This window comes from Listeria marthii (genome assembly GCF_014227425.1).
GTDB classification, from domain to species: domain Bacteria; phylum Bacillota; class Bacilli; order Lactobacillales; family Listeriaceae; genus Listeria; species Listeria marthii.
This window is the reverse complement of record NZ_JAASWB010000003.1, coordinates 1-57,671: the sequence shown is the minus strand read 5'-3', so window position 1 is coordinate 57,671 and position 57,671 is coordinate 1. Positions and strand designations below refer to the sequence as shown.

The window sequence follows — 57,671 nt, the reverse complement described above, 5'->3', positions numbered from 1 at the left end:
GATTCTGTTGCTTATTTAAAAGCCCAAAAACAAGTAGCTCCAAACAAAGATGAAAAAGAAATGATCCAAAAACAAATTGATTTCTACCAAGCTTACGCAGATGCAGGCAAAAAACCTGCTAGTAACACAGCTGGAATTTCAAGTGCAGATTTCTTTGCTTCATTAGGTAGTTCCGGAGCCGTTGCGACAATGCTCGTTGTTGTTGTAGCAAGTATCATCGTTGCAACCGAGTTTTCTGGTGGTACTATCAAGCTATTACTAACGCGCCCGTACTCTAGAAGTCAGATACTTTTCTCTAAATATATCATGTGTATTTTTTATAGCGTAATTAGCTCCATCACACTACTTTTAGCTAGCTTTATCTTTTCGTTTATTTTACCAAAACAATCTATTTTCATGCCGCTCTCCCCTTCAACGGGTGCAATGACAGCTTGGGAACACGCTTGGATGCTACTCGGTACGAACTTCTTACTGATGATCGTATACGCAACTATCGCGTTCTTCTTCTCATCTGTCGTTCGTTCACAAGCACTTGCAGTTGGTGTCGGCGTTGGTGTATTATTCTCAGGTGGAATTATTCGCCAACTACTCCCTCTCGCTATTGAAAAATACGACTGGATGAAATGGATTATCTTCAACTTGCTTAGCCTAAACGACACAGTTGGCGGCGACAAAATCGCTGGTGGCTTGGCTGATTGGCAAATCATCGCCGGGTTAGGTGTTTATACAGCGATTATCCTCTTCTTCACATTCTTCTTATTCAAAAAACGAGATGTCGCTTTAAGTTAAATTTTAAAAAGGCTGTCCGCATTGGACAGCCTTTTTTTAATGTCTAATAATTTGAATTTTATCGGCATGGTTTGTATCAATTCTTGCGGTTCCACCAATTGGGAAAGTTGCAATTGGCTGTGTATGTCCAAAATCCGCGCCAGATATAACAGGGATTTTTTGTAATGCCGTCTTCGTTTCAATGATATAAGCTAATTTCTCCGCCGTCATTGCTGTTTTCTGTTGGAAACGACCGATTACCAGCCCTTGAATCTCATCTGCACCTGGTTGGCTAAGTAGCGATTCCAAATCACGGTCAAATGTTTCTGGAACAGTCATAAAATCGTCTTCAATAAACAAGATCGCACCCGCCAAATTCGGCATATATTCGGTTCCTTGCAGTAAATTAAGCGTGCATAAGTTCCCGCCAATGATAGTCCCTTCTGCCTCTCCCGGTTGCATAACAACTAATCCGTCATTCGGGATGAAATTTCGATTCTCTTGATCCAAATACCATTCATCATCACTCCATGCTGCACTTTCTGTTAAAGCAAACGGTTCTTTTTGTATTAAACAAGCGCTAAATGAATTGATTACATAATCTAGACCTTTTTCCATGGAAAAGCTAGAAAAGTGAGCGCCGGAATAAGTAATAAGTTCAGTTTGTGTGTAAATAGCCGTTGCTAAGGCCGTGATATCTGAAAAGCCACATAAAATTTTAGGGTTTTCCGAAATTAAATCATAATCTAAATATGGCAACAATTGGTTGCTATTAAAACCGCCGATAACGGTTAAAATCGCTTTTACATTGGAATCATTGAAAGCTTCATGGATATCAGCTACTCGCGAGCGAATGCTAGAGCTCATCATACAATCCATTTCTGCTACGTGTTCGCCAAAAGTGACTTTAAAACCCATGTCAGTTAGGCGCTTAACTGCAATCTCAACTTGATTCTCAGCCATGATGCCGATAGAACGACTTGGTGCAATAATACGGATTTCATCGCCTTGTTTTAACTTTGCTGGAATCATTTCGTCCCCTCCCTATTAAGTGTATGGAATGGACATGAGCGCAAATGATCATCAAGAATACCAATCGCTTGTAAATAAGAATAAATGATTACGGGGCCAACAAATTTAAAACCGCGTTTCTTTAAATCTTTACTGACTTTTTCGGATAACTCTGTGCTAGCTGGGACTTCCCCCATTCCTTGCCATTCGTTAATAATTCGCTCTCCATTTGTAAAACCCCAAATGTAGTTAGCAAATGATCCAAATTCAGCTTGGACTCTTTGTGTAGCTAGCGCATTGGTACGAACTGCTTTTACTTTTAGACGGTTCTTCACAATTGCCGCTTCCTCAACAATCGTTGCTAATTCATCATCCGTCAGCAATGCGCACTTATCAATATCAAAGTGAAAAAAAGCTTCTTGATAGGCTTTTCTTTTATGTAAAATTAATCTCCATGAGAGTCCAGCTTGTGCTCCCTCTAAATTGAGCATTTCAAATAAATATGTGTCGTCTTTACTCGGAACACACCATTCTGTATCATGATATTCTAGTTCAAACGGGTCATTAATCGACCAAGGGCAACGTAATTCTTCAGACAAAGCGAGTTCCTCCTATATAGTTAAAATGTAATACACACTGATCAAAACAGCCACAAATAGTCCGACGCAACTCCAAATTAATCGTTTCTCTTTCCACTGACTAACTGCCACAGCAATGCTTAATGCTAAAAATAAAAAGAGTAGCCAGTTTGGAACGTCGGGGTGATAGTTGCTCGTAAAAATAAGATACCCTATTACTGCTGCAATTATTCCAGTCACTATAAAACTGATTTTCTGATATCTCATTCGCTCAAGCCTCCTATTAACCAATAATAAAACATATGTTCTGTTTTTGCAAGCAACAATAAAAAAGTCGCAAAAAAATAGCTAAACTTTTGCGATAGAAACCTGCATATCCTTTGCCAACACCCAACCACATAAGCCATATGAAGAACTAATTTCAAATACTTTATAGCCATTTCTATGGATAAATTTAACTAATTCCTTTTTTGTATCGGTCGTATGATAACTAATAGGCCAGCAATAATTTCTGTTTTTTTCAATAAGTTCTTGGTTTTGTTCATAGAATAAAGTTGGAGTACATTCTTCAATATCAAAAATGATACTATCTTTTTGTTCATTTTCGAATAAGTGCGCTAAATAGCTTTCGAAAATGATGTCTGTGTTTTCGTTAACTTTATCGCCATATGAGTATTCGGTTCTAAGTCGTAATTGCTCATTTTCAAAATCTACTTGATAAGACTTAATGATATTATCATGCACCTGTGAAATAAGAATCATCTCCTGTGTATTATTTGGATATGCCTTTATATACTCAATATAGCATACTGGATTACGAGCTACAATAGACACGATACTTAGAATAGGATTCTGCTGCAAAAAAAACAGGGACTGCATTAGCCCCTGTTACATTTTATATATTATTTCAATTTGCCACGAAGAACCATTGGTAAAATTCCGCCATGACGGTAATAGTCAATTTCTACTTCAGAGTCAAAACGTGCAAGTGCTTCAAAAGTGAAGCTTGAGCCGTCTTCACGGACAGCTGTTACTTTTACAAGGTCTCTTGGCGCTACCTCTTCACCGATTTCCACTTGCAAGCTTTCTGAGCCTGTTAAGCCAAGCGTTTCTGCGTCTTCGCCTGGTTGGAACTGAAGTGGTAAAACACCCATCATGACAAGGTTAGAACGATGAATCCGTTCATAGCTTTTCGCGATAACTGTTTTAATTCCTAGCAAGTTCGTTCCTTTGGCAGCCCAGTCACGAGAGGATCCCATTCCGTAATCATCGCCAGCAAGAATGACTAAACCAGTATTATTTTCGATATATTTTCTAGAAGCATCATAAATTGACATCACTTCACCTGTTGGCCAGTAAGTCGTATAGCCACCTTCTGTACCTGGTGCAATTTGATTTTTGATACGGATATTCGCAAATGTCCCGCGCATCATCACATCATGATGACCACGACGAGAACCGTATGAGTTGAAATCACGAATTGCTACGCCTTCTTCTTGAAGGAATTTCCCGGCTGGCGTATCTTTGCCGATTGCTCCGGCTGGTGAAATATGGTCGGTTGTAACGGAGTCACCAAATTTACCGATAACGCGAAGTCCGGATAAGCTTTCTACTTTGCCAGCTTCTTTTGCTAAATTGTCAAAGAATGGCGGATTGGCAATATACGTAGAATTTTCATCCCATTTGTATAGAGCATCCTCGGTTGTTTCAATCGCGTTCCAAGCTTCATTTTCATCAAAAACATGGGCATATTGTTCACGGAAAAGTTCTGGCGTTACGGTTTCTTCAACAAGTGCCTTCACTTCTTCTGAACTTGGCCAAATATCGTCTAAGAAGACTTCTTCGCCGTTATTACCGCGTCCAATTGGTTCAGTTAGCATATCAACATTTGTTGTTCCAGCAAGCGCGTAGGCAACGACAAGTGGTGGTGAAGCTAAGAAGTTTGCTTTCACAAGTGCATGAATACGGCCTTCAAAGTTACGGTTACCACTTAATACAGCGGAAACGAGCAAATCGCTATCTTGAATAGCTTCTTCAATTTCTTCTTTTAATGGACCTGAGTTACCGATACATGTCGTACAACCATAACCAACTAAGTCAAAGCCTAGTTTTTCTAAATATGGAAGTAAGCCAGCTTTTTCCAAGTAGCCTGTTACAACTTTGGAACCAGGAGCTAAGGAGGTTTTCACGAATTTTGGTACTTCTAAGCCTTTTTCGACTGCTTTTTTAGCGACTAAACCGGCGCTTAGCATGACATATGGGTTAGATGTATTGGTACAACTAGTGATAGCCGCGATTGCAACTGAACCAGTTTTCATAGTGGATTGATCGCCATTGCCAAATGTAACGGTTACTTCTTTGTCTAAGGCTGATTTATCTAGTCCAAATCCTTGGTTCCCTGCTTTTGCAGTAATCGATTCACGGAATGTTTCTTTCATTTTCGAAAGTGGAATCAAATCTTGTGGACGTTTTGGTCCTGCTAAGTTTGGTTCGATGGCAGAAAGATCGATTTCCACTGTTTGCGTGTAGTTTGGTTCTACTTTTTCTGGTGTGAAGAATAAATCGTTCGCTTCTAAATATGCTTCTACTAGTTCGATTTGTTCTTTGTCACGGCCAGTTAGTTTTAAGTAGTTAAGCGCTTCTTTGTCGACTGGGAAAAAGCCACAAGTTGCGCCGTATTCTGGAGCCATATTCGCAACGGTTGCGCGGTCAGCAAGTGGCAGTGTCGCAACACCAGGACCATAAAATTCAACAAATTTCCCTACTACTTTTTGTTCCCGTAAAACTTGAGTTACTTTTAGTGCGAAATCGGTTGCTGTAGCTCCGTTTGGCAAAGCTCCGATTAATTTTACGCCAATAACTTCTGGAATTGGGAAGTAAGAAGGTTGACCGAGCATGCCGGCTTCTGCTTCGATACCACCAACGCCCCAACCTAAAACGCCAATACCGTTGATCATTGTTGTATGGCTATCTGTTCCGACAAGGGAATCTGGGAACGCTACAAATTCGCCGTCTGCTACTTCATTCGCAATTACGACGTTTGCTAAATACTCTAAGTTAACTTGGTGAACAATACCTGTTGCAGGTGGAACGGCACGATAGTTATCAAATGCTTTTTGCGCCCAATTTAAAAACTGATAACGCTCCATGTTGCGTTTGAATTCAAGTTCCATGTTGATTTTAAGTGCTTCTGGATTCGCATAGCTATCAACTTGTACTGAGTGATCGACAACTAAATCAACTGGAATTTCTGGATTGATTTTTTCTGGATCGCCGCCAAGATCTGCCATAGCTTTACGTAAAGAAGCTAAATCAACGACTGCTGGAACGCCTGTGAAATCTTGTAGAATAACGCGCGCTGGTTTGAATGGCACTTCGCCTTCATTGCCATCTTTTGACCAGTGGGCTAAGTCTTCCACGTGTGAATCCTTAATGACGCGACCATCTGCTTGTCTTAATACAGATTCCAGCAAAACACGTACAGAATAAGGTAATTTCTCGATGTTTGTAAGCTTGTCCTCTTCTAAGGTTTTAAGTTTGTAATAATGATACGTTTTGTCGTTCAGTTGAAATGATGCTTTTGATTTTTCTTTCCAATTAGTCATCCACGTTTCCTCCTTCAATTCTTGAAACGATTGGTCTCTCTCATCTATTGTACTTAAAAACAAGCGATAAGTAAACAAAGAGAATCTGCTATAATTCAATAACTTTTTCTTATAACCAAAAAATGAATGACAACGAGTGCCATTCATCTGTGCTTTATTAAACTAAATTGGTTAATGCTTGTTCTAGCGAGCCATATGATTCGAGTTTGGAAATGTTTGATCCAACTTGAATCGTGCGCTGCGCAAAGCTTGGTTGCATGCCGGAAAGTATTGGTACTAAGCCGATTAGTTTAAAAGATTGAATCATATCTTCCATGTGCTTGGTTGCAAAATCATCTTTTAATACCGCGCTAGAAAAATCAATCACGATCGTGTCTAAATTTAGCTTATCCGCAGATTCTACCGCTTTTTCTTTCATAAAATAGCCTCTATCATCATCTAAACTGCCGACAATTGGCAAGACGCCGATAGAATTAGTGATTGGAATAATCCGCGTCGATAATTGAATGATTTCCTTTCGCTGAGCAGCAACTTGATTTCGATTTTCTTGCATAAATCCTTCTAACAGCTGTTGTTGTATCGATGCCAAGATATCTTTTATTTCTAACATAAACTGAATAATATCTGCATCTGTATAAAAAACGTCTTCGGTTTCTTTCCATTTGAGTAAGCTAGTAATGATAAATTTATCAATTTCACTCATATGTTGATGGATTTTTCTAATATCGGTTTTATCATTGAAGCGTCTTTTACCGATGTTTTCAAAATCGCGCTCTTTCACGCCGGTAATGACATCGATAATCATGCCGCATGACGCTGTACTTAGCGAACGAATAGATACTTCATCCTCGCCGCCACTAAGTCTTAATTTATATTCGTCCGTATTAATATAATAATTTTCATAAAACATATTAACTAAAATCGAACGACGCTCCACTAAAAATTGCTTAATCTGCATAAACTTCTCCTTTTTCACCGATATTATCTCGCAAAAATTAAGATGTTATCTGCATGTAAATTTTCAACCATTTTATTTATTTGTTCTTCTGTTAAGTCAAAGTCTTCTAGTAATTTTTTGACAGATTTATCATCTGTTTTAGAGAACCATTTGGCAAAAGGACCAGCTGCGTATAAAGCGCCGTATTTAGGATTGTAGGCTTGTGGAATCACAATAGCGCCACTTAGGGATTGCAGAATTCCAGAAATAATACCGAATGCTTCTTCATTAACAGGGCGCTCGATTTCGATGTTTTCTTTTTCTGCTAATGTTTCTAGGTTTTTATTGTGTTTTGATTTAGCTAGAACAGAAATGTCTTCTTTTTCGTAGCCCTCACTTACTAATTTGTCGATAATTTCCTCTGCTGCCGCGACATTTTGAACTGCGAATACTTCCCACTTTTTCATTATTCGTCATCCCTTCCATTATCCAATTGTAGTATTTGTTTAATTTCTTCTGTGCTTAATTTACCTAGCATTTGTTCCCCAGGCTGAATAAGTTCATCCACTAGTGCTTGTTTTTTCTTTTGTAAATCAAAAATTCGTTCTTCAATCGTTCCTTTAGTAATCATTCGGAACACTTGGACGACACGTTTTTGACCGATTCGGTGCGCCCGTCCTGTAGCTTGTTCTTCTACAGCCGGATTCCACCATAAGTCATATAAAATCACGGTGTCTGCCCCAACAAGGTTGAGCCCGGTTCCTCCAGCTTTTAGCGAGATTAAGAAAATATCATTCTCTCCTTCGTTAAAGGCATTGACCATATCTAGTCTTGTTTTCGATGGTGTTTTGCCATCCATATAGAAAAGTGTTTGTCCATCTTCTTCTAGTTTCTGGCGGATAATCGAAAGCATACCCGTAAACTGGGAGAAAATCAGAATCCGTTTACCGTTTTCTCTTGCTGTCTGTATTGTATCAAATAACTGTAGTAATTTACCAGATTCACCTTGATAATTTTCCACAAACAGGCTTGGATCGCAACAAATTTGTCGTAAACGAGTTAATCCCGCGAGCAATTTGATTCGTTCTTCCCCGGCATTACCATTGCTCGCTTCTAAATCAGCTTGGATTTTTTCTAAATAAGCTAAGTAAATGGTTTTTTGTTCATCGGTCAATTCAGAATACAAGTTTGTTTCGATTTTGTCGGGTAGTTCTTTGACTACATCTTGTTTTAATCTGCGCAACAAGAACGGTCGAATCATTTTGGCGATATTGTCGTAAGGAATTTCTTTGAATTTGCGTAACGATGGGAAAAATCCTGGCATTAATGTTTGGAAAATCGCCCATAATTCATCGATGCTATTTTCAAGTGGCGTTCCGCTGAGTGCAAAAACATGATTTCGTTTCAGGGCGCGCACAGCTTGTGAAGCTTTCGTATGGTAGTTCTTGATAGCTTGCGATTCGTCGATAATAACACTCGAAAAGGCTACATCCGCGAAATGCACAATATCTTGGCGTAATGATGGATAAGAAATCAAGTACACATGGCCCCGCTTCATCTCTTCCATTTCGGCCATCCGTGATTGTTTCGTCCCGTGTAAAACGGTCACCGGAATAGCTGGCGCAAATTTTTCTAATTCGCTTTGCCAGTTGTATAGCAGTGAGGCAGGTGTAATAATTAAGACTGGTTTTAAGTTTGGATTATCTTCTAGCTCAGATGCCAAAAAGCTAATCGTTTGCACCGTTTTCCCAAGTCCCATATCATCCGCCAAAATTCCGCCTAGATTATATTTCGCAAGTGATTTCATCCATTCAAAACCAGTTAGCTGATAATCGCGCAACTCTGCTTTTAAACCTTTTGGTAAAGTAAAGCTGTCTTCGGATTGGGTCGTAATATCTGTTAATAGTTCACGGAACGAACGGCTGAACTTATGATGTTCGTCCTGCGTTCCTGCTCCTAAAATATCATAAATTTGCATCCCACGATAAAGTGGCACTTGCATATTTGCTTGGACATCTTTTTTACGTACTTCGAGCATTTGGAGTACGTCTTCCATTTGTTTATAGTTCTCTGATTCGAGTGATAAGAAACGACCACTTTTAAGGCGGTGATAGCTTCGTTTTTCACGCAACGATTCGAGGACATTTTGGACTTCCTCTTCCGGAATCCCTTTGAAATCAAATGAAACAGAAAGATAATCGTTATCGCCAGAAACATCCAGCGTCGTCACTGGGCGGACATTCTCTTCGACCATTTCTTCTAAGCCGTCTTCCATGTAAATCTCCGCGTACTCAGCAAGTTTTGGAATGGTTCGATAGTAAAATTGATACAAATCCTTTTCTTGTTTATTAACGACCATTTTTGTTCCGGAAAAATGAACGGGTGCGCTTTCGAGAATATTCATTACGCGGGCTTCTTTTTCGACATCACGAATCATGATTTTTTCATTTTCTTCTTCGGTTGTCGCAAATGGATCAAATAATTGGCTGCCATAATGATATTCCAGACGTAACGTATGCTCACCATATTCGAGGGCAATAAATAATTTGCAATCAAGCGGTTGCTGCGTAATCCGGTCTTCAATCGAATCATCCAGTTTTAATTTCCCACTTTTCTGTAGAGCTGGTAGAACATAGGAAATGACTTCGCTGAGTTGCGATTCAGAAAACTGGACTATTTCATTTTTTGTTACTTTATGAAATTCGATTAATGGCTTTAAAGATTCCCATACTTCTTTGGCTGGAATGAAGAAAGTACCGTCAAAGAATAGTAATTGGTAAGCTTCGAAAAAGATTGCTTGCTGCAAGTCTTCCAATTCTAATTGATATTTATCATCCGCGCTTTTTTTGAGTTCAAAAATGAAATCAAGGTTGTCGTGACGCACGTTGATACCGCGGTATTTAATATCTTCCACGCGTTCTTTCATAATAATGCACGTCGTATCGCGTTCAGTGAGAAGTTCTAGTAACTCACTCGCCATGCTCGGTGGAATGGTGAGGTTTTTCTCTTCGGCGTAAGATTTAGACCAATAGAAAGAATCCGTATCATACATTTTGGCAATTTCACTGATTTGCAGTAGTTTATCAAGAATTTGTTTGTCTTCTTCCGCAAAGAAATGCTCATTTGGATCATAAGCGAAATTCTTGGTAAATACGAGCCACTGTCGATCGCGAATTGCGGCTAAAAATGTATTCATGTTTTTGACAACATAGGTCCGATCAGTCCCTACTTTCACTTCAATCGTCATAATATAACTCGCATCATCCGGTTTTAAGCGAATAATATATTGAGTTTGAAGTGGCGTTTTATTCGTATTATCCTCTTCCACTTCAAATTGTTGCGCCATATTTTGTTGAAAAAGGGAAAGAAGCGTATTTGATTCTTGCGTGAGAATTCGATTTTTAAAATCTTGTTTGGCTGCTTTTTGTTTTTCTTTTTCCATTTTTAAATGCGTGGCGTAGATATGTTTGCAAATCGCGTTCAACTGAAAATCGGCGCAGCTACACGCATAATTTTCATTACCAGCATCTTCCACGACATTTTGATCAATAAAATACGTTGAAAAATGGTCTGATGCATCCTTTTCACGAAACTGAATAATTTCTCCGTCTTCCATCAGTTTCTTTCCAGCCTGCTTCACACTATATGGAATCATTTTATTTTGAATTGCGGTAAAGTGCTCCATTACTTTCTTCCTCCCAAAAACCGTCCATTACTCTAAACTACTATTATATAGGAAAAGACGAGGGACGGCAACGCATGCGGTCTTTTAGCTACTAGTGGTAATAAATTTAGTGGTACTTCCGTGATTTGTCGCCGTTACTTCGAGCCTTGCTGAAATTCGTTCTTTTAGTTCTGGCACATGGGAAATGATTCCAACTAGGCGCCCATTTTCTTGTGTTTCAAGTAAACATTCCACCGCAGCTTCGAGTGATTCTGGGTCTAGTGTGCCGAATCCTTCATCAATAAACATCGTTTCCAGCGAAATCCCGCCCGCCATTTCTTGGACTACTTCTGCAAGTGATAAAGCAAGCGCTAGCGATGTTTTAAAGCTTTCTCCCCCCGAAAGTGTTTTTACGTGGCGTGTTAGTCCGGTGTATTCGTCAAAAACTTCAAGTTCTAAGCCACTTTGGACGTTTCCTTTTGCTTTTTCCGTTTTTCGTTGTAGTTCAAAACGTCCGCTCGTCATTTTCGATAAACGGTGATTTGCTCGGTGAATGATGGTATCTAAGAACATGGCTAAAATGTAGCGTTCAAAGGTTAGGCGGCGGGCATTTTTCCCACGGGCTGCGTCTGCGAGTAACCCGATATCCGCATAGTTTGCTTCGGCTTTTTCGACGGATTGAATACTATTTTGATAGTTTTCAATCAGTTCTTTACGTTTAGTCACAAATTCGCGTTGCTTGATTGTATTTTCTTCTGATTGACCGAGTTGTTGTTGTTTTTCGCGCATTACGAATTCTAGTTGTTCGATATTCGGCTTTTGTTTATCTTTAAGTTTCTCTGTTAAATCCGCTTGACGCGAGATGGCTAAATGACGTTTTCGTTCAAAGTCGGCCAGTTGTTCTTCTTGGCTCTTTAGTTCTTCGGCGGACATTAGTGCTTGTTTATAGACATCATAGGACGAAAAATCATTTTGTTTCATCGCTGTTTTAAAAATTTCGCGTTGTTCTTGTAATGCTTCTTGTGCGCTCAAAATGGTTTTTTGCGCGGATTCTAAGGTCGATTCTAGTTGGGTTGTTGCTTTTTCGGCTTGTCTAAATGCCGCATCAACTCGCTCGGCCTGCTCAATGTGTGTTTGAATACTGGTGTTTAATTCGTTTTTCTTATGCTCAAAAACGGCTTTATCTCGTAAATCTGCTGGGATAGATTGTTCTAAATAGTTTAATTTCCCGGCAGCTAGTTGGACTTGCTGATGTAAGTTTTCTACTTGCACGGCAATATTATTTTTTTCTATTTCTGCTTTATTTTGGTTAATTTTTAATGTTTCCAGTGTCGCTTGAATAGTTTCTTTTTGCGCTACTTTGGCTTGCAGTGTTTCTATTTGTGCTGTTAGATTTTTTGCTTGTTGGATGTTTTCAGCTAATGTTTGTTCGACTTCGGCTAAATTCACATCAGCAATTTCAGCCCATTCATTTAGTTGCCATTCGAATTGGCTAATGGATTTTTCAGCTGAATGAATCGCTTGTTGTTTTTCGTTTAGTTTTGCACTGGCTACTTCAAGTGTTTCGAGATTGGCAGATTCCCCAAATTTCGCGAGTTCTGGATGTGACACCGAGCCACAGACCGGGCAAGCATCGCCGTCATGCAAATGCAGCGCAAGTGTGGCTGCTTGTTCTTGTTGTCGTTTTAGTTCTTCGCGTTTAATGGTTGTTTCTATTTCAGTCTTCTCAGTTAGCAGCTCGGCTAGCGTTTGTTCTTCTACTTGCTTCTGCTTGTCCCAACCGGCCATTTTCACCCGCTTATTAACTAATTCTTGATTTTTTTCGATGCTTGTTTCGATTGTTGTTCGCTCATTAATTGCTTCTAAATTGGCGAGTTCTGCTTGATTTACTTCTGCTAACTTCGCTTCCATCACCTGCATTTCTGCAATGATTTCTTGCTCACTTTTCACCACTTTTTCTAAATGACTGGTTGCTTCTTTCCAGTCCAGTTCAGCGCGTCTTTTTTGGATGGTCACCGCTTCTAGTTCAATAATTTTCGGTTCCATTTCTTCCAGTTGAAACAGCGTACGTTTGTTAGCCTCAAGTTCAGCTTCTTTTTCTGCCAGCGTTTCTTTTTGTTTTTTGGCATGTGAAAATTGACTTGCTACCCGCTCCGCCTCGATCGCCACTTGTTTTTCGTTTTTTTCTGCCGCTTCCAATTGTTCTTTCAAACGAATACAAAGGGCATCTTGAGAACGCAAATTACTCGCTCTTTTCGCCGCTTCTATCCGCACTTCTATCGCTTGATAAAAATCCTTTTCTGTTTCCAATTTAGCTACTTCTGCTGTATATGCATCTAAATTTTGCCAATCAAGCAATTGTTCTTTCGCAAGCGTAACTTTTTCGACAGCCTCACTGGTTTGTTTGCGAATAACGCTCAATTCTGTTTCTAATTCTACTAAAATCGCTTGTTCTCTCTGCATTGCTTCGGTTTGCAAAACACTGATTTCACTCGTCGTCTTCCCAGCTACCTCAACACCCGGTAAACTTAGTTCCGCAAGCTCTGCCACTTTTTTGCGCGCTTCTACAACTAAAATCTCTGCTTCTTTTTGTTTTTCCCATAGTAAATTTTCGACTTTTTCATAGTAAACAGTATGCGCTAACCGTTGTAAAATCACTTCTTTTTCTTTACTATCTGATACGAGTAATTCTCTAAATTCTCCTTGTGGAATCATCAAAATTTGTCTAAACTGATCCACATTAAGTTGAATTAATTCTTCCATTTTTGTATTTACATCGCGAACCGAACTCGCCAGTAGCTTCATTTCGTCGCCAATCAACTCATACAATTCTGCTTTTTGCGGCGAGGTAGTCGTTCCGTTCCCGCGTTGTTTCGCAATTTCTTGCTGTGGAATCCGGCTAATTTGGTAAATCTTATCTTTCAATCTAAAAACAAGCGTTACTTCGGTTACCTCTTTGTCGGTCGCAAAATGACTACGCATTGAAAAACTTTCCCGATCAAACGTATTAGCTTTTCCAAAAATCGCAAAGCTAATCGCATCAAAAATGGTCGATTTCCCCGCACCAGTTTTACCAGAAATCACAAAAATTTGTTCCGTTCCCAGTTTTTCAAAGTCAATCACTTCTTTTTTTGCATAAGCTCCAAAAGCTTGCATCGTTAATTTAATCGGTCTCATTCAGCATCCTCCTTCCTTGCTTGTTCGAAAACGTCCGCTAACTTTTGTTTTTGCGTTTCCGTTAATTCTGTTCCATTTACATGTTCAAAAAATTGCCCAAATAACTCCAAATCATCTTTTTTCATAATTTCTTCAAAGCTATCTTGCGTTTCTTTTAAGGTCTGTTTTTTACGTTCTAAATGTAAAATGTTTGGATAAAATTGGCGCAGTTTCCCCATTGGGTCAATCAAAGCACCTTCATCCATTAAATTAACTTGGAAGAAATCATCGGGATTTTCTACTAAGTTTTCCGTCAGTTCCGCGAGGGTTCCAGAAATAATCCGCATATCATGTTTTGGCGTTAGAAAGCGTTCTGTCACACTAACTAGCTCTTTGCCTTCCATTTCCACAATCCGGACGCTTTTATGATCATTTGCTTCTGAAAAAGAATATTTCAAAGGCGAACCACTGTAAAAAATAGATGGATGGCGAATCGCATGCGGGTGGTGCAAATGACCAAGCGCGGTATAAGTAAAACCGTCAAAACAATTTGTCGAAACACGATCGACATTCCCAATCGCTAGTTGACGCTCGGAATCACTCGGAATTCCGCCAGAAACGAACGCATGTCCAACCAAAATCTGCGCCTTACTTGGATCCCATTTAGAACGAATTTGTTTCGTCACGGCTTGCATAGCGTCTTCAAAACTACGAATGGAATTATCCGCAAAAACCTCCCGAATAATTGCTGGTTCATGATATGGTACAAGCCAAACTTCCGCATCCATAAAAGGAATTCCTTCAAACTCCGAAGTACATTTCCCTTTCATATATAACTTGCTACTTTCATACCACTGACTACCAAACGCAAGTCGCTCAGCACTATCATGGTTTCCGCTAATCGCAAAAATCGGAATACCAAGTTCGACATTCCATTTCACTAAAATATCATTTAATACTTTCACCGCATCAGCAGGCGGCACAGCGCGGTCATATAAGTCTCCCGCCAAAATAAGTGCATCTACTTGCTCTTCCTCGGCAATCTTCGTTATTTGCGCCAAAATGTACTTTTGTTCCGCAAGCATCGACATGCCAGATACAATTTTCCCTAAATGCAAATCGGCTGTATGTAAAAATTTCATTGGTTTCCTCTTTTCTTTTTCCCGGAGATTATTTATTTTTAATGCAAAACTCGTCAATTTTAAGTATACTAGATATAGTTTAAAAAAATAACTAGCAATACTGGGAGTGAAGAAGTTGTTTTATCATTTCGCAAAAAACCTCGTTCATTTTATTTTAATTATTATTGGTGGACGATTTCAAGTACAAAACAAAGACAAAATCATTGAAGCGCCTTATGTGGTTGTTTCCACGCATACGTCATGGATTGAAATTCTATACCTCGGTTTCGCCCTATCGCCAACACCAGTGCATTATATGGCCAAACAAGAGCTATTCAAAGGTAAATTCCTTAACTGGCTAATGACACACCTTAACGCCTTTCCAGTCAACCGTGATAACCCGGGACCAAGCGCCATTAAAGCGCCAATCCGGATGCTAAAAGCTGGCAAAGTAGTTGGGATTTTCCCGAGTGGTACACGAAAAACAACCAACCTTCATTTAAAACGCGGTGCTGTAACAATCGCTCATAAAGCAAAAGTTCCTATGCTACCCGCTGTTTATGATGGACCAAAAACATTTGGAGAAATTTTAAAACGTAAAAAGATTATTATTCGTTTTGGCGATCCGGTACTATTCAATGATACCGAACTTGACCAAAAAGAGCTACTAGAAGTTAAATCTCAAGAACTAATGAACACTTTCGAACAGCTTCAAAACGAAATTAATCAAACAAAAAACAAATAAAAAAAGACAGTTTCTTTTTAGAAACTGTCTCAGACTGTAAGGAAAGTAAAATTTATTTTCTTTACAGTCTTTTTTTTAGGGCATCTATTTGTTTTTGCACAGCTATTATAATTTCAGGATTATTTCCCCACATATCTAAAAAATCAGAATCTGGTTCAATCATTAACGTTAATAAATTAATTAGTTTCTCGACTATTTTATCTAAATCAGCATAGTAGTCAACTGGCCAAATATACGATTTCCCAAGTGTTTCTACTATATATGAAACCGCTCTAATTCGATCATAATCATATTCATTATTTTCAACTTCTTCTACAGTCTGGATGATAAAATCGATATCCACATGTTTCATAAACTCCCCAAACCAATCTGCCGCTTCATCACTATCCCAAGGCTCAGAACCCCAAGCGCCCATTGCAATTCACCTCTATATTACTTTATTTCACCTATTAAGTAGCATTTCTTAAACAAAAAAACCGAAATAAAAGGGCTTTTAACTGAAAAATAGCAAGCAAATGTTATATCGCATTTTTATGGCAATACACATTATGTTTTACTTTTATCTTTTCAATTGATAGTCTTTTATTTCGGTTTCTTTATTATCAGGAAGCTGTATCAGTTGTGATGCTTGAAGGATTAAGTCCTGCATCTTTTAATACGCTAGCAATTGCTTCGTCCGCTTTTGCCATTGCTTCGTCTGCTTTAGTTGTATCACGACCACTAGCTTTAAGTGCGTCTGCTTCTAATTTATAAGCATCACTTAATTGTTTCACAGCTGCTTTGAAATCATCTGTGTATTTACCAAGGTCAGGTGTTTTTTCGCTAGCAAGTGCTTCAGATACTTTTAGTGCTGATTCACTAGCTGGTTTTGCAAGAGCTGCAAGGTCTGCTTCAGCTGGTTTAGGATCTGCGCCAACTGCTCCTACATAAGCGTTGTAATCGCCATTGTTTTCATTAATAACGTTTACTAAGTCCATGTAATAATTTAATACGTTGTCTTTATCGCTTGTTGTTTCTTTGCTTGTGTCTTCTTTTTTGTCTGAACTACTAGAACCAGAACATGCCGCAAGTGACAATCCTAATGCTAAAGTTAAAACAACTAATAACCATTTTTTCAAGATGATGTCCTCCTTTTTTTCAAGCCAAACTCGGAAGCCCTTTTGTAACTGGCCGCGTCAGTCTCGGATATGCTTCACCCATCCGGCAAGTTAACATTACTCACGATGTAACATTATTCATTATAAGCTATTCATATGGAATAATTCAAGCTGTTTTGGAAAATGCTTTCACTATTATTCATACTCTCCGCTTACTTCTATTTTACTAAGCTCTTTTTCGGTATTTTTATATTGGAAATACATCACAATTCGCCACGGTACAATCATTGCAAACGCCATTATCCAGAACATTCCAGACAACTCGCCTACTTCTAAACTACCACTAATCCAGTACTTAATAAAAATCCGAATCAGTAGTAATCCCATCAAAATAACTGGAAAAGCTTTTGTGCGTTTAATAAATACGTACTTATGACGAACTTCGAATTTCGTTGTCCAAATTAAAATAACCGAAAACACAAGCCCCATTGCAATAGCTTCTAAAATATCTACCCACGACACACGGAAAAAAGGAATAACAAACATAAGAGCGCCTGTTGACATCATAATTGGCGGTATGATAATCCCTTTCACACTTGCTGGACGCGTCGATGCTTTCATTCGAATCATGATTATTCCAGCCCCAAAAACAAGTGTAATGATAATTGAAATGATTAATGACACTTTTAATTCCCCCTACTAATCTGCTGTAACACTTCGCTCCTCATTATATTCCTTTTACCGTTTGAAATAAACTTCTCTGCTTAAAGCGCTTCGTCTAAATCCATTCCGCTATTTTGTAATTGATACATCGAATGATACACCCCTTGTTCTGCAATCAAACTGTCATGTGTACCACGCTCAATAATTCTTCCTTTGGATAAAACTAAAATTAAATCGGCATCCTTAATTGTCGAAAGTCGATGCGCAATCGCAATCGTCGTACGTCCTTCTCTCATTCGTTTTAACCCCGTTTGAATTAAGCTTTCTGTTTCTGTATCAATATTCGCCGTTGCTTCGTCTAACACGAGAATTTGCGGATTCGTTACAACCGTTCTAGCAAACGAAATCAGTTGTCTCTGTCCACTTGAAAATGAAGCGCCCCGCTCGATTACTTTATGTTTATATTGATCTGATAACGTTTGAATAAAACCATCTGCTTGAACAAATTTCGCGGCATCCACAATTTGTTCATCGGTAATATTTTTATTATACAACCGAATATTGGTATTAATATCGCCATAAAACATAAAACTATCTTGCAATACTAGACCCGTTTTCTTGCGCAATTCAGCAATTTCGTGCGACTTAATCGACTTACCATCAATCAAAATATCACCACGTTCAAATTCATAAAAACGCATCATTAAATTGATAATCGAACTTTTCCCGCTCCCCGTATGACCAACAAGTGCAACCGTTTGGCCAGGTTCCGCCGTAAAGCTAATGTTTTTCAGCACATCACGTCCGCCTTCATAAGCAAACGAAACATCTTTAAACTCAATTTTTGCGCGCGTAATTTTCGCTTCTGGATCATTTAATTGGGCTGGCACTTCTTCGGTTTCATCCATAATCCGAAATACCCTCGATGCCGCTGTAATCGCTTCTTGATACATTGCAAGCCGCTCCATCACGTTATAAATCGCTTCTAAAAAACGGTCAAAATAACTAATAAACGCATAAATCGTCCCAATTGCTACCGGTCCGATTAAAGACTCAGCCCCGAAGAAACTAAGAATAATCACAACAGCAAGTGCGTAAATCAAATCAATTGCCGGCCCAAGTAATAGCGCATTAAACTTAATATTCTTCATACCAACGTCATAGTAATCTTTATTGATTTTCTCAAATTCTTTTACTAACCGACGCTCTTGATTAAATTGTTGCACAATCGACATGCCCGAAATTGACTCAGCAATTTTTGCGTTTAATTGGCTTAATTTTTCTCTTCGTGCCCGGTAAAACTGCGAACTATATTTCCGGTAAACGAAGATAATAAAGACAATCAGTGGGAATAAAAGCAAGCTATATAGCGCTAATTGCACATTGAGCGCGAACATCGCAGCATAAATCCCGACAAGCATAAATAAACTTTGAATCGCTGTAGAAAGCACGTTAATAAACATATCCTTCACAGCTTCGGTATCATTTGTCACACGCGAAACGATACTCCCAGCAGGCGTTTTATCAAAATAACGCATGCCGAGCGAATGCAGTTTCGTAAAAATATCAATCCGCATTTGTTGAACAATTTCAAGCGCGATTTTTTGGAAGAACAGTAGTTGAAAATACCAAACTACTGATTTCCCAATCGTCAGCCCCAAATACCCAGCTCCAAGAATGAGCAAAGCCTGCATTTCTAAATTCATTGGTGTTAAATAATCATCCAAAAATATTTTAATCAAAATCGGCGCGAATACATCCGCAAGCGTTACAAGTAGAACAAGCACTCCAGTCCAAATTAAACTTGGAATATGATATTTCGTATAACTAAGCATTCGTTTTAATACTTCGCGATGTTCTTTACCGGACATCACTAACATCTCATCTTGCTCATTCATCGCTTCCATCTGCCGCACCCCCTTCTTCCAACGCTTCCTCCAGTTGTTGCTCGTGGAACATTTCCGCATACCAGCCATCTAAAGCCATAAGTTCCATATGCGTTCCCCGCTCCACAATTCGCCCTTTGTCAATCACGATAATCAAATTCGCATGTTCTACAGAGCTAAGTCTGTGTGCGCTAATAATCGTCGTTTTATCAGAACGATTCTCTTTTAAATTAGCTAAAATTTGTTCCTCTGTTTTTGCATCAACCGCCGAAAGCGCATCATCTAAAATCAGCAATTCCGGATTCATAATTAATGCCCGCGCAATTGCAAGTCGCTGCTTTTGACCACCAGAAAGTGAAACCCCACGCTCACCAACAACTGTATCATAGCCATTTTCAAAACCAAGAATATCTTCATCGACAGAAACGAGTTGCGCGATATTGCTCACTTCTTCTTGAGGTGCGTCTGGTTTCCCAAAACGAATATTATCTCGAACTGTTGTCGAAAATAAAAATTGATCCTGTGGCACATAACCAATCGCTTCTCTTAACGCTCGAACCGTGTAATCTTGAATTTTCACATCAGCGAAAGCAATTTTGCCCTCATACGTATCATATTCACGCATTAAAAGTTTTAATAAGGATGTTTTCCCAGAACCAGTTCGACCAACAATCCCTAATGTTTCGCCAGCTTTCAATTCAAAATGAATATCAGACAAGACTGGTTCAGTTTCATCTGGATACGTAAATTGGTCCAGTTCTACTTGTAAGTCACCAACAGGAACCGTGTCGATTGCGCCGTCATAATCAAGCACATCTTCCTTTTCTGCAAGTAAGTGTTGCACACGGTCATAAGACGCATTCCCGCGCTGGATAATATTGTATAAGAATCCAAATGCTAACATCGGCCAAATCAATAGGAATAAGTAGTTCGAAAAAGCAATCACTTGCCCAATAGTCAACTCCCCATCCACAACAAATTTCGCACCGAAACCAAGGGAAAGTACAAATGAAATCCCTACAATAATCGAAATCATCGGGTCGAACATCGCATCCACTTTTGCAACAGAAATATTTTTCTGAACGACTTCTTTGGTTTGTTTCGCAAAATCTTGAATATCTTCTTTCTCTTGCCCAAATGTCCTAGTGACTTTAATTCCGGAAATACTTTCTTGTGTTTTATCATTTAGCATCGAAAAAGCTGCTTGTGCCCCGTGGAAACGGTCATGTAGCTTTTTACCTAGAATCGAACTTCCGAGTACCATAAACGGCATCGGTAGTAACGCAATCAGGGTTAGCCGCCAATCAATCGTAATCGCCATTGTCGCAATGACTGTTCCACCTGTTAAAACCGAGTCTGATAAAGTCAAGACACCGATTCCCGCTACTTGTTGAATCGCGGTAATATCATTTGTTGCATGTGCCATTAAATCTCCCGTACGATACCGTTGGAAGAAAAATGGTGACATCTTCGTAAAATGTTCAAATAAACGTAAGCGTAATGTTCGTTGTAATTTATTATCAGAACCGAAAATCAACATCCGCCAAACGTAGCGACCACCGTATGCAAGAATCGCTGCCACAATGAGAATAACCATCCATTTAATCAATTTATCTTTTGTCAGTGAGTCGTTCGTCACGGCATCTACCGTATAACCGATAATTTGCGGTGGAACCAACTGCAAAAGCGCAATCGTAAACAAAATCGTTACTCCAAATGCATAAGATTTCCAATTTTCTTTAAAAAACCAGCCTAATGCTTTATATATTTTCAAACAACAATCCCTCCCTTTTTTCCTTAAAATTGGACAAATAAAAATAATGGACCTATTTCTGCCCATTATTACCCGAAAAAATATATTTATTTGTCACCACTTTGTATAAAATAAAACCAAATTAAAGGAGAGCTCCCTTGTCCCTGAAATGGTCCGGTGAAATAAATTCTATTTTTAAGCGCAATAATGCCTTGTTTGAAGTCTTTATATAATTATTCATCGTCCATTCCTCCTTTGTTTTATTATGCAACGTTATTAGTTTAACCGATTTTTTTTGAAAGCGCAACAAATAATTGCAAATTGTTTAAAAATTATTTTTATTACGCAAAATAAAAGCATAACGATTATCGTACATATCGTTATGCTTTCTTCTTATTTTTCTTCTGGAACTACTTGATTTTCCACCGCTTCTTCATACAGCTCAAATTCTTCTGTTTTGATAACTTCTTTTTCCGTATCAATATTTTTCGTCTTCTCATCGAAGGAAATAGTCGAGTTCCCGCCCGCTACAAGCAAGGAGCCATCGTCTTGTATATATGCAGTGAAGATGTAAACTTTGCCTACTTCCGGCAGTTGGTCATCTTCAAATACGTCATAAGCAGATCCGTCTTCACGAATACCACCTTGTTTTTCAAGTGAAATTTCTTTATTAACTGTTAATTCATTTTTTAAATTAGTAATTACTTCTACTTTATAATTTGTATACGCCTCACCAATATATGCTATCGAACCATCTTCTTGTTCGATTGGTGTTTTATTTTTATATGCAGTTCCTGTTTCTTCTGTAACTTTCCCTACAAAAACATAATCAGCGTCACCAACGACTTCATTTGGATTATCTACATCAAGTGTATAATCGGAAAAGATGGCATAAGTTGGTACGTCTTTTTTCTTTGGTTCTGCTTTTTCGGCATACGTATTTACTGTTAAGAAACAGCCGACGCCTAAAATACTAACCACTGAAGCAATAATTCCCATAGTTGTTTTTTTCAATGTAAGTACCCCTTTTTAATATTTTTTATATGCTGCGTCATACGATATTTTATCATTTGTGGATAAAGTTGTTTTCGACGTACTATACTGATACATAACGTCCGAAGCTGCATTATGAGCTAATCGTAAACCATGTCCTAGTTCATGTGTAGCCACATTTTGTTTCCCAGCGTTATTCTTTTTATCCATATTTTTCTTGTTAAACGTGATTTTCCCATTGCTGTAAGTCGTTGCATTGATATTGTTATTTGCTGAAATATCACTACAGTATACATCAGATTTATTCGTTGCAGATGCTGGTCTAATTACACCTTTTTTATAAGCATTCCATGTGTTAGCTCCACTTCTAATAAAAGACATATATTTTGAATTTCCGGAGTAATCCATGTGTTTGCTAGAATCCACTAGATCCCAACCATTGATTTTTGCGGCCGCACTCGCTTCTTGTCCTGGAAGGAAAACCGTCCATAAACATACAAATGCTACTAACAATGTTACTATTTTCTTCATTCTGTGTCGCCCCTCTTTGTAAGTAATTGTTTAATTAAATGAAACCGTATACATATCCTATTAAAAATAAAATTATTTTTAACATTCTTCCCTTTGAATACAGTTTTCTTCATCTTCGTCTAACCCAGTTCTGATTGCTAAAAAGATAGCACTAACTTCCTGCTCGTTTTCTTGCTCCCCTCTCTTTTTGAATTTATCATAAAAATAGGAATTGCATTGAACAACCTATTGTTATCACTTAGTAAATAACATGTTCACTTGAGAGCATAAGTTTAGTCTCGTACAAAAAAATTGTACCATGAATTTCCACTGTATAACCAAAAATGTAATGAAATGCCTGTTTTACGTCGCGAATGACTTAAAATCGTTCTTAATTATAATCATTATTACTCTTTTTGAGCTAAAAGTTACTGAATGTCAGCATTTCCACTCATTTTAGAGTGTTTTTTTCTTTTTTATACATCAGATTTGTAAGACTTCACTAAATGTTCATAATCCGGTAATAGCGCCTCAATATTTAATACTGTTAACTCCTAAAACATATAAAATATTATATTTACAGCGCATAAATATTCACCAATGGTATATTAAACTTTGATAAATAAAAAAACCTCGATCTATTATCGAGGTTTTTAGCTATATACTAATGATAATACTCACTACCATAACGACTATACCGAATACAAATGCCACGAAGAATCCATACCATTTTTCCTTATAGGTAGCAAATGCTGAAACTGCATAAATAAGCAAATAAAGCAATTGTAACCAAAGCGGTGAACTCATTCCTTCTTTTGTCTGTATCATCGTCCACAAACTATTTAGTAAAAATAGCATAAATAAACCAATTAAAACTATCTTGATGATTTTTTTCATGTTGCTCTCCCTTTGTCGTTAATATTCTCTTTCTCAAGTATAGCAAAAAAAAGATGGATGTTAAACCATTTTTAGCAAGGAAAAACTACATGACTAAAAAGTATTATTTGTACGGATCGAAATTATTGAGTAATACCAGAATAGCGATAATAACTAAATCCACGCGCAAAACATCTTTCTTATCTGCCATACAAAAAGCATGAATCAAACAGCCTAAAATGAGAATTGGCCAAGTCAGACTCTCATTGATTATCGAAGAGGCGAATGTAACTAATAGCATGATAATTATAAATGTGTATTCAATTCCTTTAGATTTACTCATCTGTTAGTTCTCCTTTATAGTTGGTGAAGTTCGTGTCAGTACTATCTAAGTATATCACGAGTTTCATCTATTGTTCTTTAAATCAAGAGGTAAATTTCTATTTGCCCACTTTCTGACTTAATTCCAAAAGAATCAAGATATCATGTCAAAAGTTATTTTAACATGCAAGTATGCTATTTCTTTTTTATTGTTATTTTTCTTTTGTGAATGTAAGCAATAAGTAGTAGTATTAAAATTATTGGAGCAATAATTACCCATAAAGTATCATAATAACTAAAAACATTTCCAAGTATCAAATTAACTACACTTCCATTTTAATATTTTAATGATTGAGTAAAATAACTTTCATAATTCAACTATGGTTATTTTCTTTCTTTGCATTGCTGTATCTTAAAGTTTGGAACGCTGTACCTAAAAGTGATATAAAAGCACATGCCAACATAATTAGAAAGCCTGTTGCAAAATATATACATATACAAGATATTACAGTAAGCACATATACTCCTATAAGCCATTTTTCCATCTTCACTTTTTTCATTTACTATCCACATCCTTCATAAATTTAATGTTCAACGATATGAGTGCTATTTATCACAAATATAATTTAGCATAAAAAAAGAATGTATAACCAAAAATGTAATGAAATGTCCGATTCTTGTCGCGAACGACTAAAAATAAGATTTATTTAGGTTTATTCTTACACAAAATGAGTATCATTGTGTTTTTAATCACAAAATAATACAAATCATCCGTTCTTATTCATAATTTATGCACTATTTTCCCAACGCTTCACAAAAAGTTCATATTCGCTCGAAATTTATGTTATTACATTTGTTAAAATCGCGAAATTATTTAATTATTTATCATTTTTAATTAATAATAAGTGAATAATGAAGTATAAGTATTCACTAAATCTTAAAATTATTGACTCTAGCAAAAGTGTACGTAAAATATTTCCAAAGAAAAACCCCACATTTCCTAAGAAAATGCGGGGTTTTAGTAATCAATTTAAAATTGACTTATTTTTTCACTTGGCTCATTACTTCTTCAACAAAGTTATCTTCTTTTTTCTCGATTCCTTCGCCTACTTCGAAACGTACGAATGATACAACTTTACCACCGCTTTGTTTCACGTAGTCGCCTACAGTGATGTCTGGGTTTTTAACGAAAGGTTGGTCTTCTAAGGAAATTTCGCTTAGATATTTTTTCAAACGGCCTTCTACCATTTTTTCAACGATATTAGCTGGTTTGCCTTCGTTTAATGCTTGTTGAGTTAATACTTCTTTTTCGTGTGCAACTTCTTCAGAAGAAACATCTTCACGAGAAATGTATTTAGGGTTGATTGCAGCGATATGCATAGCAACATCTTTTGCAACTGTAGCATCAGTAGTTCCTTCAAGAAGTGTAAGAACACCAATACGTCCGTTCATGTGGATGTATTCGCCGAAAGCAGAGTTGTCCGCTTTTTCTTTTACTTCAAAACGACGAAGGGAAATGTTTTCACCGATTTTTGTAATTGCTTCAGTGATGTAATCTTGAACAGTTTGGCCATTAGGCATTTCTGTTTTAAGTGCGTCTTCTAAGCTATCTGGACGTACTGCAAGAATTTGTTTAGCTAAAGCGTCAACTAATTGTTGGAAGTTATCGTTTTTAGCAACGAAATCTGTTTCAGCATTTACTTCTAGTACTACTGCATGTTTTTCATTGCTGATTACATGAGTCATACCTTCAGAAGCTACACGGTCAGATTTTTTCGCAGCTTTAGCGATTCCTTTTTCACGAAGATAGTCAATTGCTTTTTCCATATCTCCTTCTGTTTCTACAAGTGCTTTTTTACAATCCATCATACCAGCACCAGTTTTTTCACGTAATTCTTTTACCATTTGAGCTGTAATATTAGCCATTTATTTTCCCTCCAATTTTTCTCTTTAAAAAAGGTGATAAGAATAGTGCCTTATCACCTTGAAAGTTTCAAATAAAATCTTATGCTTCAGTAGTTTCTTCTGTAGCTTTTTCTTCTACAGGAGCAACTTCCGCTTCCGTTAACTCTTCCCCTTGGTTCACTTCAATGATAGCGTCAGCCATTTTAGCAGTTAATAATTTAACCGCGCGGATAGCGTCATCATTTGCAGGGATTACGTAGTCGATTTCATCCGGATCACAGTTTGTATCAACAATACCGATGATAGGAATATGAAGTTTACGAGCTTCTGCAACCGCAATACGTTCTTTGCGTGGGTCAACGATGAATAATGCATCAGGAAGACCTTTCATGTCTTTGATTCCGCCTAAGAAGCGTTCTAATTTTTCTTGTTCTTTTTTAAGAAGGACAACTTCTTTTTTAGGAAGGACTTCAAAAGTTCCATCTGCTTCCATTCTTTCGATTTTTTTAAGGTGTTGAATACGTTTTTGAATAGTTTCAAAGTTAGTTAAAGTACCACCTAACCAACGATGATTCACGAAATATTGTCCAGAACGGATAGCTTCGTCGCGAACGGATTCTTGAGCTTGTTTTTTAGTTCCTACGAACAGGATAGTTCCGTTGTCGCTAGCTACTTCACGCATGAAGTTGAAAGCTTCGTCTACTTTTTTCACTGTTTTTTGTAGGTCAATGATATAAATACCATTTCTTTCTGTGAAGATATATTTCTTCATTTTTGGGTTCCAACGGCGAGTTTGGTGGCCGAAGTGAACTCCTGCTTCGAGTAATTGTTTCATTGAAATAACAGGCATGTGTTATTCCCTCCTATTGGTTTATTTTTTGCGGATAACCGCCCTCCGCATGGATCAACCAGCTGAAAAACTTAAGCGAACAAGTCGTTAAGCACCTTCTCAGTCTGTCACCGTGCGTGTGTGATTTAACACTAACAATAAATATAGCATAATAGAGTTAAAGTTGCAAGTTATTGCGTTAAACTTCCTAAAATCTATACTAGTGTAAATTGAAGATTATTACAACTGAATATTGCCGGAACACCGAACGCCATTTTCGTTATTAACACGATAGCGTTCGGTGTACAGAAACTATTTTCTCGCTTATTTGCGATAAAAGTTTCAATTTCTCATACACAAAAACATACTACGCAAATAAAAATGGCTCTATTAAACAGGTGATTTTAATTATGCTATAAAACAACAAAATCAGCGACACTTTTTACACAAATTGGAGGTATAAGCAAACAAATATAATATTTTAGAAGTGTGGACAAATTATCATCTACCCACCATGCTGTTCTCAACTTAAATTCTTTTATTTTATTGTCTAAATACCTTTCCTTATTTGACTTATATTCATTTTTGTAGGTATGATAAATTAACTATACATCTTTTCACATTTGGAGGTTTATCATGAAAAATTTTCTCACTAAAATGCAGTATCAATTGAATCTACAAGTCAAATTTATTATTTCGACCATAGGAACTCTATTATTGATAATTATGGGCAGTTATATAGTAGGATTAGCTATCCTAATGTGTATAATCACCCTATTAGAAAAAATTCCTTTTTCAATTACTTACTTTTTTTATTTTTTTCTTTGTTTTTTCCTTATTTTAATTACCTTTATAATTTCTCGTCATGTTTCAAAAAAAATTTTTTTTAAGTATTCTATTGACTTGTTTAAAAAAGAAGACATTAAAACTAAATATGATATATTTCTTCTTGCATCCTTTTGTACGGATAATCTAGAAGTAATCAAGCGTCAAATTTCTCATAGCTCACTAATCTTTGCACTTCTCGGTGCCACAATTCTTGCGATTTCACCCGACTCTAATACAGCAGGTGAACTGTTTAAAGAATCAACAACTTCGCTTGTATTAGCTTTCCCGTTTGCGATAATACATATAAACTATTTTTTATCCCAACCTAGACACAAAATCGAACAATCCTATCAAAAAGCTTTATATAAAAAGTTTTCAAAGTCTTTCGATTAAGTCTTCTTTAGTCAAGTTATCCCACGAAATATTTACACAATCAAAATACTACTTAATATACCGAGAATCAAACAATATAAATAAACTTTTACCCTACTATGATTCTCAGCTTCAAAGAAATCACTGAGTAATGTAACAGTTATTATAAATCTAAACAAAGTCATTTCCCGGTATTTTTAATTGTTTTTCTTAACCATAATGCTAAGTCTCATTGCTAATTCTAAGACAGCCGTTTTTTAATTATATAATTTCATTGGAAAGATCCAACATCACACTAACATTTTTTTGTTTAATATAGCAATTCGCCAAAACATTTTGGTACAATTCATATATTTGATTTAGTATTTTCGTATATTCCATTACTAACCAATCAAGCCTTGCTTTTCATCAAGTCTTACAAAAAAGAGATTCTTCCAAGTAATCTCTTCTGGAAAGTTTCGGTTTTATTTTTAATCTTGAAATATAGCTTAATTGTTGAAATCACTCAAAAAACAAATTTACTTTTGAACCGTTTTAATACAGTCAATGTTATTTACAGTTTTTATCATTGCTTACACTCCCTATAAATATCCTTTTTTATTCTTGCTGATAAAAAAGTTACTCTATTTGTTATACCGGTTAAATAAACATTCCGTCACTTAAAGTTAAGAATTTTATGTAGCCAAACAATAACTGCAATAAACATCAAATGTTATTTAAAATTATGATGATTTTTATTATTTTTGGGTTAACTTTCAATTCTGCGATATTCATAGCGTCTTTTAGTGTTCAAAAGTAATAAGTTAAATTGAATCCACCTAAATATGCTGCAACTAATCCGACGACCTAAGAAAGCCATTCATTCTGTACGATTAGTGGGATAAGTAAAGCTCCAATAACAATCCCTCTTAGGTCATCTAAGTAGCTGATTACTGCCCCGATTGTATTTATTTTCTGATTTAACTTATGAATCGAGGCCACTAGTTGTAAATTCCGGATTTGCTAATACTACTTGAGCCATTTTTCTCTGATTTAATAAATCATTTGACATACCTTCTGTTCGATTGATAATATTGCCATTACTCATTAATTTACTGCACTCCATTTTCCGTAATTATTCAAAAAATATTCATAAATAAAACTGCCAGCGAAAAGCCAGCAGTTTCTATAATCAATTCGCAACAATATTTACAAGTTTCCCTGGAACGACAATCACTTTACGGATTGTTTTGCCTTCTAGGTTTTCTTTCATTTTGTTGTCTTCTTGTGCAATTTTTTCTAGTTCTTCTTTTCCTAGAGATTTGGCAACAGTGATTTTGCTTTTTACTTTGCCGTTTACTTGAAGTACGATTTCTACTTCATCTTCTACTAGTTTTGTTTCGTCGTATGTTGGCCAAGCTACATAGCTGATTGTTTCGGTGTGACCTAGGATTTCCCATAATTCTTCTGCAAGGTGTGGTGCGATTGGTGACAAGAGTTGAACGAAACCTTCGACATATTGTTTTGGAATTGTATCTTGTTTATATGCTTCATTGATGAAAATCATCAGTTGCGAAATCCCGGTATTGAAACGCAGGTTTTCGTAATGATTCGTAACTGTTTTCACCATATGATGATACGCTTTTTCTAAATTAGCATTCGCATCAGTTGTCACTTTTTCAGCGAGTGTGCCTTCTTCAGTTACTAGCAAACGCCAAATACGGTCTAAGAATTTACGCGCACCTTCTAGTCCATTTTCATTCCAAGCAATCGAAGCTTCGAGTGGTCCCATGAACATTTCATACAAGCGAAGTGTGTCTGCGCCGTATTTTTCTACTACTTCATCAGGGTTAACGACATTGCCTCTTGATTTGGACATTTTTTCGTTATTTTCACCAAGAATCATTCCTTGGTTAAACAGTTTTTGGAAAGGTTCTTTTGTTGGAACTACACCGATATCGTACAAGAATTTATGCCAGAAACGTGCGTAAAGAAGATGAAGCACAGCATGCTCTGCCCCGCCGATGTAAACGTCAACTGGAAGCCATTCTGCTAGTTTTTCTTTGTCAGCAATTGCTTCGCTGTTTTTTGGATCGATGTAACGCAAGAAATACCAGCTTGAGCCAGCCCATTGTGGCATGGTATTTGTTTCACGGCGACCTTTACGGCCATTTTCGTCTGTTACGTTTACCCATTCATGCAAGTTGGCAAGTGGTGATTCGCCTGTGCCTGATGGTTTGATTTCCGTTGCTTTCGGCAGAAGTAGTGGTAGTTCTTCTTCTGGAACAAGTGTCGATTCGCCGTCTTCCCAGTGGATAACTGGAATTGGTTCACCCCAATAGCGTTGTCTGCTGAACAACCAGTCGCGCAAACGATAGGTAATTTTACGGCTGCCGATACCTTCTTTTTCTAGCCAATCAATTGCAGCGGTAATCGCTTCTGCTTTAGCTAGTCCGTTCAAAAAATCGGAGTTAATATGTGGTCCGTCGCCAGTGAATGCTTCTTTTGTAACGTCGCCGCCTTCAAGTACTGGACGAATATTCAAACCAAATTGTTGCGCGAATTCAAAGTCGCGTTCGTCATGTGCTGGTACGGCCATAATTGCGCCTGTTCCGTATTGAATCAATACATAGTCAGCAATCCAGATTGGCACTTCTTCGCCGTTGATTGGATTAATTGCATAAGCACCAGTGAAGACACCTGTTTTATCTTTTGCAAGGTCGGTTCTTTCTAGTTCGCTTTTTAATTCTACTTGTTTTTTATATGCTTCTACTGCTTCTTTTTGCTCCGGTGTAGTGATTTTTTCGATAAGTTCATGCTCAGGTGCAAACACCGTATATGTTGCGCCAAAAAGAGTATCTGGGCGTGTTGTGAAGACGTTAAACGTTGCATCGCTACCTTTGATTTTAAAAGTAACTTCTGCTCCTTCAGAACGACCAATCCAGTTACGTTGCATGTCTTTGATGTTCTCAGGCCAGTCTACTAGATCAAGGTCATCTAGCAAACGATCCGCGTATGCAGTAATTTTAAGCATCCATTGGCGCATTGGTTTACGGAAAACTGGGAAGCCACCGCGTTCACTTTTGCCATCGATAACTTCTTCGTTAGCTAAAACAGTACCAAGCTCTGGGCACCAGTTTACAGCGATTTCTGCTTCATAAGCTAGGCCGTTTTCATATAGTTTTTCGAAAATCCATTGGGTCCATTTATAATATTCAGGATCTGTTGTATTGATTTCGCGATCCCAATCGTAGGAAAAACCTAGTGATTTAATTTGGCGAGTAAAGTTCGCAATATTAAGTGCGGTGAATTCTTCTGGGTCATTACCAGTATCAATCGCATATTGTTCAGCAGGAAGGCCAAATGCATCCCAACCAATCGGGTGAAGTACATTCTTCCCTTGCATCCGTTTCATTCGAGACAAAATATCAGTTGCTGTATAACCTTCTGGATGTCCTACGTGAAGACCTGCTCCAGACGGGTAAGGAAACATATCAAGTGCATAGAAGTTTTCTTTATTTTTATCTTCGGTTGTTTTGAAAGTGTTATGTTCACTCCAATATTGTTGCCATTTCGGTTCCATTTTTTTATGATTAAATGTCACTTTACTCATCCTCTTTTCCTTAAAATATCGAATTTTGGCTACAAAAAAACCCCTACATCCCAACGGCTTATCGCCATGGGACGAGAGATGCTTCTCCCGCGGTACCACCCACATTAGTGTTTGACCACTCAACTTATCAATTCCTTAACGCGGAAAACGGGGATACACCCAAGCTCCATGGTAAGTTCATCCGGATTTTGTGACTGACTTGCACCAACCGTCAGCTCTCTTCACACCAAAATATGCAGATTACTACTCCAATTCATCGCTATTTCGCAAAATTCATTAGTTTTATTGTAGCTGAATTTCATTTTTTTAGCAAGCGCTCTGAAGATTTATCTAACTTTCCTACTAAAATGTGCTAAAATGAATGGAGAATTTCATTTGAAGGAGTCTAAAACTAGTGAAACAAACGAATCCATTTGTATATAGTAATGATAATAAAAGATATCATACGTGGAACTACTGCTTGCGCGAGGAATTTGGGCAAAAGACGTATAAAGTGGCGCTTGATGGCGGCTTTGATTGTCCGAATCGTGACGGCACGGTCGCGCACGGCGGTTGTACATTTTGTAGTGCGGCAGGTTCTGGGGATTTTGCCGGCAACCGCGCGCTTGATTTGAAGGTGCAATTCCAGCAAGTTCGCGACAAAATGCAAACGAAATGGAAAGATGGGAAATGTATCGCTTATTTCCAAGCATTCACGAATACACATGCCCCGGTTGCCGAGTTACGTGAGAAATTTGAAACTGTTTTGAATGAGCCGGGTGTAGTTGGGCTTTCGATTGCGACAAGACCGGACTGTTTGCCAGATGATGTGGTGGAATATTTAGCTGAGTTGAATGAACGTACTTATTTATGGTTGGAGCTTGGTTTACAATCCGCTCATGATGAAACTGGGCGATTAATTAACCGGGCACATGATTATGATTGTTATGTAGAAGGTGTGCGTAAACTCCAAAAACATAATATCCGCATTTGTACTCACATTATTAACGGTCTTCCAAAAGAAACGCCGGAAATGATGATGGAAACAACGCAGAAAGTAGTAGAAAGTGGCGTGGATGGTATTAAAATTCACTTACTTCATTTATTAAAAGGAACGCCGATGGTAGAAGATTATAAAAAAGGTGACTTAGAATTTTTAACGCGTGATGGTTATGTGAACTTAGTAGCTGATCAACTCGAAATCTTACCACCAGAAATGGTTATTCACCGAATTACAGGTGATGGTGGCGTGGATGATTTGATTGGACCAGTTTGGAGTTTGAATAAATTTGAAGTTCTGAATGCGATTGACGCGGAATTGGTACGAAGAGATAGCTGGCAAGGGAAATTGTATCAACCTGTGGAAGTGAATGCAAAATGAATTTGCGCGGCATTCTCCCCTTCGCACATGATACGCTCCGAAAAGTAGTTCGTTCTGGAGATTACGTGGTGGATGCGACTTGTGGTAATGGGCATGATACACTTCTGCTAGCAGAACTAGTCGGCGTCAATGGACATGTGCTTGGATTTGATATTCAGCAACTGGCGATTGATGCGACGAACACTCGGTTAGAAAATGCGGGTGCCAGTTCGCAAGTAGAACTCGTATGTGCTAGCCATGCGCGCATTCCGGAATATACATCCAAACCGGTTCGTGCCGCTATTTTCAATCTTGGTTATTTACCTGGTGGCGACAAAGAAATTACAACAACTGCTGATTCTACGCTAGAAAGCATTGGCCATTTAATGGAGCTGCTCGAAGTTGGCGGCGTCATTATTCTCGTTATTTATCACGGTCACCCTGCTGGAAAACAAGAAAAAGATGCTGTCGTGACTTTTTGCGAAGCTATCCCCCAACAAAATTTTCATGTATTATCTTACAAATTTATTAATCAAAAAAATGATGCTCCATTTGTCATTATTATTGAAAAAAGAAAACCTAGACAGGCTAATTAACCGCTTTGTCTAGGTTTTCTTTTTATTTTTTAAAATCGTATTTGTCTGCTACGTATACATCATACCAAATCATGAAAATAACGACTGTCCAAATTTTACGACTGTAGTCGAATTTACCGGCACAGTGGTCGTCTAGTAAGTCTAGTACATATTGTTTGTTAATTAAATGATCGGTTGGTGATTCTTTAATGATGTTTTTAACCCAAGCGTTCATTTCGTCTTTTAACCAGTGACGAATTGGTACTGGGAATCCTAGTTTACGGCGGTTAAGTACGTGTTCTGGTACAAATGTTGCTGCCGCTTTACGTAAGATATATTTGGTTGTTCCATTGGTTGTTTTCATTGTATCTGGAATATTTCTTGCCACGTTGTACACTTCTTTATCAAGGAAAGGTACACGGACTTCCAGTGAATTAGCCATTGTCATGCGGTCAGCTTTGAGAAGAATATCTCCGCGAAGCCACGTATGAATATCAATATACTGCATTCTTTCTACAGGATGATAATTCGTTGTTTCTGCATAAAATGGATCTGTAATGTTCGTATAATCATGACCAGCTTGATATTTTGGAAGTAAAATTTGTTTTTCTTTTTCGGTGAACATTTTGGCGTTTCCGATGTAGCGTTCTTCCATCGGCGTTGTTCCACGTTCTAAGAAACTTTTACCACGCATTCCTTCTGGCATAATACGCGCCAAGTTATTTAACATTGATTTAAATACGCCTGGCATTTTGTTAAACATTGCAAGGGAATTTGGTTCGTTATAAATGTTATAACCACCGAAAAGTTCATCTGCGCCCTCACCAGATAATGCTACGGTTACTTGTTTGCGAGCTTCTCTTGATAAAAAGTAAAGCGGAATAGCAGCCGGGTCAGCAAGTGGATCATCCATATGCCAAACAATTTTCGGTAATTCTTTCATATATTCTTCTGGTGAGATAACATAACTAATGTTTTCTACGCCAAGTTTGTCCGCTGTTTCTTTTGCTACATCGATTTCACTGAAACCATCGCGTTCAAAACCAACTGAGAATGTTTTGATTGCTGGGTGGTATTCTTTGGCAATTGCTGCAATAATCGATGAATCAATGCCACCAGATAGGAATGAACCAACTGGTACGTCAGAACGCATATGCATTTTAACAGAATCATACATTACGTCACGGACTTCTTTAATCCATGCGTCTTCTGATTTAGTTACTGGTGCAAAAGATGCTTTCCAATAAGTCGTAATTTCCATTGGTTGACCAATTTTTTTCGTAAACTGATGTCCTGGCTCTAAACGTTTTACATTTTTAGTTAAGGAATCTGGTTCTGGAACAAATTGGTACGTCATATAATTTTGTAATGATACTTCATCTAATTCTTTTTCTTTTAACGCATGTAAAATGGATTTCTTTTCAGAACCCATGAACAGTTTGCCGTCTTCTTCTGCGTAGAAAAATGGTTTAATTCCGAATGGGTCGCGTGCGCCGTAAACAAGTTCTTCTTGTTTGTCCCAAATCACAAAACCAAACATCCCGCGAAGGCGTTCTGCTGTTTTTTCTTTGTATTTCGCATATGTAGCGATAATTACTTCGGTATCACTTTCGGTTTCAAATGTCATTCCTTCAGCAACTAATTGCTCACGGAGTTCCACATAGTTATACACTTCTCCATTAAAAATAATCCAGTAACGTTCATTTTCATACGTTAAGGGTTGATGACCGTTTTCTACATCAATAATACTTAAACGGCGGAAACCAAATTGCACGTGATCATCTGTGAAGTATCCTTCATCATCTGGCCCACGGTGCGTAATCATACTATTCATTTGTCTAAAGGTTTCTTTATCAGCGCCAGTAATTTCTGTAATGCGGTCATGTACGCATCCTACAAATCCACACATGGTAACATTTCTCCTCTATAATAGATAATCATTTTATCTTTTTTTCACAACGTCTATCATATCATAACTAAACGCTCTTTGCACTGTTTAGGAAAGAAAAAAACCGAACATTTCTAAGATGAAATGCTCGGTTAGACTTATTTTACAATTAATTTTTTCAATGCTTCTGCTTTATCAGTTCTTTCCCAAGGTAAATCAAGGTCGCTACGGCCAAAATGACCAAAGGCAGCTGTTTGACGGTAAATTGGGCGGCGCAGGTCTAGCATATGGATAATGCCAGCTGGTCGTAAGTCGAATAATGCATTTACGCCATCGATTAATTCTTGTTCGGAATAGTCACTTGTTCCATACGTATCAATCGAAATCGAAACCGGACGCGCAACGCCGATAGCATAGGCTACTTGTACTTCTACTTTTTTAGCAAGTCCAGCAGCTACGATATTTTTCGCAACATATCTTGCAGCATAAGCGCCAGAACGGTCTACTTTGGTCGGATCCTTACCGGAGAATGCTCCCCCGCCATGACGTGCATAACCACCGTATGTATCTACGATGATTTTACGGCCAGTTAAACCAGCATCGCCAAGTGGGCCACCGATAACAAAGCGGCCAGTTGGGTTGATAAAGTATTTCGTATCTTCATCTAAGAAAGAAGCATCAATCACTTCTGGGAAAAGATGTGTGTGCAAGTCTTTCGCAATTTGTTCTTGTGTGATATCAGGATGATGTTGAGTTGAAACAACAATCGTATCAATCCGAACTGGTTGATTAAATTCATCATATTCGACAGTTACTTGTGTTTTCGCATCTGGACGCAAGTAATCTAATTTATTTGTTTTACGTAATTCGGTTAATTTGCGAGCTAAACCATGCGCTAAGAAAATCGGTAATGGCATTAATTCTTCTGTTTCGTCTGTTGCAAAACCGAACATTAAACCTTGGTCTCCTGCTCCGATTGCTTCAATAGCAGCGTCAATTTCGTTGCCACTTCTGGATTCTAACGCTTCGTCTACGCCTTGTGCGATATCTGGTGACTGCTCATCAATTGCCGTTAAAACAGCACATGTTTCTGCATCAAAGCCATATTTTGCACGGGTATAGCCGATTTCTTTAATAGTATCGCGAACGATTTTAGGGATGTCTACATAAACAGACGTCGTAATCTCTCCCGCTACTAATACTAAACCAGTCGTCACCGTGGTTTCACAAGCCACACGCGCGTCCGGATCTTTTGAAATAATTGCATCTAAAATTGCATCAGATATTTGATCTGCAATTTTATCTGGATGTCCATCAGAAACCGATTCTGATGTAAATAGATGACGGTTTTTAGCCAATTTTAATTTCCTCCTTTAGTTCTCTCCAAATACGTCTCATATAAAAAGCCTCTCCCTATTTTGCACAAAACGCGCACGAATAGAGAAAGGCTATAATTATACCTTTGCTCTCATCGTTCAGAAGATAATACTCCTGCAACAGATTAGCACCTTTCACATATATGTGTAGGTTGCTGGGCTTCAAAGGGTCAGTCCCTCTACCGCTCTGGATGAAAGATAAATTTTAATTCTAAAATAGAATACCATAAACTGAGGCCAGATGCAATAATAATTCGGTTTTGAATTCATTTCCATCCCTTAAAAATGGCGTTTGATTATTTTTCACTTATCATTATTTCCAACCTGTGGTATGATAGATGGATAAAAAAGATGTTTTACTTAACTAAAGGAGATTGTATCTATGAGTTTAATTCCGCTATCCTTGATTATTTTTCTTGGGTTTTTAGCAGTTGTATGTTTATTTGATTTTGTGTTTCGTTTATATTGGTTTAAATATTTCCTAGCAACAATGGGATTAATTGCAAGTGGTGTGGTATTTTTCATCAGCTTTTACGGCGGTGGGATGTCCCAAACAGAAATAGCAATTGCCATTTTTATCGGCTCATTTGGTGAATATGTTGTGTCACTTATCATTAGCCTAGTTCGCTTTATTTCCAAAAAATCAAAAAAACCTAAACAAAAGAAAAAAGCTAAAACAGCCTAAAAAGCTAGCGACGTAAATGTCGCTAGCTTTTTTTATGAAAAATTATCGTTCAATTAACTGAAAAGCTTTTTTAATAATTTCAGCTGATGCAACAAAACTAGCCTCTTCATCTACAGTTAGTTTCGGTTCTAAAATAGCTATTACCCCATTTGCACCAATAAGCGCTGGTTGACCAATGTAAGTCGTTGTTTTTTCGGAATACACAGCTAACGGAAAAACTTGTTTAGCATCTGTTAAAAGCGCATCCACAATTCCCGCCGCGGCTGTCGCTATCCCAAAACTCGTCCAACCTTTTCCAGTTAAAATATTCCAGCCACCACCGCGAACAGCATCTTTTAAAGCTGGTAAATCAAGTGGTGTTGTTATTTTGTAATCGGCGATACTAATGCCGCCAATTTTCACCGTTGACCAAGCAACAAATTGCGATTCGCCGTGCTCGCCAAGGACGTATCCCTCGACACTCTTTGGATTAATATGTAACGTTTCCCCGACTACTCGTCTCATTCGCGCTGTATCAAGCGATGTGCCCGTCCCAAACACCCGCGAACGATCAAAGCCCGAAACTTTCTGAATAAGCATCGTAATTACATCACACGGATTCGTAATATTCACAAAAACCCCTTTAAAACCCGTCGCTACAATCTTCGGTACAATCTCTGCCACAGATTTGCTTGTTTCAACAAGTTCTTCCATTCGATCTTCCCGAAGTAGCGTTTCTGGCCCAACTGCCATCACAATCACATCTGCGTCCGCCAGCGCATCCCAATCGTTCGATGTGATAGTTGTATAAGAACGCGTCATCGAAGCCATATCTCGTAGTTCTAACGCTTCACTTTCTGCCTTTGTTTCGACCTTATCAATTAAAACAATTTCATCACAAATCCCTTGAGTAACAAGGGAAAAAGCCACGTCGCTTCCAACATGACCTGTACCAATTATTCCTACTTTGCGTTTCACAAAATCCCCTCCAAAATTAATTACTTGAATTTAATGCGATTAATTCATATTTAATGATGGTTTTATTATTTTCCCATACGAGTTTTCGTGGAATTGCTTCTCCAAGTGTTTCGCCTTCTTTTGTTTTACGAACTGCGATTGGCACATCAATTGGATAAATCCGATACCCTACTTTTTCAAGTTCAAAGAAATTATCAGAAATTCGTTTTTCATTTCCTTTTGTTACGATCATTGTGTTTACCTCTAGTGGCATACCCAATTTCTCCACCTCCATTTTCTTTTATCATAGCAGAGTTGACCCCTGTTTGACTAGTTTTTATCGGCTAGAATCCGCTCAGCTTGTTTCACAATTTGAACCATCCCAGCATCACGCATAAAAAAACTGAATGCCGGGTGTAAAATAAATTGACTCAATGCTCCGCGCAAAACGACGGGCCCTTTTGTTTCTAAGTAATCAGCTTTTGTTTCGATGGCGGTAATTTTTGTCGCGTAAACCCGTTTCGTGAACGTCCGCTCCTTGGATTCAACCAAATAATCAGCTACAAAATAAAAAGCATCACTAATTGCTCCCGTTTCTTCCATGAGTTCTCGTTTCGCTGCCGCCAAATTACTTTCCCCAGGCTCCCCTTTGCCACCAGGAAATTCTAGTCCGCGAATTTTATGTTCCGTAAAAAGCCAGCCATCTTTCATTTTAGGAATAATCAGCACATCATCCGGATTCATTTGCTGTTCTTCAAAATAAATCGTCACTTTGTTTCCAAGTGTATCATTATAAATAAACAAAAACTCACTTCCTTTTCTTTTTTCAAAAATATGGTAAGCTGTATGTAAGCTGAAATTTAGAGGATGAATATTAATGAAAAAAATTCTTATCGGAGGAATCCGACTTTATCAAAAATATATTTCGCGGTTCACCCCGGCGACTTGTCGTTTTTATCCAACCTGTTCTGCTTACGGGATTGAAGCGATACAGACGCACGGTGCTTTAAAAGGAAGCTACCTCGCGATTAGACGTATTTCTAAATGCCACCCATTTCATAAAGGCGGGCTGGATTTCGTGCCACCTAAAAAAGATAAAAACGATGATTCCGAGCATCACTGCAAAGCGCATCATCATCATTAATAATAGCATGAATCGGTTTACGCCGGTTCATTTTTTTCTTGCTTTTTATGAAAGAATAAGGTATTATCAAGTTCGGACTATAAATCGTAATTACTACGATTCGCATATTATTTAAACAAGAACAATTTCGATTTAGAGGAGTGAATGGATTGAAAAAAAGCTATCTTATCGTATTAACCGCACTATTATCCGCTTTATTAATATTGACTGGCTGTTCGGACAGCAGCGCTACAAAAACGAACAGTGATAAATTAACCGTTTATACGACGGTATATCCTTTGCAGTATTTAACAGAACAAATTGGTGGCAAATATGTTGACGTTAACAGTATTTACCCGCCCGGTTCAGACGCTCACAGCTTTGAGCCAACACAAAAAGATATGATGAAAATTGCCGATAGTGATTTATTTTTCTATATTGGTCTTGGCATGGAAGGATTTGTCGATAAAGCAGAAAAAACATTAGCAAACGAACATGTCACTTTCGTCCCTACCGCTGAAAAATTAGATTTACCAACAGATCCGGACGCAGCCGAGGAGCATGACCATGAAAGCGAAGAAGAACACGAACACGGCGATATCAACCCGCACGTATGGTTAAATCCAGTTTATATGGAACAAATGGCCACTGTCGTCAAAGATAAATTAATCAAAGAAATGCCTGACCAAAAAGAAACTTTCGAGAAAAATTATCAAGCTGTCGAAGAAAAATTAAAGACACTTGATCAAGATTTCCGCACTGTCACAAGCGAGGCCAAACAAAAAGATTTCGTTACTGCTCATGCTGCCTATAGCTACTGGGAAACAGAATACAAATTGCACCAAATCCCCATCGCCGGCGTATCAACAAGTGACGAACCATCTCAAAAGAAACTAAAATCGATTGTCGAAAAAATCGAAGCAGAAAAAATCCCGTATATCATGTTGGAACAAAACACGAATTCTAAAATAGCGGATGTAATCCAACAAGAAACAAACACGAAAACCTTAACACTGCATAATTTAGAAACATTAACGCAAAAAGATATCGACAACCAACGCGATTACCTTTCCATCATGAACGACAACTTAAAAGCTTTAAAAGAAGGACTTAATTACTAAAAAAGAAAGGCGCTCTAAGTAATAGAGTGCCTTTCTTTTAATTTATTACGTTGAATTTTACCAGAAGCTGTTTTAGGTAAATTGTCGACAATTGTTATTTGTTTAGGAATTTTAAAACTAGCTAAGTTCGTTTGGCAAATGGTGCGTAATTCCGTTTCATCAAAAGTTTGTTCCGCAACGATAAAAGCGACTGGAACACTTCCCCATTTGTCATCTGGCTTCCCTACTACCGCGACTTCTTTCACCGCTTCATAAGTAGCTATAACATGTTCTATTTCGGTTGGATAAATGTTCTCTCCGCCCGAGATAATCAAATCCGAGCGACGCTCTAACACGAATAGAAAGCCTTCTTCATCCAAATAGCCAATATCGCCCGTTTTAAACCAGCCATCCACAAAGGCAGCATTTGTTGCAGCATCATTGTGTAAATATCCTGGCGTAATCGATGGCCCTTTTAATAAAATTTCCCCGTCATCCGCAATTTTGACTTCTGCTGGAAATAACGCTTTACCAGAAGAACCAATTTTAGTTAAGGCATCTTTCGGTGGTAAGGTGACGATTTGCGATGCCGTTTCGGTCATACCAAATGATTGCACTAACGGTATATCACGTTGCTTGCAAATTTCCAAAACAGCCTTACTCGCCGGTCCCCCGCCAAGGAGCACAGTTCGTAAATTCGGATGATAGCTACCTCCGTGTATTTTCAGTAATCGTTCAAGCATCGAAGTCACGACTGAAATCGTAGAAACTTGGCCACTTTCTAGCAATTGGGTGATTTTTTCTTCGTTAAAATGTTCTTCCAAATATACCGGAATTCCGTAAATCACCGAGCGCATCATAATCGATAAACCGCTAATATGGAAAATCGGCACAGCACAAAGCCAGCTATCTTTTTCGGTCAAGCCTAAATTTAAAACAGAAGCAACCGTACTCCACCAATGGTTTTCATAGGTTTGCATAACACCTTTGGGCTGCCCGGTTGTCCCTGATGTATACATAACCGAAGCCACACGCGATAAGTCCCATATTTCTATCAGTGCCGGCGCTATGTAGACTGTTTGTTGCAATTCGGTGTAGCTAATTCCAGTTGCCACTTTATCCGCAAAGGAATCGGCCATAATCACTTGTTGTACTTCCGCATTGGCGAGTTGAAAAGCAATTTCTTTTTTCGTCAAACGGTTATTGAGGAATAGCGTGACAGCGCCAAGTTGTTGCAAGGCATGAATAAGCAAGAACGTCATTCGGTCGTTTTTTCCTAGCAAGGCGACCATCTCGTCTTTTCTAATACCACGCGCGAACAATTTCCCTGCAAGTCGCTCCACGGCGTCACTTATTTCCGCAAATGTTTCTTCTTTTCCTTCAAAAACGAGCGCGGTCTCGTTAGGAGAAAGCCGCACTCGTTTTTGAAGCCAGTTTGTCATGTCCATTTTTACACCTTCAAATCAAGGGAATTTTGGAAATTGATCAAAGTCAGGATCGCGTTTTTCTTTAAAGGCATCGCGACCTTCTTTTGCTTCGTCCGTTGTATAGTATAGAAGTGTTGCGTCACCAGCTAATTGCTGAATACCCGCTAAACCATCTGTATCTGCATTGAACGCCGCTTTGATGAAACGAAGCGCAGTCGGACTTTTTTGTAACATTTCTTTCGCCCAAGCTACTGTTTCTTTTTCTAAATCTGCTACTGGAACAACTGTGTTAATCCAGCCCATTTCAAGTGCTTCGTCCGCTGAATATTGACGGCACATGAACCAAACTTCTTTCGCTTTCTTATGTCCGATAACACGTGCTAAATAGCCAGAACCATAACCAGCATCAAAGCTACCAACATTCGGTCCAGTTTGACCAAACTTCGCGTTATCTGCAGCAATTGTTAAGTCACATACTAATTGAAGAACGTTTCCTCCACCAATTGACCAGCCTGCAACCATCGCGATAACTGGTTTTGGAATAACTCGAATTAAACGTTGTAAGTCAAGAACATTCAAGCGTGGAATTTGGTCATCACCAACATAGCCGCCGTGACCACGAACTTTTTGATCTCCGCCAGAACAGAAAGCTTTTTCGCCTTCCCCAGTTAAAATAATCACGCCAAGATTTGAATTATCACGCGCTAAGTTAAATGCATCAATCATTTCTGTTACTGTTTTTGGTGTAAATGCATTATGTACTTCTGGACGATTAATCGTAATTTTCGCGATTCCTTCGTAACTTTCATATTTGATTTCCTCGTATACTTTTTCTGTTTGCCAATTAAAACTCATTTTTCTTCCTCCTTTAAAATAACTTCCAGCCAGTTGTTAAGCTGACTTGAAAAGATGTTTGGTTGCTCTAAATAAACTGCATGCCCCGCTTCTTGCACCGTAACATGCGTGCTATTTGGTAAAAGTTGTTGCATATCTTGCGCGATTTTCTCGAATTTCTCATCTAAAGCGCCAGTAACGAGTAGCACAGGAAAAGTAAAGCCTGCTAGCTTATCCCAGTATGAGGGTTGCTTTCCAGTGCCCATTCCCCGTAAACTCATCGCCAAGCCGTGCGGATTTTGCGCTAGCCGTTCAGACCTAATTCGCTTTTTCTGTTCAGCTGGCAAAACAGACTGTGAATTAAAAAGGGCTAAGTTTTCCCAGTAATCGACAAAAGACGTGATGCCTTCTGCTTCAATCCGGTCTGCTAAACGGTTATCGGCTTGAACTCGACTCGCACGAACATCCGCTTGCCTAAGTCCCGGTGAGCTACTAACTAATACAAGTCCGCGCACCATTTCTGGATACGCGGCGGCAAAAGCAGTCGCCACTCGCCCGCCCATCGAATAACCAAGCACAAAACATTTGGCGATTTTTAATTGATGTAACATCTCGGCCAAATCAGCGCATATTTCTTGTATCGAATAGCGCGCCACTTCTTCTGGGCTTGCTGTTTTTCCGTGCCCAAGTAGATCTGGCGCGACAATATTATACCATTCTTTTAAATGGGAAATGCTATTTTGAAACGTTTCGCTTGATCCTGTAAAACCATGCAACATTAGTAAAACGGGTTTATCGCCACTTAAAGAATTTTTCAGATAGTAATGTTGACCATTTACTAACATATTAATCTAATGCCTTTAATGCGTCCGCAATTTTAGCCCAAAGTGATTGGTGGTTTGCTTTATTTTCGTGACGATTTGTTTTCACTTCGATAATATCCAAACCTTTGTGGTAACCAGCTTTATCAATTGCTTCTTCCAGCTCATCAGTCGTTTTCGCCTCATGATAGTCCGCATCGTAAAATGCAGCAGCAAAGCGAAAATCAAGCTCGGTTGAAGTACCAAATAGCGACTCGAAATATTTTGGTTCATTTGCTTGCGGTAAAAACGAGAATATCCCACCACCGTCATTATTGACGATAATAATAGTCAGATTCATCTTATATTTTTTCGCCATAAGCAAACCATTCATATCATGATAAAATGACAAATCACCAATTAGTAAAAACATCGGTTGGAACACGACACTAGCACCTAACGCCGAAGAAACAACTCCATCAATACCATTCGCGCCGCGGTTTGCAAGCATTTTTATTTTCTTATCAATTTGTGGGAAATACGTGTCAACATCGCGAATTGGCATACTGTTACCAATAAATAATCCCGCTTTATCCGGCAATAAGCGACGTAATTCTGCAACAATCTTACCTTCTTCTAAAGTAGTTGTATTCGCCATTTCTGACATAACGATTTCACGAGCAACTTTATTGTAAGCAGTCCATCTGTTTAACCACGCAGCATTTTTCGCATCATCTGGCATATTTTGTTGCATAATATCTAGTAAAAATCGCTCGTCACAGTGAATCATATCCGTTACTGCTTTAATCGGATCTTTCCAAGCAGCTCCAGGATCCACCACGTAAAAACGAATATCTGCCAGTTGTTCTAACCAATTTTTAAGTGGTTTAGAAACGGGCATACTTCCGAAACGAATCACGACTTCCGGTGTTAAATTAGCCAAAAGATCTGCTTCTTTTAAAAACGCATCATATTGGTCAATCACCACTTCATCCATCGCCCCGTAAGAACGGAGTCCAGAAAGCGGATCTGCTAAAATCGGCCAACCTAGTTTTTTCGCTAAATCAACCATCGGCTGTTCCAATTCTTTTTTATCGATTGGACCTACGACGAAAACTCCTTTTTTGCCAATACATTCCGTCACCATTTTTTGAATCGAGCTATCGTCCAACACTTCATGCGTATAATAAATATGTACGTGATGATGTTTTTTTCCGGTTGCGATAAATGGTGAAGGCTCTAAAATCGGTACAAGTGGTTCCCGCAATGGGAAATTCAGATGGACTGGGCCACGTGGAGTTTTCATTGCGATATCCACCGCGCGACTGCCATGCCATTTTGCATAACGAAGCATTTCATCGCTATTTTCAGGAAGCGCCATATCGGTAAAATCTTTGACATGCGAACCATATAAATGTAACTGATCCATCGCTTGTGGAGCCCCGACATTTCGAAGCTCATGCGGACGATCAGCGGTTAAAACAATCAGTGGAATCTGTGACAAATTCGCTTCAACAACTGCTGGGAAATAGTTTGCCGCCGCAGTTCCAGAAGTACAAAGCAGAACAACTGGACGTTTTGAAGCCTTCGCCAGACCTAGTGCAAAAAAGCCAGCCGAGCGTTCGTCAACATCCACATAAATTTTCAAAATCGGATGTTCTGCCATCATCAGTGCAAGCGGAGTAGAACGTGAACCCGGGCTAATAATTGCTTCTTTCACACCGGCTTGCACGAGTTCCTCAATAAATGCAGCTAGATAATCTGTCAGCACTTGTTCGTGGTTTGTCATTTCTTTATGCCTCCTAATACGCGTAACATCGGTTGGAATTTAACCGCCGTTTCTTTTAATTCTTCTTGTGGTACAGAATCACCAACAATCCCGCAACCAGCATAGATTAACCCTTGCGAATCAACAATTAAGCCAGAACGAATGGCAACGGCGAACTCACCAGAGCCTTTTAAATCAATCCAACCAATCGGTGCACCGTAAAATCCACGGTCCATTTCTTCCTTCATACGAATAATCGCTAGCCCCATTTTTTGAGGTAAGCCGCCAAGTGCTGGCGTTGGATGAAGAGCTTTCACCATTTCTAACATCGAAACTTCTGGTTTTTTCTTCGCGGAAATATTCATATATAAATGTTGAATATCGCGATTTTTCAAAAGTACGGGTTGACTAGATAACGATAGCCCTGTTGTAAATGGTTTTAACGTTTCTTCCATCATTTGTACAACATAAGAATGCTCTCGTAAATTTTTGGCATCTTTTAGTAACGCGTTTCCTAATGCTTTGTCCGCTTCTTCAGTAGCGCCACGCTCCGTAGAACCAGCCACGCATGATGAGTGAATCGTATCCCCATTTACAGCCAGTAATCTTTCTGGAGTTGCTCCGAAAAAGACCCCTGTTCCCTTTTCAATCAGGAAGAAATAACTATTTTCTTGTGTTGCTAGCATATTTTCTAAAATAATTGCGCTATCTACTTGGCGCTGGAACCGTAGCCCCATGCGTCTAGCTAGAACAACTTTTTTCACGTCTTCTGAATGATTAATCATATCGATAATTTCACTCGCAGTTTCTAGGAAATGCTCTTTGCCTATCTCCTTGAAATCTGTCAGTAACGCCATTTCAGCTTCATTAACCTCTTGATGAATGATTTTTTGCCATTGATTAAAAACAGCTTCTAATTTACTTTCCGTATCGTCTGAATAAATGGACAGGTTGACCGTTAAGTAACTTTTACCATCTTTATTCGTCAACATAAATAACGGTAAGTAAAACAAGCCATCTTTGAAACTTTGCCATTCTTTCTCTGTATCACGTTCAGGATCAAAGGCAAAACCACCAAAGTAAATTGGGCCAGTTGCATCTACTGTAGCATTCGTTACACTAGTGCGTAGCCTTTTTTCAATTTTCTCTTGCAGTCCAAGAAAAGCATCTTTTTTCTTCTCCGCCAAAAATTGTTTCGTTACACCAAAACCGGTCATCGTCAGCGTCATTTCTGGATTTTGCCAGAAAAAACGTTCACCTTTAAAAGCAGTACCAGCTTTTTTAAACAATTTGACTGGAGACACTAATTCATCTAACTCAGTTACCCAGCTAAATAGAGCCGGTTGATCTTGGCTTGCGCTACGTTTCGCTTGATTAAATAAATCAAGAGGCAATTTAGTATTCATATGCTTATCTCTCCTTTTACATTCACATCTTCTATTATACCAAAAATGGAGCTAAACTGCTTGGTTTGCGTTTTTTCTTTCATTTCGTCATTAATTATTGACGCCGTTGCAATATTTCCCTAAAATGAAGGGTAGACATCTGAAACATATGGAAGTGAAAAAGGAGAGAAAAACATGGCTAATGCCTCAAAATCTGCACTTACGAAACAAACTGGTTTTCAAAAATGGTGGACGTTACTTCGCCCCCATACACTTGTAGCCTCTTTTGTTCCGGTATTTCTTGGAACATCGGTCGCAATGAGCTACACCAGTTTTCATTTTACACGTTTTATCGTCATGCTAATTGCTTGTTTCTTCATACAAACATCCGCCAATTTATTCAATGAATATTTTGATTATAAAAAAGGGCAAGATGATGAGCACTCGGTCGGCAATGGTGGTGCTATCGTTCGTAACGGTATGCGTCCCGGATTCATTTTGTTCCTCGCAATCTTTTTATACATTTTATCGATTCTCGGCGGTGTTTATTTATCCTTCGAGTTAAATTGGTATGTTGGCTTACTTGGTGCTATTTGTATGTTAGTTGGTTTCCTTTATACGGGCGGGCCATATCCAATCGCTTATACGCCATTTGGTGAAATCATGGCAGGCTTCTTCATGGGAGGAATTATAACTTTCATATCCTTCTACATCCAAGCCGAATTTATTAGTATGTTTATCGTATATGTATCCATTCCAGTTATGGTACTTGTCGGTAACTTGCTACTTGCCAATAGTATTCGTGATTTAGTACCTGATAAGAAAAATGGTCGTTTGACTTTAGCTATCTTGCTTGGACGTAAATGGGCAACCGTATTGTTCGCAGCAGCCTTTCTTTTCAGTTATGTATTTGAGATTTCCCTTATTTTTACGCAAGATGCTCCGTGGTGGACACTGTTAATTTTACTAAGTTTGCCAGAAGCCGTTCGTGCCGTTCGCCGCTTCATTGGTAAAACGTCGCCAATCACAATGGTTCCAGCGATGAAATCCACTTCCAAAGCATTAACTATCTTTGGAATCACACTAGCGCTTGCTTACCTTTTAAGCCTATTATCTCGAAACTTATTCATGTAAAAAAACTGGTTGTCATAACGACAACCAGTTTTTTATTTGGAAACAATTTGGACTTGCTGTTTGTTTTGAACATATTTCGCCAGTTCAATCGATAAATCATACCGCAAAAATGGCGTAATAATATAAATCCCTTGAAAATGCTCACAAATCGCATCCACTAACTCGCGCGCGATCGCCATACCTTCTTCATTAGCGTGTCCGTGCTCTTCCGCTTCTCTCATTCGCTCACGCACCTCATCGGTCAAACGAATTCCGGGAACCTCATTATGAAGAAATTCCGCATTCCGACTCGATAAAAGTGGCATAACCCCAATGAAAAGTGGCACATCAATCTTTGCTTTTTGCAAGGCCTCCTTTAGTAAAACAGCTTTATTCACGTCATAAATTGGCTGGGTAATAATATAATCGGCACCGTATTCCACTTTTCGCTCAATTAACCGAACCGCTTTTTCTAAGTTCAGCACATTCGGATTAAACGCTGCGCCAACATGGAATCGCGCCTTTTCTTTCAGCGACTTCCCAGTATAAGAAATCCCAGCATTAAATTTTTTAATCAGCTGAACTAACTCCACTGATCTTAAATCAAACACTGACGAAGCTCCGGGAAAATCCCCTACCTTAGTTGGATCACCAGTAATCGCCAGCACATCATGTAACCCCAATTTATGAAATCCCATAACATGTGAGTGCATCCCAACCAAATTATGATCCCTCGTCGTCAAATGAATGAGTGGTTTAATCCCATACTCATGCTTCAAAATCGAAGCCAGCGCCATATTACTAATCCGCGGCGTCGCAAGTGAATTATCCGAAATCGTAATCGCATCAACCCCTGCCGCGTCAAGCGCCTTGGCCCCTTCAAAAAATTTCGTTGTATCAAAAGTCCGCGGTGGATCCAGTTCAACTAAAATCGTCAAACGTTCCTTCACTTTATCAAGCAATCGCTCACCTGACTCCGCGTCTTCCAATTCTTCCGGAACAAGTTCCAAAATCGGTCGCACTTCTTTTTCTAAAATAGGCTTCGTCGATTCCAGCCCTTCACGTAAAGCACGGATGTGGTCTGGAGTCGTCCCACAACAACCACCAATAATCCGAGCGCCTTCTTGACGAAAAACCTCACCATATTGCGCAAAATAATCCGTATCCGATTGATAAATGACTTTACCTTCTTGCATTTCTGGCAAACTAGCATTCGGATAAACAGCCAAATACGCTTTATCATAAAGCGGCACTGTTTCCAGAGCACGCGCCATGTGATATGGACCAAGTCGGCAATTAATACCAACGACATCCGCCCCAAGCGCAATCAATTCCTCCAGCGCATCCGGTAATTTTTGCCCATTTTGCAGTATGCCCGGTTCATGCATCGAAACATTCGCAACCACTGGCAAATCGGTCGTTTCACGCAGAATTTTTAGTACTGTTTTAAGCTCATCTAAATCATAATACGTTTCCAGCAAAATCGCATCCACACCGTCTAACAAAAAACAGTATAGCTGCTCCCTGAAACTACGCTTAATTTCTTCAAGTGGAGCCGCCGGAAGTCTTGCATCCACTGCCCCATTTATCCCACCAATCGTGCCGAAAATATACGTTCCAGTCCCTCTGGCAGCTTCCTTCGCCAACCGAATCGCCGCTTGATTAATCCGCTTCACTTCATCCTCTAAACCATATCGCGCTAATTTAATATAATTGGCACCATATGTATTCGTTTGGATAATATCCGCCCCAGCACCAATATACGCTTTATGAATCGCGACAATATCTTCCGGATGAGACAAATTCAGCTCCTCAAACGAACGATCCACCCCGTAAGAATAAAGCAAAGTGCCCATCGCGCCGTCAGCAATTAATACTTTTTCACTTAAATCTTTTCTTAAATTCACTTGACGACACTTCCTTTCTTAATGAACGAAAGTGCTTGTTTCAAATCAGCAATTAAATCATCGGCATCTTCTAAACCAGCGGAAAAACGTAATAATCCTGGTGTAATTCCTTGTGCCAAACGCTCCTCTTCCGGAACAGCCGCATGAGACATTTTTGCAGGATACGATAAAATACTCTCCACCGCACCTAAACTCACTGAAAATACCGGCAATTCCAAATGTGTTACTAGTTCCCGCACCGCTTCTTCACTACCTAAATCAAACGATAAAACAGCTCCGCCACTTGTCGCCTGTTCCACTTGAATGTCATAGCCCGCATGAGATGGCAACCCCGGATAATGCACCGCAACCACATCTGGTTCCGCATTTAAAAATAGCGCAATTTTCTCCGCCGTTTCCGTCCCAGCCTTCATCCGCACAGAAAGTGTTTTTAGTCCGCGCAATAACAACCACGAATCCTGCACTCCAAGAACCCCACCAGTCGAATTTTGCAAAAAGTACACTGCTTCAGCCAGATTAGGATTATTAGTAACAACAAGCCCTGCCAAAATATCACTATGTCCGCCAAGAAACTTCGTCGCACTATGAATAACCAAGTCCGCACCTAGCTCTAACGGCTTTTGAAGCAGCGGCGTTAAAAACGTATTATCGACAAATGTATAGCAACCATTCGCTTTCGCAAGTTTGGCCACCGTCCGAATATCCGTCACATGCAACAACGGATTAGACGGCGTTTCCAAGTAAACCAGCTTTGTATTCGCCTGAAAAGCCTTCGCCACCTCATCAATGTTCGTCGTATCAACAAACGTATGCGTAATCCCAAATCGCGGCAACACTTGCTCCACCAAACGAAACGTCCCGCCATACACATCTTTCGCAATAATAAAATGATCCCCTTTTGAAAGTGTAAAAAGCGCCGCAGAAACAGCAGCCATTCCACTAGCAAAGGCAAAACCGTTCGTTCCACCTTCCAGTTCCGCAATGGCTTGTTCCACTTTTTCTCTCGTTGGATTCCCGCTTCTCGCATAATCATACGCATGATAGTTGTCAAAGTCATGCTGATGGAAAGTAGATGATAAATGAATGGGCGTATTCAGCGCACCGGTCTCTTTATCAATCCCTAAACTCGCTTTAATCACAGCCGTATCTTGCGCATATTCTTTAACCACGAGCGGTCACCCCTTCCAAAACCGTATCAAGCGCCTTAGCTAAGTCAGCAATCAAATCCTCACTCGCTTCAATCCCCACCGAAATGCGCAACAATTTATCCGTCAGTCCATACGAATTTCGCAACTCCACCGGAATATCTGCATGCGTCTGCGTTGTGGGATAAGTAATCAAACTCTCCACCCCGCCTAAACTTTCCGCAAAAGTAAACAATTCCAGCTCTTTCAAAAGTGGCGATACGAGCGACGCATCTTTAATAAAGAAACTAATCATCCCACCGCGTCCCGGATAGCGCACTTCCTCCACCAGCTCATGCTCTTCCAAAAACGCCGCGATTTTCTGCGCATTCGCTTGATGCTGTCTCACACGTAAAACCAACGTCTTGAGTCCACGAATCAATAACCAACTATCAAATGGCGATAGCACCGTCCCCGTCGCATTCAACTGATCAAAAAAGAATTTCCCAAGTTGTTCCTCTTTTACAATTACCGCCCCGGCTAGCACATCATTATGTCCACCAAGATACTTCGTCGCGCTATGAATCACAATATCCGCGCCCAAAGTTAACGGTTGCTGTAAAACCGGCGTATAAAACGTATTATCCACAATCACAAGCAAATCATGCGCATGTGCCCATTCCGCAACAGCCGCAATATCTGTTTCCTGCATCAATGGATTAGTAGGCGTTTCAATAAAAATTGCCTTCGTTTCCGGACGAACCAATTTTTCCAAATCAGTAATCTCCGCCCCGTCCCAATAAGAAAATCCAATCTGATATTGCGCACCAAACTGTTCAAAATATCTAAAAGTCCCCCCGTACAAATCCTGCGAGCTAATAATATGTTCGCCGGTTTTAAAAAGCTGGAAAACGAGTTGAATCGCGCTCATCCCTGAACTCGTTGCAAAAGCATGCGTCCCATTTTCTAGTTCCGCGAGTGCTTCTTGCAAAGCATCTCGCGTCGGATTTCCAGTTCTAGTATAATCATACCCCGTTGATACTCCAAGATCGGCATGCTGGTAAGCTGTAGAGAAGTAGACTGGCATATTGACAGCACCCGTTCTTTCACATTTTCTATTTCCAATTTGCGCTGCTATCGTCTCTTGTTTCAGCTTTGCCATAATTACCTCTCCTCCATTCCTTTATTTCTCTAATACTTGATATTCCGCACGAACTTCTTTAGTCGCTTTAATCATATCTTGCAGCGCCGCAATCGTTTCAGGTTCTTTCCGCGTTTTCAACCCACAATCCGGGTTAATCCAAAATTGTTTCGCATCAATTGCCCGTAACGCCCGGCGAATATTGTCTTTAATTTCTGTCACAGTTGGAACACGTGGACTATGAATATCATAAACCCCAAGGCCAATTTCCTTATCGTATGTCACTTCTTCAAACGTCGAAATAATCTCCCCGTGGCTTCTTGACGTTTCAATTGAAATAACATCCGCATCCAAAGCACTAATCGTATCAATAATATCGTCAAAATCCGAATAACACATATGTGTATGAATTTGCGTATCATTTTGTACCGAAGCAGTTGTTAATTTAAACGAATAAACCGCATCATTTAAATATTTTTCCCATCTAGCTTGTTTCAGCGGCAAACCTTCACGTAAAGCCGGCTCATCGACTTGAATCACTTTAATGCCATTACGTTCTAAGGCTTCTACCTCTTTACGAAGTGCGAGTCCAACTTGATTCGCAACGACACTTTCAGGAACATCATCACGAACGAAACTCCAATTGATAATAGTGACTGGCGCAGTAAGCATTCCCTTGACCGGACGTTTCGTTAACGACTGGGCATAGACACTTTCTTTCACCGTAATTTCTTCTGTAAAAGCAACATCCCCGTAGATAAGTGGCGGACGAACCGCTCTCGAACCATATGATTGCACCCAACCAAATTTCGTTGCTTGGAAACCAGCCAATTTTTGCCCGAAATATTCCACCATATCTGTCCGTTCAAATTCGCCGTGGACCAATACATCAATATCTAAATCCTCTTGAATTTTAATCCAGCGCGCCGTTTCCTTTTCAATAAAAACATTATATTCCGCATCCGTAATATTACCTTTTAACCAATCAGCCCGAGTTTTCCGAACTTCCGGCGATTGTGGGAAACTTCCGATTGTCGTTGTTGGAAATAGCGGTAAATTCAACCAAGCATGCTGCAATTTAATCCGTTCCGCAAATGGCAACTCCCGGTCAACCCGAACATTTTCCAAATTCGCAATCGCTTCTTGCACTTCTAAATTGTTTCGGTGACTCGATTCATTAAGCGCCGTCACTGCCGCACGAGCTTCTTCAAGCTCAGCCGCCACACTTTCCGCACCATCCGTCAAAGCCTTCGTCAAAATGGCAATTTCATCTAATTTCTGATCAGCAAACGATAAACCACCGAGAATCACTTCATCCAAATCTGGTTCGCTCAATTTCGTCACTGGCACATGTAGTAAGGAGTTGGAAGGCTGCACAATCAATTTCCCATCCGCCACATAATCCGCAATCTCAGTAAGTAGCGAAAGTTTTGCATCCAAGTCACTCCGCCAAACATTCCGACCATCAATCACACCAGCCGCTAAATATTTATCTTCCGGGAACCCATGAGCCTTCAACGCTTTGAGCGAATCGCCATGATCATGAACAAAATCAATCCCAACCGCCGCTACCGGTAAATTAACAACCTCTTCATAATAATCCAAACTTTCAAAATAAGTTTGCAACTCGATTTTCAAATTTGGTACCGCGGTTTGAAACGCCTGATACACTTTTTCAAATAACTTAATTTCTGATTTATCAAAGCTAGTTGCCAGATAAGGCTCATCAATTTGCACCCACTTAGCACCAGCCCGCTCAAGCTCTTTCAAAATTTCCACATACGCCGGAATAAATTTATCTAATAACGCTTCAAAATTTTCCGCATCGTTCCCTTTTCCAAGTTTTAAGTAAGTAACCGGACCAACAAGCACTGGCTTACCTTCAATACCAAGCTCTTTTTTCGCTTCTTCGTAATAATAAAGCGCCCGATTATCCAACACTTTCGGATCCGCATCCGCCAGTTCAGGAACAATATAGTGATAGTTAGTATTAAACCATTTAGTCATTTCAGAAGCAACCGCGTCACTTTTACCACGTGCAATATCAAAATATGTATTTAGCGAAACTTTCCCACCATCATGCTGAAAACGTTTTGGAATAATCCCAAATGTCACACTCGTATCAAGCACTTGATCATAAAAACTAAAATCACCCACCGGAATCAAATCAATTCCTTTGTCTTGTTGCTTTTTCAGCGCATGCAATCGTAGAGCCTTCGTTTCAGCCAACAATTCCTCTTCTGAAATCGCACCATTCCAGAATTTTTCTAACGCACGTTTCCATTCACGTTTCTCCCCAAGTCTCGGATACCCCAAGTTTGAACTAATCGCCTTTACCATACCTATCACCTTATCCTCTCGATTTTTTGCCAATAAAAAACCTCCCTAGAGAACTAGAGAGGTTTGGAAGTTTCGATACACAAATACACTGAAACTTTTTAAGTCTCTCTTATCTCTCGAAGCATCACACTTCGCAGGATTTAGCACCTTTTCAACGTATTGAAAGGTTGCCGGGTTTCAACGGGCCAGTCCCTCTACCACTCATTATAAGAGCAATTTATTTAGTTTTTTTAATCACTTAAATTGGATTGAAATCATCATACCACTTGCACCTAAAAACTGTCAATCATTAAATTTCCATTTTCTTTTCTAAAGCATCTTTCCGTGCTCCAAAAGCTAACAACAAACAGCCTAAAACAAGCATTCCTGCCACCACAAAATAAAATATTTGATTTCCAAAAATCCCAATCATCATTCCAGTCGCACTCGGCCCAATAATGCTCCCCAAGCTAAAGCACATTCCAACCAAAATATTCCCAGCCGGAAGCAATTCCAGTGGTGTCAAATCAGTCATATAAGACAACCCCAGCGAGTAAAGCGACCCAAGTAATATCCCCAAAACAAAGAAGAAAATCACATATAAAACAGGCATCTTAACAAAAGCAGTCAACACAAAAACAACCGCCCCCGCTCCCGTCAAAAGTGGTAACACCTTCCCACGACCAAATTTATCACTAACAATCCCAATCGGCACTTGAAAAATAATCGTCCCCACCGAAAAAGAAGAAATTATCATTGCTATCATCATCGTATCGAGTCCATCACGAAGTCCTACAACCGGAAAAGTTGCATTCAGCCCAGTTTCCAAAATCCCATACAAAAATGGCGGAATCATCGCGACCCAAGCCAACTTAAAAACATCTGAAAAGCGCTTCAAACTCCCAAAAAAAGAAATTTTCCGAATAACCGCCTTTTCTCCAACAAAATCATTTCGAATAAACCAAACTAGCCCCCAAGCAATCAACACTAAAATCCCAGATAAAAAGAAAGGTAAGTTTGCATTTATTTTTGCCAAATTGACCAATTGTGGCCCTATTGCAAATCCCAATGAGAAAAACAATCCATAGATCGCCATATTCCGACCACGCTTACTAGCATCACTCATAGCACCAATCCAAGTCTGCGATGAAAAATGTAACATATGATCCCCCACACCAATGAGCAACCGCAATATAAACCAAAAATATAAATTAAACCAAATTGGAAAAGCCAAAATTGCAACCGCAACTAGCCCTCCCCCAACTAAAATAATCGGCTTATAACCATATTTATGCAGTGGTGCCTCAATAAACGGAGAAATAAGTAAAACTCCTAAATAGATCCCTGTAGCATGAAATCCATTAATTCCTGCACTAATACCATTCTCTTCTAATATGATTGCAATAAGCGGCAATAACACCCCTTGTGACAGCCCCGAAATCGCTACAACCATTGTTAAAATCCAAAACTTCCCTTTTGATCCCATTTGCTACCTCCAAAAACATAGTAAATAAAAAAACAATGCCATAATCGACATTGTTTTTTAGGATGACCCGTACGGGATTCGAACCCGTGTTACCGCCGTGAAAGGGCGGTGTCTTAACCGCTTGACCAACGGGCCAATCTGGCGGAGAAGGAGGGATTTGAACCCTCGCGCCGCGCGAGCGACCTACACCCTTAGCAGGGGCGCCTCTTCAGCCACTTGAGTACTTCCCCAGATATAAAAAATTCTATTCTCATTTAAAGAATAACTCCACAGGCAGGACTCGAACCTGCGACCGATCGGTTAACAGCCGATTGCTCTACCAACTGAGCTACTGTGGAATAAAATGGGCCTAAATGGACTCGAACCATCGACCTCACGCTTATCAGGCGTGCGCTCTAACCAGCTGAGCTATAGGCCCTCAGTAAAACTATTTTATGGTAAAAAGCGGGTGATGGGAATCGAACCCACGACAACAGCTTGGAAGGCTGTAGTTTTACCACTAAACTACACCCGCATAATATAAATTTTAAAAACAAAGGGCGGATAATGGGAATCGAACCCACGAATGCCTGAACCACAATCAGGTGCGTTAACCACTTCGCCATATCCGCCATAAGGCAAAATTGTTTAAAAAAAGAATGGCTTGGGACAGAATCGAACTGCCGACACCTTGAGCTTCAATCAAGTGCTCTACCAACTGAGCTACCAAGCCATAATGGCGGTCCCGACGGGATTTGAACCCGCGATCTCCTGCGTGACAGGCAGGCATGTTAACCCCTACACCACGGAACCACTATTGCGGGGGCAGGATTTGAACCTACGACCTTCGGGTTATGAGCCCGACGAGCTACCAGACTGCTCCACCCCGCGACAATAATATTAAATTTTAGTCCACATATCACAAGTGAAAAAACGGAGGAAGAGGGATTCGAACCCCCGCGCGGTATTACCCGCCTGTCGGTTTTCAAGACCGATCCCTTCAGCCAGACTTGGGTATTCCTCCATGATAATAATAAAGTGACAAGTGGACCTTGCAGGACTCGAACCTGCGACCGGACGGTTATGAGCCGTCTGCTCTAACCAACTGAGCTAAAGGTCCAAGATTGAAAATAGCGGCGGAGGGAGTCGAACCCACGACCTTTCGGGTATGAACCGAACGCTCTAGCCAGCTGAGCTACGCCGCCATAATAATAAGGCTACCATTTTCTACTTATGTGGTTAAATGTGAAGCAAGTGGAGCCTAGCGGGATCGAACCGCTGACCTCCTGCGTGCAAAGCAGGCGCTCTCCCAGCTGAGCTAAGGCCCCATAATAATAAGGGATTAAACTATCGGGAAGACAGGATTCGAACCTGCGACCCCTTGGTCCCAAACCAAGTGCTCTACCAAGCTGAGCTACTTCCCGTTTAATAAAGTGCGCCCAAGAGGAGTCGAACCTCTAACCGCTTGATTCGTAGTCAAGTACTCTATCCAGTTGAGCTATGGGCGCAAATAAAAATAATGCCGAGGACCGGAATCGAACCGGTACGGATATCACTATCCGCAGGATTTTAAGTCCTGTGCGTCTGCCAGTTCCGCCACCCCGGCATATTGGAACTTTTGTAAACAAGCGGAAGACGGGGTTCGAACCCGCGACCCCCACCTTGGCAAGGTGATGTTCTACCACTGAACTACTTCCGCATATTGTATAATAAGTGCGGGTGAAGGGACTTGAACCCCCACGCCTCGCGGCGCCAGATCCTAAATCTGGTGCGTCTGCCAATTCCGCCACACCCGCAAAAAGTGAGCCGTGCTGGGTTCGAACCAGCGACCCTCTGATTAAAAGTCAGATGCTCTACCAACTGAGCTAACGGCTCTCTACAATAAAATATATACTATTATAAAGATAATATTAATGGTGCCGGCTGCAAGAGTCGAACTCGCGACCTACTGATTACAAATCAGTTGCTCTACCAACTGAGCTAAGCCGGCATAAAAAATGGAGGTTAACGGGATCGAACCGCTGACCCTCTGCTTGTAAGGCAGATGCTCTCCCAGCTGAGCTAAACCTCCAGAAATACTGCCCGGCAGCGACCTACTCTCGCAGGGGGAAGCCCCCAACTACCATTGGCGCGGAGAAGCTTAACTACCGTGTTCG

47 protein-coding genes, 21 tRNA genes, 1 rRNA gene, 2 riboswitches and 1 other annotated feature (1 of these 72 running past the window's edge) are annotated in these 57,671 nt (G+C 39.4%); of the genes, 9 read left to right on the top strand and 60 right to left on the bottom strand.

All coding sequences use genetic code 11. From position 1 onward, the window contains the following. Nucleotides 1-789 carry the 3' portion of an ABC transporter permease gene (locus HCJ55_RS05695; protein ID WP_008948000.1) on the top strand. 279 nt of this gene lie to the left of the window's left edge, so the window shows 789 of its 1,068 coding nt (coding positions 280-1,068); its start codon lies beyond the left edge, outside the window; it ends in the stop codon at nt 787-789. A gap of 36 nt (nt 790-825) precedes the next feature. Here HCJ55_RS05695 and HCJ55_RS05690 read toward each other — a convergent pair whose 3' ends face one another. The 10 genes from HCJ55_RS05690 to HCJ55_RS05645 all read right to left on the bottom strand — a co-directional run bounded on the left by HCJ55_RS05690 (nt 826) and on the right by HCJ55_RS05645 (nt 14,861). Continuing rightward, nucleotides 826-1,800, bottom strand: a complete 975-nt coding sequence (locus HCJ55_RS05690) for a S66 family peptidase (protein ID WP_185517409.1) — start codon at nt 1,798-1,800, stop codon at nt 826-828. Next, a complete protein-coding gene (locus HCJ55_RS05685) occupies nt 1,797-2,378 on the bottom strand; it encodes a DNA-3-methyladenine glycosylase I (protein WP_185517407.1) in 582 nt (193 codons plus the stop codon). The genes HCJ55_RS05690 and HCJ55_RS05685 overlap by 4 nt, the downstream gene beginning before the upstream one ends. Nucleotides 2,379-2,390: 12 nt before the next feature. Next, nucleotides 2,391-2,624 carry a hypothetical protein gene (locus tag HCJ55_RS05680; protein ID WP_003727343.1) on the bottom strand — a complete coding sequence of 78 codons (234 nt, stop codon included), beginning with the start codon at nt 2,622-2,624 and terminating at the stop codon, nt 2,391-2,393. Between the two features lie 81 nt (nt 2,625-2,705). After that, nucleotides 2,706-3,191 carry a hypothetical protein gene (locus HCJ55_RS05675; RefSeq protein ID WP_311773392.1) on the bottom strand — a complete coding sequence of 162 codons (486 nt, stop codon included), beginning with the start codon at nt 3,189-3,191 and terminating at the stop codon, nt 2,706-2,708. Nucleotides 3,192-3,259: 68 nt separating this feature from the next. Beyond that, nucleotides 3,260-5,962: an aconitate hydratase AcnA gene (acnA, locus tag HCJ55_RS05670; protein ID WP_185502342.1), complete on the bottom strand. Its 2,703-nt coding sequence runs from the start codon at nt 5,960-5,962 to the stop codon at nt 3,260-3,262. A 157-nt stretch (nt 5,963-6,119) separates the two neighbouring features. Continuing rightward, a complete protein-coding gene (locus HCJ55_RS05665; protein ID WP_185517405.1) occupies nt 6,120-6,920 on the bottom strand; it encodes an STAS domain-containing protein in 801 nt (266 codons plus the stop codon). A 23-nt stretch (nt 6,921-6,943) separates the two neighbouring features. Next, complete coding sequence (locus tag HCJ55_RS05660) at nt 6,944-7,366, bottom strand: general stress protein (RefSeq protein WP_008948005.1); 423 nt, start codon at nt 7,364-7,366, stop codon at nt 6,944-6,946. Then, the gene (locus tag HCJ55_RS05655) at nt 7,366-10,584 is read right to left on the bottom strand and encodes a DEAD/DEAH box helicase (RefSeq protein WP_185517403.1); all 3,219 of its coding nucleotides are present in this window, start codon (nt 10,582-10,584) and stop codon (nt 7,366-7,368) included. The genes HCJ55_RS05660 and HCJ55_RS05655 overlap by 1 nt, the downstream gene beginning before the upstream one ends. A gap of 84 nt (nt 10,585-10,668) precedes the next feature. Beyond that, nucleotides 10,669-13,740 carry an AAA family ATPase gene (locus HCJ55_RS05650; RefSeq protein ID WP_185517401.1) on the bottom strand — a complete coding sequence of 1,024 codons (3,072 nt, stop codon included), beginning with the start codon at nt 13,738-13,740 and terminating at the stop codon, nt 10,669-10,671. Further along, nucleotides 13,737-14,861, bottom strand: coding sequence for an exonuclease SbcCD subunit D (locus HCJ55_RS05645; RefSeq protein WP_185506967.1), 1,125 nt, complete (start codon nt 14,859-14,861; stop codon nt 13,737-13,739). The genes HCJ55_RS05650 and HCJ55_RS05645 overlap by 4 nt, the downstream gene beginning before the upstream one ends. A gap of 115 nt (nt 14,862-14,976) precedes the next feature. Between HCJ55_RS05645 and HCJ55_RS05640 the strand changes: the two genes are divergently transcribed. Continuing rightward, nucleotides 14,977-15,585, top strand: coding sequence for a lysophospholipid acyltransferase family protein (locus HCJ55_RS05640; RefSeq protein ID WP_008948009.1), 609 nt, complete (start codon nt 14,977-14,979; stop codon nt 15,583-15,585). A gap of 61 nt (nt 15,586-15,646) precedes the next feature. Here the strand turns inward: HCJ55_RS05640 and HCJ55_RS05635 are convergent, their stop codons facing one another. The 11 genes from HCJ55_RS05635 to rpsB all read right to left on the bottom strand — a co-directional run bounded on the left by HCJ55_RS05635 (nt 15,647) and on the right by rpsB (nt 26,439). Next, the gene (locus HCJ55_RS05635) at nt 15,647-16,000 is read right to left on the bottom strand and encodes a DUF4259 domain-containing protein (RefSeq protein WP_008948010.1); all 354 of its coding nucleotides are present in this window, start codon (nt 15,998-16,000) and stop codon (nt 15,647-15,649) included. Between the two features lie 187 nt (nt 16,001-16,187). Further along, nucleotides 16,188-16,703 carry a hypothetical protein gene (locus tag HCJ55_RS05630; RefSeq protein WP_185481487.1) on the bottom strand — a complete coding sequence of 172 codons (516 nt, stop codon included), beginning with the start codon at nt 16,701-16,703 and terminating at the stop codon, nt 16,188-16,190. A 174-nt stretch (nt 16,704-16,877) separates the two neighbouring features. Continuing rightward, entirely contained in the window at nt 16,878-17,366 is a 489-nt protein-coding gene (locus tag HCJ55_RS05625; RefSeq protein WP_185517399.1) for a CcdC family protein, read from the bottom strand. Between the two features lie 80 nt (nt 17,367-17,446). Beyond that, entirely contained in the window at nt 17,447-19,252 is a 1,806-nt protein-coding gene (locus tag HCJ55_RS05620) for an ABC transporter ATP-binding protein (RefSeq protein ID WP_185506966.1), read from the bottom strand. Continuing rightward, a complete protein-coding gene (locus HCJ55_RS05615; RefSeq protein WP_185517397.1) occupies nt 19,236-21,005 on the bottom strand; it encodes an ABC transporter ATP-binding protein in 1,770 nt (589 codons plus the stop codon). Before HCJ55_RS05615 ends, HCJ55_RS05620 begins: the two co-directional genes overlap by 17 nt. Nucleotides 21,006-21,377: 372 nt before the next feature. Beyond that, on the bottom strand, nt 21,378-21,998 hold the full coding sequence (locus HCJ55_RS05610; RefSeq protein WP_185481491.1) for a cell surface protein: 621 nt from the start codon (nt 21,996-21,998) through the stop codon (nt 21,378-21,380). A gap of 15 nt (nt 21,999-22,013) precedes the next feature. Continuing rightward, complete coding sequence (locus tag HCJ55_RS05605) at nt 22,014-22,508, bottom strand: matrixin family metalloprotease (RefSeq protein ID WP_185502351.1); 495 nt, start codon at nt 22,506-22,508, stop codon at nt 22,014-22,016. Between the two features lie 636 nt (nt 22,509-23,144). Then, the gene (locus tag HCJ55_RS05600) at nt 23,145-23,384 is read right to left on the bottom strand and encodes a hypothetical protein (RefSeq protein WP_185502352.1); all 240 of its coding nucleotides are present in this window, start codon (nt 23,382-23,384) and stop codon (nt 23,145-23,147) included. A gap of 103 nt (nt 23,385-23,487) precedes the next feature. Next, nucleotides 23,488-23,706, bottom strand: coding sequence for a hypothetical protein (locus HCJ55_RS05595; protein WP_008948016.1), 219 nt, complete (start codon nt 23,704-23,706; stop codon nt 23,488-23,490). A 1,019-nt stretch (nt 23,707-24,725) separates the two neighbouring features. Then, nucleotides 24,726-25,610, bottom strand: a complete 885-nt coding sequence (gene tsf, locus HCJ55_RS05590) for a translation elongation factor Ts (protein WP_008948017.1) — start codon at nt 25,608-25,610, stop codon at nt 24,726-24,728. A 79-nt stretch (nt 25,611-25,689) separates the two neighbouring features. Then, nucleotides 25,690-26,439, bottom strand: coding sequence for a 30S ribosomal protein S2 (gene rpsB, locus HCJ55_RS05585; RefSeq protein ID WP_003723971.1), 750 nt, complete (start codon nt 26,437-26,439; stop codon nt 25,690-25,692). A 615-nt stretch (nt 26,440-27,054) separates the two neighbouring features. Here rpsB and HCJ55_RS05580 point away from each other — a divergent pair. Continuing rightward, nucleotides 27,055-27,639 carry a hypothetical protein gene (locus HCJ55_RS05580; RefSeq protein WP_061388269.1) on the top strand — a complete coding sequence of 195 codons (585 nt, stop codon included), beginning with the start codon at nt 27,055-27,057 and terminating at the stop codon, nt 27,637-27,639. 943 nt (nt 27,640-28,582) lie between these two features. On the opposite strand, the gene HCJ55_RS13910 is transcribed toward HCJ55_RS05580, so the two are convergent. Beyond that, complete coding sequence (locus HCJ55_RS13910) at nt 28,583-28,705, bottom strand: hypothetical protein (protein ID WP_023552395.1); 123 nt, start codon at nt 28,703-28,705, stop codon at nt 28,583-28,585. 84 nt (nt 28,706-28,789) lie between these two features. Beyond that, nucleotides 28,790-31,201 (bottom strand): leucine--tRNA ligase, encoded by a 2,412-nt coding sequence (gene leuS / locus HCJ55_RS05575; RefSeq protein WP_185517395.1) that lies wholly within the window; start codon nt 31,199-31,201, stop codon nt 28,790-28,792. 73 nt (nt 31,202-31,274) lie between these two features. Next, nucleotides 31,275-31,476 (bottom strand) — a binding site (T-box leader). A gap of 128 nt (nt 31,477-31,604) precedes the next feature. On the opposite strand from leuS, the gene mnmL reads away from it, so the two are divergent. Both mnmL and mnmM read left to right on the top strand, forming a co-directional pair. Then, nucleotides 31,605-32,570, top strand: a complete 966-nt coding sequence (gene mnmL / locus HCJ55_RS05570) for a tRNA modification radical SAM protein MnmL/YtqA (protein ID WP_185517392.1) — start codon at nt 31,605-31,607, stop codon at nt 32,568-32,570. Further along, on the top strand, nt 32,567-33,145 hold the full coding sequence (mnmM, locus tag HCJ55_RS05565) for a tRNA 5-(aminomethyl)-2-thiouridylate-methyltransferase MnmM (protein WP_008948021.1): 579 nt from the start codon (nt 32,567-32,569) through the stop codon (nt 33,143-33,145). The genes mnmL and mnmM overlap by 4 nt, the downstream gene beginning before the upstream one ends. A gap of 22 nt (nt 33,146-33,167) precedes the next feature. Here mnmM and asnB read toward each other — a convergent pair whose 3' ends face one another. Further along, the gene (asnB, locus tag HCJ55_RS05560; RefSeq protein ID WP_185517390.1) at nt 33,168-35,033 is read right to left on the bottom strand and encodes an asparagine synthase (glutamine-hydrolyzing); all 1,866 of its coding nucleotides are present in this window, start codon (nt 35,031-35,033) and stop codon (nt 33,168-33,170) included. Nucleotides 35,034-35,170: 137 nt separating this feature from the next. After that, the gene (gene metK / locus HCJ55_RS05555; protein WP_003733235.1) at nt 35,171-36,370 is read right to left on the bottom strand and encodes a methionine adenosyltransferase; all 1,200 of its coding nucleotides are present in this window, start codon (nt 36,368-36,370) and stop codon (nt 35,171-35,173) included. A 107-nt stretch (nt 36,371-36,477) separates the two neighbouring features. Next, nucleotides 36,478-36,586: riboswitch (SAM riboswitch) on the bottom strand. A 184-nt stretch (nt 36,587-36,770) separates the two neighbouring features. Here metK and HCJ55_RS05550 point away from each other — a divergent pair. Continuing rightward, the gene (locus HCJ55_RS05550; RefSeq protein ID WP_008948024.1) at nt 36,771-37,073 is read left to right on the top strand and encodes a hypothetical protein; all 303 of its coding nucleotides are present in this window, start codon (nt 36,771-36,773) and stop codon (nt 37,071-37,073) included. A 42-nt stretch (nt 37,074-37,115) separates the two neighbouring features. On the opposite strand, the gene HCJ55_RS05545 is transcribed toward HCJ55_RS05550, so the two are convergent. From HCJ55_RS05545 to ytkD, 3 genes are read right to left on the bottom strand one after another with little or no spacing between them, the layout of a single operon-like run. Further along, the gene (locus HCJ55_RS05545; protein WP_185517388.1) at nt 37,116-38,030 is read right to left on the bottom strand and encodes an L-lactate dehydrogenase; all 915 of its coding nucleotides are present in this window, start codon (nt 38,028-38,030) and stop codon (nt 37,116-37,118) included. Between the two features lie 16 nt (nt 38,031-38,046). After that, a complete protein-coding gene (locus HCJ55_RS05540) occupies nt 38,047-38,289 on the bottom strand; it encodes a DUF2584 domain-containing protein (protein WP_003762570.1) in 243 nt (80 codons plus the stop codon). Between the two features lie 50 nt (nt 38,290-38,339). Continuing rightward, nucleotides 38,340-38,813, bottom strand: a complete 474-nt coding sequence (gene ytkD / locus HCJ55_RS05535) for an RNA deprotection pyrophosphohydrolase (protein WP_185517387.1) — start codon at nt 38,811-38,813, stop codon at nt 38,340-38,342. Nucleotides 38,814-38,886: 73 nt separating this feature from the next. Between ytkD and yidD the strand changes: the two genes are divergently transcribed. Both yidD and HCJ55_RS05525 read left to right on the top strand, forming a co-directional pair. Further along, a complete protein-coding gene (gene yidD, locus HCJ55_RS05530) occupies nt 38,887-39,153 on the top strand; it encodes a membrane protein insertion efficiency factor YidD (RefSeq protein ID WP_008948028.1) in 267 nt (88 codons plus the stop codon). Nucleotides 39,154-39,302: 149 nt separating this feature from the next. Then, complete coding sequence (locus HCJ55_RS05525; RefSeq protein ID WP_185517384.1) at nt 39,303-40,253, top strand: metal ABC transporter substrate-binding protein; 951 nt, start codon at nt 39,303-39,305, stop codon at nt 40,251-40,253. 14 nt (nt 40,254-40,267) lie between these two features. On the opposite strand, the gene HCJ55_RS05520 is transcribed toward HCJ55_RS05525, so the two are convergent. The 5 genes from HCJ55_RS05520 to HCJ55_RS05500 are packed head-to-tail and all read right to left on the bottom strand — an operon-like array spanning nt 40,268 to nt 46,467. Further along, complete coding sequence (locus HCJ55_RS05520; RefSeq protein WP_185517382.1) at nt 40,268-41,680, bottom strand: o-succinylbenzoate--CoA ligase; 1,413 nt, start codon at nt 41,678-41,680, stop codon at nt 40,268-40,270. 15 nt (nt 41,681-41,695) lie between these two features. Then, nucleotides 41,696-42,514, bottom strand: coding sequence for a 1,4-dihydroxy-2-naphthoyl-CoA synthase (menB, locus tag HCJ55_RS05515; protein ID WP_008948030.1), 819 nt, complete (start codon nt 42,512-42,514; stop codon nt 41,696-41,698). Further along, a complete protein-coding gene (gene menH, locus HCJ55_RS05510) occupies nt 42,511-43,338 on the bottom strand; it encodes a 2-succinyl-6-hydroxy-2,4-cyclohexadiene-1-carboxylate synthase (protein WP_185517380.1) in 828 nt (275 codons plus the stop codon). Before menH ends, menB begins: the two co-directional genes overlap by 4 nt. Before the next feature lies 1 nt (nt 43,339). Then, nucleotides 43,340-45,082, bottom strand: coding sequence for a 2-succinyl-5-enolpyruvyl-6-hydroxy-3-cyclohexene-1-carboxylic-acid synthase (gene menD, locus HCJ55_RS05505; protein WP_185517378.1), 1,743 nt, complete (start codon nt 45,080-45,082; stop codon nt 43,340-43,342). Beyond that, the gene (locus HCJ55_RS05500; RefSeq protein WP_185502364.1) at nt 45,079-46,467 is read right to left on the bottom strand and encodes an isochorismate synthase; all 1,389 of its coding nucleotides are present in this window, start codon (nt 46,465-46,467) and stop codon (nt 45,079-45,081) included. Before HCJ55_RS05500 ends, menD begins: the two co-directional genes overlap by 4 nt. Before the next feature lie 174 nt (nt 46,468-46,641). Here HCJ55_RS05500 and HCJ55_RS05495 point away from each other — a divergent pair, with 174 nt between their 5' ends. Beyond that, complete coding sequence (locus HCJ55_RS05495) at nt 46,642-47,580, top strand: 1,4-dihydroxy-2-naphthoate polyprenyltransferase (protein WP_008948034.1); 939 nt, start codon at nt 46,642-46,644, stop codon at nt 47,578-47,580. A 32-nt stretch (nt 47,581-47,612) separates the two neighbouring features. Here the strand turns inward: HCJ55_RS05495 and HCJ55_RS05490 are convergent, their stop codons facing one another. The 27 genes from HCJ55_RS05490 to rrf all read right to left on the bottom strand — a co-directional run. Then, entirely contained in the window at nt 47,613-49,466 is a 1,854-nt protein-coding gene (locus HCJ55_RS05490; RefSeq protein ID WP_185517376.1) for a bifunctional homocysteine S-methyltransferase/methylenetetrahydrofolate reductase, read from the bottom strand. Next, nucleotides 49,463-50,635: a cystathionine beta-lyase gene (gene metC, locus HCJ55_RS05485; RefSeq protein WP_185506959.1), complete on the bottom strand. Its 1,173-nt coding sequence runs from the start codon at nt 50,633-50,635 to the stop codon at nt 49,463-49,465. Before metC ends, HCJ55_RS05490 begins: the two co-directional genes overlap by 4 nt. Further along, nucleotides 50,628-51,752 (bottom strand): aminotransferase class I/II-fold pyridoxal phosphate-dependent enzyme, encoded by a 1,125-nt coding sequence (locus HCJ55_RS05480; RefSeq protein WP_185502368.1) that lies wholly within the window; start codon nt 51,750-51,752, stop codon nt 50,628-50,630. The genes metC and HCJ55_RS05480 overlap by 8 nt, the downstream gene beginning before the upstream one ends. Nucleotides 51,753-51,773: 21 nt before the next feature. Further along, complete coding sequence (gene metE / locus HCJ55_RS05475; protein WP_185517655.1) at nt 51,774-54,071, bottom strand: 5-methyltetrahydropteroyltriglutamate--homocysteine S-methyltransferase; 2,298 nt, start codon at nt 54,069-54,071, stop codon at nt 51,774-51,776. A 106-nt stretch (nt 54,072-54,177) separates the two neighbouring features. Further along, nucleotides 54,178-54,284: riboswitch (SAM riboswitch) on the bottom strand. Between the two features lie 76 nt (nt 54,285-54,360). Continuing rightward, on the bottom strand, nt 54,361-55,536 hold the full coding sequence (locus HCJ55_RS05470) for an MFS transporter (RefSeq protein ID WP_185506957.1): 1,176 nt from the start codon (nt 55,534-55,536) through the stop codon (nt 54,361-54,363). 63 nt (nt 55,537-55,599) lie between these two features. Then, a tRNA-Glu gene (locus HCJ55_RS05465) sits at nt 55,600-55,671 on the bottom strand. Between the two features lie 4 nt (nt 55,672-55,675). Further along, nucleotides 55,676-55,766: transfer RNA gene (locus HCJ55_RS05460), tRNA-Ser, on the bottom strand. A gap of 35 nt (nt 55,767-55,801) precedes the next feature. Continuing rightward, nucleotides 55,802-55,874 (bottom strand) — tRNA-Asn (locus HCJ55_RS05455). A 6-nt stretch (nt 55,875-55,880) separates the two neighbouring features. After that, nucleotides 55,881-55,954, bottom strand: a tRNA-Ile gene (locus tag HCJ55_RS05450). A gap of 25 nt (nt 55,955-55,979) precedes the next feature. After that, nucleotides 55,980-56,050, bottom strand: a tRNA-Gly gene (locus HCJ55_RS05445). Nucleotides 56,051-56,074: 24 nt separating this feature from the next. Beyond that, nucleotides 56,075-56,147 (bottom strand) — tRNA-His (locus tag HCJ55_RS05440). Nucleotides 56,148-56,175: 28 nt separating this feature from the next. Continuing rightward, a tRNA-Phe gene (locus tag HCJ55_RS05435) sits at nt 56,176-56,248 on the bottom strand. A 4-nt stretch (nt 56,249-56,252) separates the two neighbouring features. Then, nucleotides 56,253-56,328: transfer RNA gene (locus tag HCJ55_RS05430), tRNA-Asp, on the bottom strand. Between the two features lie 4 nt (nt 56,329-56,332). Then, a tRNA-Met gene (locus HCJ55_RS05425) sits at nt 56,333-56,406 on the bottom strand. A 43-nt stretch (nt 56,407-56,449) separates the two neighbouring features. Next, a tRNA-Ser gene (locus HCJ55_RS05420) sits at nt 56,450-56,539 on the bottom strand. Between the two features lie 22 nt (nt 56,540-56,561). After that, nucleotides 56,562-56,635, bottom strand: a tRNA-Ile gene (locus tag HCJ55_RS05415). A gap of 11 nt (nt 56,636-56,646) precedes the next feature. Then, nucleotides 56,647-56,720 (bottom strand) — tRNA-Met (locus HCJ55_RS05410). A 50-nt stretch (nt 56,721-56,770) separates the two neighbouring features. Next, nucleotides 56,771-56,843: transfer RNA gene (locus HCJ55_RS05405), tRNA-Ala, on the bottom strand. Between the two features lie 22 nt (nt 56,844-56,865). After that, nucleotides 56,866-56,939: transfer RNA gene (locus HCJ55_RS05400), tRNA-Pro, on the bottom strand. A 10-nt stretch (nt 56,940-56,949) separates the two neighbouring features. Next, nucleotides 56,950-57,023 (bottom strand) — tRNA-Arg (locus HCJ55_RS05395). A gap of 12 nt (nt 57,024-57,035) precedes the next feature. Beyond that, nucleotides 57,036-57,121 (bottom strand) — tRNA-Leu (locus HCJ55_RS05390). A 21-nt stretch (nt 57,122-57,142) separates the two neighbouring features. Then, nucleotides 57,143-57,214: transfer RNA gene (locus HCJ55_RS05385), tRNA-Gly, on the bottom strand. Between the two features lie 15 nt (nt 57,215-57,229). After that, a tRNA-Leu gene (locus tag HCJ55_RS05380) sits at nt 57,230-57,311 on the bottom strand. A gap of 6 nt (nt 57,312-57,317) precedes the next feature. After that, nucleotides 57,318-57,390 (bottom strand) — tRNA-Lys (locus HCJ55_RS05375). 39 nt (nt 57,391-57,429) lie between these two features. Continuing rightward, a tRNA-Thr gene (locus tag HCJ55_RS05370) sits at nt 57,430-57,505 on the bottom strand. 8 nt (nt 57,506-57,513) lie between these two features. Further along, nucleotides 57,514-57,586, bottom strand: a tRNA-Val gene (locus HCJ55_RS05365). A 9-nt stretch (nt 57,587-57,595) separates the two neighbouring features. After that, nucleotides 57,596-57,671, bottom strand: a 5S ribosomal RNA gene (gene rrf / locus HCJ55_RS14045); the annotation flags it as partial.

Bases quoted from the DNA above. Each gene is read 5' to 3' on its own strand.
- HCJ55_RS05620 (WP_185506966.1), bottom strand. From the start codon at position 19,252: ATGGAAGCGATGAATGAGCAAGATGAGATGTTAGTGATGTCCGGTAAA.
- HCJ55_RS05655 (WP_185517403.1), bottom strand. From the start codon at position 10,584: ATGGAGCACTTTACCGCAATTCAAAATAAAATGATTCCATATAGTGTG.
- HCJ55_RS05470 (WP_185506957.1), bottom strand. From the start codon at position 55,536: ATGGGATCAAAAGGGAAGTTTTGGATTTTAACAATGGTTGTAGCGATT.
- asnB (WP_185517390.1), bottom strand. From the start codon at position 35,033: ATGTGTGGATTTGTAGGATGCGTACATGACCGCATTACAGAAATTACT.
- menD (WP_185517378.1), bottom strand. From the start codon at position 45,082: ATGACAAACCACGAACAAGTGCTGACAGATTATCTAGCTGCATTTATT.
- acnA (WP_185502342.1), bottom strand. From the start codon at position 5,962: ATGACTAATTGGAAAGAAAAATCAAAAGCATCATTTCAACTGAACGAC.
- HCJ55_RS05550 (WP_008948024.1), top strand. From the start codon at position 36,771: ATGAGTTTAATTCCGCTATCCTTGATTATTTTTCTTGGGTTTTTAGCA.
- HCJ55_RS05500 (WP_185502364.1), bottom strand. From the start codon at position 46,467: ATGAATACTAAATTGCCTCTTGATTTATTTAATCAAGCGAAACGTAGC.
- HCJ55_RS05495 (WP_008948034.1), top strand. From the start codon at position 46,642: ATGGCTAATGCCTCAAAATCTGCACTTACGAAACAAACTGGTTTTCAA.
- HCJ55_RS05520 (WP_185517382.1), bottom strand. From the start codon at position 41,680: ATGGACATGACAAACTGGCTTCAAAAACGAGTGCGGCTTTCTCCTAAC.
- HCJ55_RS05690 (WP_185517409.1), bottom strand. From the start codon at position 1,800: ATGATTCCAGCAAAGTTAAAACAAGGCGATGAAATCCGTATTATTGCA.
- HCJ55_RS05665 (WP_185517405.1), bottom strand. From the start codon at position 6,920: ATGCAGATTAAGCAATTTTTAGTGGAGCGTCGTTCGATTTTAGTTAAT.
- mnmM (WP_008948021.1), top strand. From the start codon at position 32,567: ATGAATTTGCGCGGCATTCTCCCCTTCGCACATGATACGCTCCGAAAA.
- tsf (WP_008948017.1), bottom strand. From the start codon at position 25,610: ATGGCTAATATTACAGCTCAAATGGTAAAAGAATTACGTGAAAAAACT.
- HCJ55_RS13910 (WP_023552395.1), bottom strand. From the start codon at position 28,705: ATGAGTAATGGCAATATTATCAATCGAACAGAAGGTATGTCAAATGAT.
- metE (WP_185517655.1), bottom strand. From the start codon at position 54,071: ATGGTAAAGGCGATTAGTTCAAACTTGGGGTATCCGAGACTTGGGGAG.
- HCJ55_RS05600 (WP_185502352.1), bottom strand. From the start codon at position 23,384: ATGAAAAAAATCATCAAGATAGTTTTAATTGGTTTATTTATGCTATTT.
- HCJ55_RS05595 (WP_008948016.1), bottom strand. From the start codon at position 23,706: ATGAGTAAATCTAAAGGAATTGAATACACATTTATAATTATCATGCTA.
- HCJ55_RS05680 (WP_003727343.1), bottom strand. From the start codon at position 2,624: ATGAGATATCAGAAAATCAGTTTTATAGTGACTGGAATAATTGCAGCA.
- HCJ55_RS05660 (WP_008948005.1), bottom strand. From the start codon at position 7,366: ATGAAAAAGTGGGAAGTATTCGCAGTTCAAAATGTCGCGGCAGCAGAG.
- menH (WP_185517380.1), bottom strand. From the start codon at position 43,338: ATGTTAGTAAATGGTCAACATTACTATCTGAAAAATTCTTTAAGTGGC.
- HCJ55_RS05580 (WP_061388269.1), top strand. From the start codon at position 27,055: ATGAAAAATTTTCTCACTAAAATGCAGTATCAATTGAATCTACAAGTC.
- HCJ55_RS05650 (WP_185517401.1), bottom strand. From the start codon at position 13,740: ATGAGACCGATTAAATTAACGATGCAAGCTTTTGGAGCTTATGCAAAA.
- HCJ55_RS05635 (WP_008948010.1), bottom strand. From the start codon at position 16,000: ATGGGCGCTTGGGGTTCTGAGCCTTGGGATAGTGATGAAGCGGCAGAT.
- HCJ55_RS05480 (WP_185502368.1), bottom strand. From the start codon at position 51,752: ATGGCAAAGCTGAAACAAGAGACGATAGCAGCGCAAATTGGAAATAGA.
- menB (WP_008948030.1), bottom strand. From the start codon at position 42,514: ATGAGTTTTAATTGGCAAACAGAAAAAGTATACGAGGAAATCAAATAT.
- HCJ55_RS05605 (WP_185502351.1), bottom strand. From the start codon at position 22,508: ATGAAGAAAATAGTAACATTGTTAGTAGCATTTGTATGTTTATGGACG.
- rpsB (WP_003723971.1), bottom strand. From the start codon at position 26,439: ATGCCTGTTATTTCAATGAAACAATTACTCGAAGCAGGAGTTCACTTC.
- yidD (WP_008948028.1), top strand. From the start codon at position 38,887: ATGAAAAAAATTCTTATCGGAGGAATCCGACTTTATCAAAAATATATT.
- HCJ55_RS05645 (WP_185506967.1), bottom strand. From the start codon at position 14,861: ATGAAATTTTTACATACAGCCGATTTGCATTTAGGGAAAATTGTATCT.